The sequence below is a fragment of the Klebsiella sp. TF21-TM genome, assembly GCF_019753495.1.
GTDB lineage: Bacteria > Pseudomonadota > Gammaproteobacteria > Enterobacterales > Enterobacteriaceae > Klebsiella > Klebsiella quasipneumoniae.
Window position 1 is genome coordinate 56,153 of the sequence record NZ_JAIJYL010000007.1, and the last position, 57,671, is coordinate 113,823.

The window sequence follows — 57,671 nt, forward strand, 5'->3', positions numbered from 1 at the left end:
CAACGAAGGAGACTTCCGGCTGCTGGTCAGTGATCTGCGAGATCCGCAGCGCGGAGGCGATCACCTGACCTAAATGCTGGAAAGCGCCGGTGACGGGCGCCAGGGCTTCGAAAGCCGCCAGGGCGCAGAAGACGAACAGGGCGATCAGCGCCCCGGGCTGACTGTTGCCGCCGACGCCGTCTGAGGCCAGCCAGAGCATGGCCACCACGGCGATTCCGCTAATTAACAGCATTAGCGCCTGTGAAAGCGCGGTCAGCTCGGCCTGGCGACGCTGCGCGTCCTGCCAGCTGAGCTCGGTTTTTTCCATTTGCGCGCGATAGCGGTTGCTGGCGTTAAACACCATCAGCTCCGCCTGGCCCTGCAGCCAGGCGGTAAGCTGTTGCCGATACTGACCGCGCAGCTGGGTCATACTCTCTCCGGCCGGTTTACCGGCGCGATAGAACAGCGGCGGCATAACCAGCAGGGTCACCAGCATGATGCCGCCGAGCGTCAGCGCGAGGGCAACGTCGAGCAGGCTTAATCCGCAGGTCACCACCACAATCACCACCAGCGCGCCGACCAGCGGCGAAATGACCCGCAGGTAGAGATGATCCAGGGTGTCGACGTCGGCGACTACGCGGTTGAGCAGTTCACCCTGGCGAAAGCGCGCCAGCCCCGCCGGAGAGAGGGGGAGCAGTTTGCTGAAGGTGAAGACGCGCAGGTGCTGCAGCACGCGGAAGGTGGCATCGTGGCTGACCAGACGCTCGAAATAGCGTCCGGCGGTACGGATAATCGCTGCGCCGCGTACGCCCGCTGCGGGCAGCATATAGTTAAAACTGTAGATCCCGGCGACGCCCACCACCGCAGAGGCGGAGAGAAACCAGCCGGAGAGCGTCAGCAGGCCGATACTGGCCAGCAGGGTCACAATAGCCAGTACGATGCCGAGCAGCAGCATCCATTTGTGGCGTTTATACAGTGCCAGATAGGGTAAGAGCGCGCGCATTTAAATCTCCTCCTGACGATGGGCCAACAGCGCCGAGAAGACCCCGCCGGCGCGGGCCAGCGTGGCGTAGTCGCCTTGTTCGATAATCTGTCCGTCCTGCATCACCCAGACGGCATCCCAGTCCGCCAGTCCCTCAAGCTGATGGGTAACCAGCAGCGTGGTTTGCTGGGTGGAGGCGTGGGTCAACGCCTGCATGACCCGTTGTTCGCTATGGGCGTCGAGGCTGGCGGCGGGTTCATCCAGCAGCAGCAGGCGGCACGGCACCAACAGCGCGCGGGCGACCGCGATACGCTGCGCCTGGCCGACCGACAGACGGCCCGCCTGATCGCCCACGGCGGTATGGATCCCATCCGGCAGCAGAGCGATAAACTCGCTCACCCAGGCCTTGTCCAGCGCCAGCCGAAGCTGGGCATCGCTGGCTTCCGGCCACGCCAGCAGCACATTTTCCCGCAGCGTGGCGGCAGGAAGCTGGGGATTCTGCCCCACCCAGCTTAACAGGCGACGCCAGCGATCGGCGTCCAGCTCGCGCAGCTCGACGCCGTTGACCTTCAGCGAACCTTCATAGGGCAAAAAGCCGAGCAGGGTGTTCAGCAGGGAACTTTTCCCTGAGCCGCTCTGTCCCACCAGCACCACCCGCGCGCCTGCAGGCAGTGAAAAATTCAGCGGCCCGGCGAGGACTTTTCCGTCGGGAGATTTAATCAGCAGATCGCGCGCTTCCACGCCAATCAGATCGTTATCATTTAAGGTTTTTTCGCCACGCTCCACCTGGGTCAGCGGGGTTTCCATAAACGTTTTCAGACTGTCCGCAGCGCCGACGGCCTGGGCTTTGGCATGGTAGAAGGTGCCCAGGTCGCGTAATGGCTGGAAAAACTCCGGGGCGAGGATCAGCGTCAGGAAGCCCGCCATCAGCGTGACGCCCGCGCCATAGTGGCCGAAGTTAAGCTCGCCCAGGTATGAGAAGCCGAAATAAACCGCTACCAGCGCAATGGAGAGCGAGGTGAAAAACTCCAGTACTCCGGAGGAGAGGAACGCCAGGCGCAGGACTTCCATGGTGCGTTGGCGAAAGTCCTGCGAGGCGTCGCGAATATTATCCGTTTCGGCCTGACCACGATGAAAAATACGCAAGGTTTCCATGCCGCGCAGACGGTCGAGGAAGTGGCCGCTGAGGCGGGCCAGCGCCTGGAAGTTACGCCGGTTGGCATCGGCGGCGCCCATCCCAACCAGGGCCATGAACAGGGGGATCAGCGGCGCGGTGCCGAGGAGGATCAGCGCGGCGGCCCAGTTGATCGGGAAAATAGTGATAACGATCAGCAGCGGCACGCAGGCCGCCAGCGTCATCTGCGGCAGGTAGCGGGCATAATAGTCATGCATATCGTCGATCTGCTCGAGGATAAGCGTCGCCCAGCTGCCGGCCGGTTTACCCTGGATCCACGCCGGGCCCGCCTGCTGGAGACGGTCGAGCACCTGGCGGCGAATTTCATAGCGAATATGCTGTCCGGCCTGAAAGCCGACCCGTTCACGCAGCCAGACCACCCAGGCGCGCAGCACAAAGGTCAGCACCAGCAGGGTCAGCGGCAGCAGCAGGGCGGTCGCAGGAATATTCTCCATCACCATCCGGTGCAGGATCCGCGCCAGGAACCAGGCCTGCGCCACGATCAGCAGACCGCTCGCCACGCCGAGGAGGCGGGAAATCATCAACCAGCGACGGGAGATAATGCTTTGCTGTTTTAACCAGCGGGTTAACTCTTGTTGACGGGTTTTATTCATTGCGCGCTTAGCAGGTGTCGTTATGGGAATATTGGGCACGGCAATGTTACATCGCGGCAAAAATAAAGGCGACTTTTCGTCGCCTTCTTTACCTTTGTTACTGACTTGTAAAGATTATTTGCACGCGTCAGCCAGACCGTCGAGGTAACGTTCAGCGTCCAGCGCCGCCATGCAGCCGGTGCCGGCGGAGGTGATAGCCTGACGATAAATATGGTCCATGACATCGCCGGCGGCAAACACGCCCGGGATGCTGGTCTGGGTCGCATTGCCGTGGATACCGGACTGCACTTTGATGTAGCCGTTCTCCAGCTCCAGCTGACCTTCAAAGATGGCGGTGTTCGGGCTGTGGCCGATGGCGACAAACAGACCGGCTACTTCCAGGGACTCGACGTTGTCGCTGTTTTTGGTATCGCGCAGACGCAGGCCGCTGACGCCCATCTGGTCGCCGGTCACCTCTTCGAGGGTGCGATCGGTATGCAGCACGATGTTGCCGTTTGCCACTTTGTCCATCAGGCGTTTGATGAGGATTTTTTCCGCACGGAAGGAATCGCGACGGTGGATCAGATGTACCTCAGAGGCGATGTTCGACAGATACAGGGCCTCTTCAACCGCGGTGTTGCCGCCGCCGATCACCGCCACTTTCTGGTTGCGATAGAAGAATCCGTCACAGGTGGCGCACGCGGAAACGCCGCGGCCCTTGAAGGCTTCTTCGGAAGGCAGACCCAGGTAACGGGCTGAAGCGCCGGTGGCGATAATCAGCGCGTCACAGGTGTATTCGCCGCTGTCGCCGGTCAGACGGAACGGCCGGTTTTGCAGGTCGACGCGGCTGATATGGTCGAAAATAATCTCGGTTTCAAATTTCGCGGCATGCTCGTGCATGCGCTCCATCAGCAGCGGACCGGTCAAATCGTTCGGATCGCCTGGCCAGTTTTCCACTTCCGTCGTGGTGGTCAGCTGACCGCCTTTTTCCATCCCGGTGATCAGCACCGGCTGCAGGTTGGCGCGCGCGGCATAGACCGCCGCGGTGTATCCCGCAGGTCCAGAACCAAGAATAAGCAGTTTACTGTGTTTGGCTGTGCCCATGAGATCCCCATAATAATTGGCATACATTGGGCTGGGATTGTAGGGAATTTGTTGTCGTAAAAAAAGAGCGCAGCGATTTTGTTAACGATGTGTGCAATAGAAGCGGCCGATGAATTGGCGATTTTCCCGGCAAGGAATATAACTATTTCTACTGTCGGCGGGACAATTATAAGACGAAAAAATGAGAATCAACCAGGGTGGATGATGAATATCTGGCATCTTGTACTAAAAATCGATGTTTTGCTTTGACAATCCCCTGTGCTTTTGCGAAAACATTCAAGGAAGAAGAAAAGCAGTATTTGGCGTGCGGCGAATTTTCATGCACGCAAATGCCATTTTTATCCGGGTTAACGAAATCTACGCATGGTGTGGACAGACGCCATGCGTGATATCGGTGACTGCCGTCAGGCAACGGGCTTCTCACGTACCCCTGGGTTACCTAATGTCGTACGGGTAATAACAGGATGGGCTCTGGCAGTGAAGGCACAGAGCCGGAACAGGAGTAGGGAAGGAATACAGAGAGACAATAATAATGGTAGATAGCAAGAAGCGCCCTGGCAAAGATCTCGACCGCATTGATCGTAACATCCTGAATGAATTGCAAAAAGATGGGCGAATTTCTAACGTCGAGCTTTCTAAACGGGTGGGACTTTCTCCGACGCCTTGCCTTGAGCGTGTGCGTCGTCTTGAAAGACAGGGTTTTATTCAGGGCTATACGGCGCTGCTCAACCCGCATTATCTGGATGCATCACTTCTGGTATTTGTTGAGATTACTCTGAATCGTGGCGCACCGGATGTGTTTGAGCAATTTAACGCCGCAGTGCAAAAACTTGAAGAAATTCAAGAATGTCATCTGGTTTCCGGTGATTTCGACTATCTGTTGAAAACCCGCGTACCGGATATGTCAGCGTATCGTAAATTACTGGGCGAGACCTTGCTGCGCCTGCCGGGCGTTAACGACACCCGTACCTATGTGGTAATGGAAGAAGTCAAGCAAAGTAATCGTCTGGTTATTAAGACGCGCTAACACGGAACAGGTGCAAACTCGACGTAGTTTGATTACACTCCTGTTAATCCATACAGCAACAGTGCCGGGGAGACCCGGCGCTGTTGTCCGTTTTAGCAGCAGGCAGGAAACAGCCTGATACCTGGAGAGCCTTTCTTGAGCCAGGAATACACCGAAGACAAAGAAGTCAAACTTACCAAACTCAGCAGCGGGCGCCGACTCCTTGAGGCGATGCTCATCCTTTGCTCCCTCTTCGCCATCTGGCTGATGGCGGCATTACTGAGCTTTAACCCCTCGGACCCAAGCTGGTCGCAAACGGCATGGCATGAGCCTATTCATAATTTAGGCGGCGCCCCCGGCGCGTGGCTTGCCGATACCCTGTTTTTCATTTTTGGCGTCATGGCCTATACCATCCCGGTGATCATCATCGGCGGATGCTGGTTTGCCTGGCGGCATCAGGAAAACGACGAATACATTGATTATTTCGCCGTTTCTCTGCGTCTCATCGGTGCGTTAGCCCTGATCCTGACCTCCTGCGGTCTGGCGGCGATTAACGCCGATGATATCTGGTACTTCGCCTCTGGCGGGGTGATTGGCAGCCTGCTGAGCACCACCCTGCAACCGCTGCTGCACAGCAGCGGCGGCACCATCGCTCTGTTGTGCATCTGGGCGGCCGGCCTGACGCTGTTTACCGGCTGGTCGTGGGTCAGCATTGCGGAAAAACTGGGCGGCGGCATCCTGTCCGTACTCACCTTTGCCAGCAACCGCACCCGTCGGGATGATACCTGGGTCGATGAAGGCGAATACGAAGACGACGATGAAGAGTACGACGACGAAGAGGCGGCAACCCCCCAGGAGTCGCGTCGGGCCCGTATCTTGCGCAGCGCGCTGGCGCGGCGTAAACGTCTGGCCGAGAAGTTTACCAACCCTATGGGGCGTAAAACCGACGCGGCGCTTTTCTCCGGCAAACGGATGGACGACGGGGAAGAGGCCGTGCAGTACAGCGCCAGCGGTGCGCCTGTCGCCGCCGACGATGTACTGTTTTCCGGCGCCAGCGCCGCGCGTCCCGCAGAGAATGATGTGCTATTTTCCGGCGCCAGCGCCGCGCGCCCGGGCGATTTCGACCCTTACGATCCGTTGCTGAACGGCCACAGTATCGCTGAGCCGGTGGGCGCAGCGGCGGCGGCCACTGCCGCGCCGCAGGCGTGGGGCGAGTCGACGGCGGGCCATCAGGGCGCTGCGCCGGCTTATCAGCCAGAAGCCAGCTATCCGCCGCAGCAGGCCTATCAGCCTGAACCCGCCCCGTTCCAGCAGGCTGCTTATCAGCCGCCAGCGGGGCAACCCGCGCCGCAGGCGTATCAGCCAGAGCCGGCGCAGTATCAACAGCCGGTTTACGATCCGCATGCCGGACAACAGCCTGCGCCGCAGGGGTATCAACCCGAGCATGCGCCGCACCAGCAGCCGGTTTACGATCCATATGCCGGACAACAGCCTGCGCCGCAGGGGTATCAACCAGAGCCTGCACAGTATCAGCAGCCGGTTTACGATCCATATGCCGGGCAACAGCCTGCGCCGCAGGGATATCAACCCGAGCCTGCACAGTATCAGCAGCCGGTTTACGATCCATATGCCGGACAACAGCCTGCGCCGCAGGGGCATCAATCCGAGCCTGCACAGTATCAGCAGCCGGTTTACGATCCGCATGCCGGTCAGCCCGCGCCGCAGGGGTATCAACCCGAGCCTGCACAGTATCAGCAGCCGGTTTACGATCCGTATGCCGGCCAGACCGCGCCGCAGGGGTATCAACCCGAGACTGCGCCTTATCAGCAGCCCAGTTACGATCCGCATGCCGGCCAGCCCGCGCCGCAGGCGTATCAGCCTGAGCCCGCGCCGGTACCTGCCGCGCAGCCAGAGCCTGAGGCTGTGCAGGAAGAAGTGAAACGTCCGCCGCTCTATTACTTCGAGGAAGTGGAAGAGAAACGGGCGCGCGAACGCGAGCTGCTGGCTTCCTGGTATCAGCCTATTCCGGAGCCGGAAAGCCCGATCGCCACCAAACCGCTGACGCCGCCAGCCGCCCCGTCCAAACCGCCCGTGGAGTCAACCGTGGTTTCTGCGGTGGCGGCCGGGGTGCATCAGGCAACAGCTGCCAGCGGCGGCTCAGCGGCCGCGACGACGGCGACCGCCGCGTCCGCAGCGACGGCGCCATTGTTCAGCCCGGCCTCCAGCGGACCGCGGGTACAGGTGAAAGAGGGCATTGGTCCAAAACTACCGCGGCCTAATCGCGTTCGCGTCCCGACGCGTCGGGAACTGGCCTCCTACGGCATCAAGCTACCGTCGCAGCGTGAAGCAGAACAGCGCGCGCGGCAGGCGGAGCGCGACCCCCATTATGATGATGGGCTACTCTCGGATGAGGAAGCAGATGCTATGGAGCAGGATGAACTGGCTCGCCAGTTCGCCGCCACTCAACAGCAGCGCTATGGCCATCGCTGGGAAGACGATAACGCGACTGATGACGATGATGCCGACGCTGCGGCGGAAGCGGAGCTGGCGCGCCAGTTTGCCGCCACCCAGCAGCAGCGCTACGCCTCCGAGCAGCCGCCGGGCGCCAATCCGTTCTCGCCGGCGGATTACGAATTCTCGCCGATGAAAACTCTGGTCAATGAGGGGCCGAGCGAGCCGCTGTTTACGCCGACACCGGAAGTACAGCCGCAGCAGCCAGCCCAGCACTATCAACAACCGGCCGCCGCTCCGCAGCAGGGTTATCAACCTGCGCAGCACCAGCCGGTACACCATCAGCCAGTACCGCCGCAGCCTTACCAGACTGCGCCGCAGTCCGTGCCGCAGCACCAGCCGGTTACCCCGCAGGGGCATCAGCCTGCCGCGCCTGCGCCGCAGGAGAGCCTGATCCACCCGCTGCTGATGCGCAATGGCGATAGTCGACCGCTGCAAAAGCCGACGACGCCGCTGCCGTCGCTGGATCTGCTTACGCCGCCGCCCAGTGAAGTCGAGCCGGTGGATACCTTTGCTCTCGAGCAGATGGCACGACTGGTGGAAGCGCGACTCGCCGATTTCCGCATTAAAGCAGATGTGGTGAACTACTCGCCTGGGCCGGTGATCACCCGCTTCGAACTGAATCTGGCGCCTGGCGTCAAAGCGGCGCGAATCTCTAACCTGTCACGGGATCTGGCGCGTTCACTGTCCACGGTCGCCGTGCGCGTGGTGGAGGTGATCCCGGGTAAACCGTATGTCGGGCTTGAGCTGCCGAATAAAAAGCGCCAGACCGTCTACCTGCGTGAGGTGCTCGACAACAGCAAGTTCCGTGATAACCCGTCGCCGCTGACCGTGGTGCTGGGTAAAGACATCGCCGGCGATCCGGTGGTGGCCGATCTGGCGAAAATGCCGCACCTGCTGGTGGCCGGTACCACCGGTTCCGGTAAGTCGGTCGGCGTCAACGCCATGATCCTCAGCATGCTCTACAAGGCGCAGCCGGAAGATGTGCGTTTCATCATGATCGATCCGAAAATGCTGGAGTTGTCGGTCTACGAAGGTATTCCGCACCTGCTGACGGAAGTGGTTACGGACATGAAAGACGCCGCCAATGCGCTGCGCTGGAGCGTCAACGAGATGGAGCGTCGCTACAAGCTGATGTCGGCGCTGGGCGTGCGTAACCTGGCGGGCTATAACGAGAAGATTGCAGAAGCGGCGCGCATGGGGCGTCCGATCCCGGATCCGTACTGGAAGCCAGGCGACAGTATGGACGCCGTGCACCCGGTACTGGAAAAGCTGCCGTACATTGTGGTGCTGGTGGACGAATTCGCCGACCTGATGATGACCGTCGGTAAGAAGGTGGAAGAGCTGATCGCTCGCCTGGCGCAGAAAGCGCGTGCGGCGGGGATCCACCTGGTGCTGGCGACGCAGCGTCCGTCGGTGGATGTCATTACCGGTTTGATTAAGGCCAACATTCCGACGCGCATCGCTTTTACCGTGTCGAGCAAAATTGACTCGCGTACCATTCTGGATCAGGGCGGTGCGGAATCGCTGCTCGGGATGGGCGACATGCTCTACTCCGGGCCGAACTCCACCACGCCGGTGCGCGTCCATGGGGCGTTTGTTCGCGACCAGGAAGTCCACGCCGTGGTTCAGGACTGGAAAGCCCGCGGTCGTCCGCAGTATGTAGACGGCATTACCTCCGACAGCGAAAGCGAAGGCGGCGGCGGTGGCTTCGACGGTGGTGAAGAGCTGGATCCGCTGTTCGATCAGGCGGTCAGCTTTGTGACCGAGAAGCGTAAAGCGTCGATTTCCGGGGTGCAGCGCCAGTTCCGCATCGGCTATAACCGTGCCGCGCGTATTATCGAACAGATGGAAGCGCAGGGCATTGTCAGCGAACAGGGCCATAACGGTAACCGCGAAGTACTGGCGCCGCCGCCCTTTGAATGAGTGCAAAGTTGGGTAAATAAGCGCAAAATCAGCCAATTCTTCTGTCCCGCCGCCGTCGGCGGTCCTACATTAGGGGCAGAAGAGGCTCCCGCGTCGGGAGTGACGCACATTAAGGAAGAACAATGAAAAAACTCGCAATCACCTGTGCATTACTGTCTGGAATGGTCGTCAGCCAGGTCTGGGCAGATGCGGCCAGTGACTTAAAAAGCCGTCTTGATAAAGTGAGCAGCTTCCATGCCAGCTTCACGCAAAAAGTCACCGACGGCAGCGGCAACGCCGTGCAGGACGGACAGGGCGACCTGTGGGTAAAACGCCCGAATCTGTTTAACTGGCATATGACCCAGCCGGATGAGAGCGTCCTCGTTTCGGATGGTAAAACCCTGTGGTTCTATAACCCGTTCGTCGAGCAGGCCACGGCGACCTGGCTGAAAGACGCGACCAGCAACACGCCGTTTATGCTGATTGCCCGCAACCAGTCCAGCGACTGGCAGCAGTACAATATCAAACAAAACGGCGATGATTTTGTGCTGACGCCGAAAAGCGGCAGCGGCAACCTGAAGCAGTTCACGATCAACGTCGGTCGGGACGGCACCATCCATCAGTTCAGCGCCGTCGAGCAGGATGATCAGCGCAGCAGCTATCAGCTGAAATCGCAGCAGAACGGCGCCGTCGACGCATCTAAGTTCACCTTTACGCCGCCGAAAGGGGTGACGGTGGACGATCAACGTAAGTAGAGGCGAAAGTGAGCAATCTGTCGCTCGATTTTTCCGACAACGCGTTTCAACCTCTGGCCGCTCGCATGCGGCCAGAAAATTTAGCGCAGTATATTGGCCAGCAGCACCTGCTGGCGCCGGGCAAACCCCTGCCGCGGGCGATCGAAGCCGGGCACCTGCATTCGATGATCCTCTGGGGGCCGCCGGGCACCGGCAAGACTACCCTGGCGGAAGTGATCGCCCGCTATGCCAGCGCCGATGTCGAACGGATCTCGGCGGTGACCTCCGGGGTGAAAGAGATCCGCGAGGCCATTGAGCGCGCGCGGCAGAATCGCAACGCCGGCCGACGAACGATTCTGTTTGTTGACGAAGTGCATCGCTTCAATAAAAGCCAGCAGGATGCCTTTCTGCCGCATATTGAAGATGGCACCATCACCTTTATTGGCGCGACCACCGAAAATCCCTCCTTTGAGCTTAACTCGGCGCTGCTCTCCCGCGCCCGCGTCTACTTACTGAAATCGCTCACCACCGACGATATCGAGCAGGTGCTTGACCAGGCGATGCACGATAAAACCCGCGGCTACGGCGGCCAGGATATCGTTTTGCCGGATGAGACCCGCAGGGCCATCGCCGAACTGGTGAACGGCGATGCGCGGCGGGCGCTGAATACCCTGGAAATGATGGCCGATATGGCCGAGAGCGATGATGCGGGCAAGCGGGTGCTGAAGGCGGAACTGCTGACCGAGATCGCCGGCGAGCGCAGCGCGCGCTTTGATAATAAAGGCGACCGTTTCTACGATTTGATTTCCGCCCTGCATAAGTCAGTGCGCGGGAGCGCGCCGGACGCGGCGCTCTACTGGTACGCGCGGATCATCACCGCCGGGGGCGATCCGCTGTACGTTGCCCGCCGTTGTCTGGCGATTGCCTCGGAAGACGTCGGCAACGCCGACCCGCGGGCGATGCAGGTGGCCATTTCGGCGTGGGACTGCTTTACCCGCGTCGGGCCGGCGGAAGGCGAGCGGGCGATTGCCCAGGCCATTGTCTATCTGGCCTGCGCGCCGAAGAGCAATGCGGTCTACACCGCCTTTAAAGCGGCGCTGGCCGACGCGCGAGACCGTCCGGACTATGACGTTCCGGTGCATCTGCGCAATGCGCCGACGAAGCTGATGAAAGAGATGGGCTACGGGCAGGAGTATCGTTACGCTCATGACGAACCTAACGCCTACGCCGCCGGTGAGCAGTACTTCCCGCAGGAAATGGCGCAAACGCGCTATTATCGCCCGACAAACCGGGGGCTTGAGGGCAAAATTGGCGAAAAGCTCGCCTGGCTCGCTGAACAGGATCAAAATAGCCCGATAAAACGCTACCGCTAATTGAGGCGTTGCGGTAAGGTTATTACACTATTTCCGTGGTCGTAGTCTGCGGCCACTATTCTTTTTTTAATTCGATAAGCACAGGATAAGCATGCTCGATCCCAATCTGCTGCGTACCGAGCCAGACGCAGTCGCAGAAAAACTGGCACGCCGGGGCTTTAAGCTGGATGTAGATAAACTTCGCGCGCTTGAAGAGCGTCGTAAAGTTCTGCAGGTGCAAACGGAAAACCTGCAGGCGGAGCGCAACTCCCGATCGAAATCCATTGGCCAGGCGAAAGCGCGCGGGGAAGACATCGAGCCATTACGCCTGGAAGTGAACAAACTCGGCGAACAGCTGGATGCCGCAAAATCCGAGCTGGAAGCGCTGCTGGCGGAAATCCGCGATATCGCGATGGCGATCCCGAATATTCCTCACGATGACGTGCCGGTTGGCCGTGACGAAAACGACAACGTTGAAGTCAGCCGCTGGGGCACGCCGCGCCAGTTCGATTTCGACGTGCGCGATCACGTGACGCTGGGTGAAATGCACGGGGGGCTGGATTTTGCCGCCGCCGTTAAGCTCACCGGTTCGCGCTTCGTGGTGATGAAAGGCCAGCTGGCCCGTCTGCACCGCGCCCTGGCGCAGTTCATGCTGGATCTGCACACTGAACAGCATGGCTATAGCGAAAACTATGTCCCGTACCTGGTTAACCAGGACACCCTGTATGGCACCGGTCAGCTGCCGAAATTCGCCGGCGACCTGTTCCATACCCGTCCGCTGGAAGAAGAGGCTGACAGCAGCAACTACGCGCTGATCCCGACGGCGGAAGTGCCGCTGACCAACCTGGTGCGTGATGAAATTATCGATGAAGAGGATCTGCCGATAAAAATGACCGCCCATACGCCGTGCTTCCGTTCCGAAGCAGGTTCTTATGGTCGCGACACCCGCGGTCTGATCCGTATGCACCAGTTCGATAAAGTTGAAATGGTGCAGATTGTCCGTCCGGAAGACTCGATGGCGGCGCTGGAAGAGATGACCGGCCACGCCGAGAAAGTGCTGCAGCTGCTGGGCCTGCCTTACCGTAAGGTCGCGCTGTGCACCGGCGATATGGGCTTCAGCGCCTGCAAAACCTATGACCTCGAAGTGTGGGTCCCGGCGCAGAACACCTACCGTGAGATCTCTTCCTGCTCCAACGTCTGGGATTTCCAGGCGCGTCGTATGCAGGCTCGCTGCCGCAGCAAGTCCGACAAGAAGACCCGTCTCGTTCATACCCTGAATGGTTCTGGCCTGGCGGTCGGTCGTACCCTGGTGGCGCTGATGGAAAACTATCAGCAGGCTGATGGCCGTATCGAGATCCCGGAAATCCTGCGCCCGTATATGCGCGGCCTCGAATATATCGGTTAATTTTTACCTTCTCCCTTAAAAGCGCCTGCGGGCGCTTTTTTTACATCCTTATTGATACCGGGCAATAATCCCATCCGCGAATGCAGTGATACTCCCTTTGGATTAAACCAGCATAAAAAACCAATAATATTTCAAAGCCTTATATATATCACTATATAGCGCTTGTCAGTTTATTGTGAGCAACCAAAGCGAGTATCCATGAAAATTAAAGCCCCCGATGCTTTACTGGCTGCTGAGGTAAGCCGCCGTGGTCTGATGAAAACCACGGCAATAGGCGGCCTGGCGCTGGCCAGCAACGCACTAACGTTACCCTTTTCCCGTATGGCCCACGCCGCCGACACGCCAGCCCCGGCCAGTGAGAAAGTGGTCTGGAGCGCCTGCACCGTCAACTGCGGTAGCCGCTGCCCGCTGCGCATGCACGTGGTGGATGGCGCGATTAAATACGTCGAAACCGATAATACCGGTGATGATAACTATGACGGCCTGCATCAGGTGCGCGCCTGCCTACGCGGGCGGTCTATGCGCCGCCGGGTTTATAACCCCGATCGGCTGAAATATCCGATGAAGCGCGTAGGCAAACGCGGTGAGGGTAAATTCGAGCAAATCAGCTGGGAAGAGGCGTTCGATATCATCGCCAGCACGACGCAGCGCCTGATTAAAGACTACGGCAACGAGTCCATCTATCTGAACTACGGCACCGGCACGCTGGGAGGCACGTTGACCCGCTCCTGGCCGCCGGGGAAAACCCTGATTGCCCGTCTGATGAACTGCTGCGGTGGGTATCTCAATCATTACGGCGACTATTCATCCGCGCAGATTGCCGCAGGGTTGAATTACACCTACGGCGGCTGGGCGGATGGCAACAGCCCGTCGGATATTGAAAACAGCCAGTTAGTGGTGCTGTTCGGCAACAACCCCGGCGAAACGCGGATGAGCGGCGGCGGGGTGACCTACTATCTTGAGCAGGCGCGCCAGAAATCCAATGCCCGGATGATCATTATCGATCCGCGCTATACCGACACCGGCGCCGGACGCGAAGATGAATGGATCCCGATTCGCCCGGGTACCGATGCGGCGCTGGTATCGGGTCTGGCGTGGGTGATGATCACCGAGAATCTGGTCGATCAGCCGTTCCTCGATAAATACTGTGTGGGATACGACGAGAAAACTCTGCCTGCCGATGCCCCGGCCAATGGCCACTATAAAGCCTGGATCCTTGGCCAGGGCGCCGACGGTATCGCCAAAACGCCGGAGTGGGCCTCGACCATAACCGGTATTCCGCGCGAACGCATTGTTAAACTGGCGCGCGAAATTGCCAGCGCCAAACCGGCCTATATCAGCCAGGGCTGGGGGCCGCAGCGTCACGCCAACGGCGAAATCGCCACCCGGGCTATCGCGATGCTCGCCATTCTGACCGGTAACGTCGGGATCAACGGCGGCAACAGCGGCGCGCGCGAGGGCTCCTACAGCCTGCCGTTTGAGCGCATGCCGACGCTGGAGAATCCGGTTCAGACCAGCATCTCGATGTTTATGTGGACCGATGCGATTGAGCGCGGCCCGGAAATGACCGCCCTGCGCGATGGGGTGCGTGGCAAAGATAAGCTCGATGTGCCGATCAAAATGATCTGGAACTATGCGGGCAACTGCCTGATCAACCAGCACTCAGAGATTAACCGCACCCACGAGATCCTGCAGGACGACAAGAAGTGCGAGATGATTGTGGTCATCGACTGCCATATGACCTCGTCAGCGAAATACGCCGATATTCTGCTGCCGGACTGCACCGCCTCTGAGCAGATGGATTTCGCGCTGGATGCTTCCTGCGGCAACATGTCCTACGTCATCTTTGCCGACCAGGCCATCAAGCCGCGTTTCGAATGCAAAACTATCTATGAGATGACCAGCGAGCTGGCGAAGCGCCTCGGCGTCGAGGAAAAATTTACCGAAGGCCGTACCCAGGAAGGCTGGATGCGCTATCTGTATGAGCAGTCGCGTACAGCGATTCCCGACCTGCCGGATTTCGACACCTTCCGTCAGCAGGGCATCTATAAGCAGCGCGATCCGCAAGGGCACCATGTGGCTTATAAAGCCTTCCGTGAGGATCCGCAGGCTAATCCGCTGACCACGCCTTCGGGCAAGATTGAAATCTATTCGCAGGCGCTGGCGAAAATCGCCGCCACCTGGGAGCTGCCGGAAGGCGATGTCATCGATCCGCTGCCGATCTACACCCCGGGCTTCGAAAACTACAACGATCCGCTGACGGCGAAATACCCGCTACAGCTGACCGGCTTCCACTATAAATCGCGCGTCCATTCAACCTACGGCAACGTCGATGTACTGAAGGCTGCCTGTCGGCAGGAGATGTGGATTAACCCGATCGATGCCCGCCAGCGCGGCATTGCCAACGGCGATCGCATTCGCATCTTCAACGACCGTGGGGAAGTGCATATCGAAGCGAAGGTGACCCCGCGCATGATGCCGGGCGTGGTCGCGCTGGGGGAAGGGGCCTGGTATAACCCGGACGCCTCGCGCGTGGATCAGGCGGGCAGCATTAACGTGCTGACCACCCAGCGCCCCTCGCCGCTGGCGAAGGGGAACCCGTCGCATACCAACCTCGTCCAGGTTGAGAAGCTGTAAGGAGTAACCGATGACAACTCAGTATGGATTTTTTATTGATTCCGCCCGTTGCACCGGTTGCAAGACCTGCGAACTGGCCTGTAAGGACTACAAAAATCTGACCCCGGATGTCAGCTTCCGCCGCATTTATGAATATGCCGGCGGCGACTGGCAGGAGGATAACGGCGTCTGGAATCAGAACGTGTTCGCCTATTACCTCTCCATCGCCTGTAACCACTGCGAAGATCCGGCCTGCACCAAGGTCTGTCCGAGCGGAGCGATGCACAAGCGCGAAGACGGTTTTGTGGTGGTCAACGAAGAGGTGTGCATTGGCTGCCGTTACTGCCATATGGCTTGTCCTTACGGCGCGCCGCAATATAACGCCGACAAAGGCCATATGACCAAGTGTGACGGCTGCCACGAGCGCGTCGCCGACGGGAAAAAGCCGATCTGCGTCGAGTCCTGTCCGCTGCGGGCGCTGGATTTCGGGCCGATTGCCGAACTGCGCGCTAAGCACGGCCAGCTGGCGGCGGTGGCGCCGTTGCCTTCGGCGCACTTTACCCGGCCGAGCATCGTGATCAAACCTAACGCCAATGCCCGGCCGTGTGGCGATACCACCGGTTACCTGGCAAACCCGAAGGAGGTGTAAGATGGGAAACGGATGGCATGAATGGCCGCTGATGATCTTTACGGTCTTCGGCCAGTGCGTCGCGGGCGGCTTCATCGTCCTGGCGCTGGCGCTCATGACGGGCAAGCTTTCCCGTGAGCAGGAGCAGCGCGTGGTGGGTAGCATGTTCGGCCTGTGGGTATTGATGGGGATCGGGTTTATCGCCTCGACAATGCACCTCGGTTCGCCGCTGCGGGCCTTTAACTCGCTCAATCGCGTAGGGGCCTCATCGCTGAGTAATGAGATAGCCAGCGGGGCGATCTTCTTCGCCGTCGGCGGGATTGGCTGGCTGCTGGCCGTGTGTAAAAAGCTGCCTGCCGGACTGCGTAGCCTGTGGCTGGTAGCGACCATGGCGCTTGGGGTGATCTTCGTCTGGATGATGGTGCGGGTCTATAACACCATCGACACGGTGCCGACCTGGTATACCGTCTGGACGCCGCTGAGCTTCTTCCTGACGCTGTTTATCGGCGGCCCGCTGCTGGGCTACCTGCTGCTGCGCGTCGCAGGCGTCGACGGTTGGGCGCTGCGCCTGCTGCCGGTGGTCACTTTACTGGCGCTGCTGGTGAGTATCGTGGTGGTCCTGATGCAGGGGAGTGAACTCGCCACTATCCGCAGCTCAATTCAGCAGGCCTCCGCCCTGGTGCCGGATTATGGGCTGCTTATGGCCTGGCGCGTGGTGCTGCTGGCGCTGGCCCTGGCCTGCTGGTGCGTGCCGCAGATCCGCGGTCGCAAGCCGGCGGTCTCGCTGCTCGGCCTGGCGTTTGTTCTGGTGCTGGCGGGAGAGATGATCGGCCGCGGCGTATTCTATGGTCTGCATATGACCGTCGGGATGGCTATCGCCAGTTAATCAGCGTCATCATGCCGGCGCAGGCGTGCCGGCATGATGAAAACGTGCTGTCGATAGATGAAATTTTTCGACTGAAATTAACAGCAAGATTTATTAATAAATTAAGAAAAACAACAGCGTATTATCTGTTGCCTCATCTTTATCCGTTCTGTGGATAAAAAACTTCTATCGTGCCCGGCAAAACCGCGTCAGGCCTGATTTCAGGTGGATTGACAATGTTTTTAGCGGTGGCATGATGCGCTCGCGATCTGAACATTCCTCACGGTTTTTACCCATGACCATCTACACCCGGCCAGTGCAAATGCTGCTCTGTGGCCTGCTTTTACTGACCCTGGCGATAGCGGTGCTGAATACGCTCGTCCCGCTCTGGCTCGCCCATGAAAATATGCCAACCTGGCAGGTCGGCATGGTAGGGTCATCCTATTTTACCGGCAATCTGGCCGGTACGTTGCTTGCCGGCTGGGTGATCAAGCGCCTGGGGTTTAACCGCAGCTATTATCTCGCGTCGTTAATATTCGCCGTCGGCTGCGTAGGGCTGGGGATCACCGTGGGCTTCTGGACGTGGCTGAGCTGGCGTTTTATCGCCGGCGTAGGCTGCGCGATGATTTGGGTGGTGGTGGAAAGCGCGCTGGTCTGCAGCGGCACTTCACGCAGCCGCGGTCGTCTGCTGGCGGCGTACATGATGGTCTATTACGTCGGTACCGTACTGGGCCAGCTGATGGTCAGTAAACTCCCCACCGATTTAATGAGCGTCCTGCCGTGGGTGACGGGTCTGGCGCTGGCGGCGATCCTGCCGCTGCTGTTTACCCGCATCATGGGGCAGGCCGAAGAGCCGCATGAAACGGTACGTATCTGGCCGATGCTGAAGCTGCGCCAGGCGCGCCATGGGGTCAATGGCTGCATTATCTCAGGGATTGTCCTCGGCTCGCTGTATGGTCTGATGCCGCTGTGGCTGAACCATCAGGGCGTCAGCGACGCCGGCATTGGCTTCTGGATGGCGGTGATGGTTAGCGCCGGGATCCTCGGCCAGTGGCCGGTAGGGCGCCTGGCAGACCGCTACGGTCGCCTGCTGGTGCTGCGGGTGCAGGTTTTTGTGGTGATTCTGGGGTGTATGGCGATGCTCAGCCAGGCGGCGATGGCGCCGGCGCTGTTTGTGTTGGGCGCTTCGGGCTTTACCCTCTATCCGGTGGCGATGGCCTGGGCCTGTGAAAAAGTGGAGCACCATCAGCTGGTGGCAATGAACCAGGCGCTGTTGATGAGCTATACCATCGGCAGCCTGCTGGGCCCGACGCTGACGGCGATGCTGATGCAGAACTTCTCGGATAACCTGCTGTTTATCATGATCGCCAGCGTGTCGTTTATCTATCTGCTGACCCTGCTGCGCAAAGCCGGGCATCATCCAACGCCGGTGGCGCACGCCTGACCCTGTAGCGCGCAGCGCATGCTGCGCGTCATCCGTTTTAATAGCCTGTGCTTACTGCAGTAGAGCCGTTTTGCATAAGAATGCAACGGCTGGACGGTAACAGCTTCCCACGCCGTTGCAGGCCGGCATAAGCGCATCACCGGCCCGGTGGGATTAGTACATCACTTTGTGCCCATATTGCTCAAGGATGCCTTTGACTCGCTCCATGGTCTCTTTCTTCGGCGGATGGACGCCGTCCAGCTTGTACTCTTCGCCCATCGCTACCCATTTGTGTTTGCCCAGCTCATGGTAGGGCAGCAGTTCGATTTTTTCGACATTACCCATATCGCGGGTAAATTCGCCCAGGCGGTGCGCGGAATCATCATCGTCTGACCAGCCCGGAACTACCACGTAGCGGATCCAGACATTGATATTCTTCTTCGCCAGATACTGGGCGAATTCCAGCGTACGATGGTTAGAGACACCGACCAGGTTCTGGTGAATCTCATCGTTCATCTGCTTGAGATCCAGCATCACCAGGTCTGTTACCTCCAGCAGTTCGTCGATAACGGGATCGTAGCGACGAACAAAGCCATTGGTATCGAGACAGGTATGAATACCTTCCTTCTTACAGGCGCGGAACCAGTCGCGAACAAACTCCGCCTGCAGGATCGCTTCGCCGCCCGATGCGGTGACGCCGCCGCCGGAAGCATTCATAAAGTGACGATAGGTCACTACCTCTTTCATTAACTCTTCAACGGTGATTTCTTTGCCGCCGTGGGTATCCCAGGTGTCACGGTTATGGCAGTACAGGCAGCGCATCAGGCAGCCCTGGAAAAAGGTAATAAAGCGGATGCCCGGGCCATCAACGGTGCCACAGGATTCAAAGGAGTGAATGCGACCAATAACTGACATTGCGGTGTTTTCTCCAGATGTGGCCCATCCGGGGCCGTGTTGGTGCACAGCTCAGCGGCTGTGTCGAGTCTGTTTTGACAGATACCCAAAGTATAGATAACTGGCAAAGCAGGCTAGGGCGGGGATTGCTTGTTAAAAAGGCCCCACTGATGTGGGGCCTTTATTGTACGCTTTTTCAGTCAGACAGGGAATTACATGGTCTGAGTGAAGGTACGGGTAATAACGTCCTGCTGCTGTTCTTTGGTCAGGGAGTTAAAACGTACAGCGTAGCCAGATACGCGGATGGTCAGCTGCGGATATTTTTCCGGGTTTTCCATCGCGTCGAGCAGCATTTCGCGGTTCATTACGTTCACGTTCAGGTGCTGACCACCTTCGATGGACGCTTCGTGGTGGAAGTAACCATCCATCAGACCCGCCAGGTTGGTCTTACGAACTTCGTCATCTTTACCCAGCGCGTTCGGTACGATAGAGAAGGTGTAAGAGATACCATCTTTCGCGTAAGCAAACGGCAGTTTCGCTACGGAGGTCAGAGAGGCAACAGCACCTTTCTGGTCACGGCCGTGCATCGGGTTAGCACCTGGTCCGAACGGCGCGCCAGCGCGACGACCGTCTGGGGTGTTACCGGTTTTCTTACCATATACCACGTTAGAGGTGATGGTCAGAACAGACTGAGTCGGGATCGCGTTGCGGTAGGTGTGCAGTTTCTGAATTTTCTTCATGAAACGTTCAACCAGGTCAACGGCCATGTCATCGACGCGAGCATCGTTGTTACCAAACTGCGGGTATTCGCCTTCGATTTCGAAGTCGACAGCCAGACCGTCTTCGTCACGAATCGGTTTAACTTTCGCATATTTGATTGCAGACAGGGAGTCAGCAGCAACGGACAGACCCGCGATACCACACGCCATGGTGCGGATAACGTCACGGTCGTGCAGCGCCATCAGAGAGGCTTCGTAGCTGTACTTGTCGTGCATGTAGTGGATGATGTTCAGCGCAGTGACGTACTGTTTAGCCAGCCAGTCCATGAAGTGATCCATGCGTTCCATCACTTCGTCGAAGTTCAGAACGTCGCCTTTGATCGGTTCAGATTTCGGACCCACCTGCATTTTCAGTTTTTCATCCACGCCGCCGTTGATAGCGTACAGCATGGTTTTTGCGAGGTTGGCGCGAGCACCGAAGAACTGCATTTGCTTACCAACAACCATCGGGCTTACGCAGCATGCGATAGCGTAGTCGTCGTTGTTGAAGTCCGGACGCATCAGGTCATCGTTCTCATACTGCAGAGAAGAGGTATCGATGGACACTTTAGCAGCGAATTTCTTGAAGCTCAGCGGCAGTTTTTCAGACCACAGGATAGTGATGTTCGGCTCCGGAGACGGCCCCATGGTGTACAGGGTGTTCAGGAAGCGGAAGCTGTTTTTGGTCACCAGAGTACGGCCGTCAACGCCCATACCGCCGATGGATTCTGTTGCCCAAATCGGGTCACCGGAGAACAGTTCATCGTATTCCGGGGTACGCAGGAAGCGAACCATACGCAGTTTCATGACCAGGTGGTCAACCATTTCCTGCGCGTCTTGCTCGGTGATTTTACCCGCCTGCAGGTCACGTTCGATGTAGATATCCAGGAAGCTGGAGGTACGACCGAAGGACATTGCCGCGCCGTTCTGAGATTTAACGGCAGCCAGGTAACCGAAGTAGGTCCACTGGATAGCTTCCTGAGCGGTGGTCGCCGGACCGGAGATGTCGTAGCCATATTTAGCCGCCATCTCTTTGATCTGGCCCAGCGCGCGGTGCTGTTCAGCGATTTCTTCACGCAGACGGATGGTCGCTTCCAGATCTTCGCCGCTTTCCAGTTTCGCTTGCAGAGAGTTGAACTGGGCGAATTTGTCTTTCATCAGGAAGTCGATACCGTACAGCGCAACGCGACGGTAGTCACCGATGATACGACCACGGCCGTAAGCATCCGGCAGACCGGTCAGCACGCCGGATTTACGGCAGCGCAGGATGTCCGGAGTATAGACGTCGAAAACGCCTTGGTTGTGAGTTTTACGGTACTCAGTGAAGATTTTTTTCAGCATCGGGTCCAGCTCGCGATTGTACGCTTTGCAGGAACCTTCAACCATTTTAATACCACCGAACGGGATGATCGCACGTTTCAGCGGCGCTTCGGTCTGCAGACCAACGATTTTTTCCAGACCTTTCTCGATATAGCCTGCGTCGTGAGAGGTGATGGTGGAAGCCAGGGCAGTGTCAAAATCAACAGGCGCGTGAGTGCGGTTTTCCTGTTTTACACCTTCCATTACGCTGTCCCACAGCTTGGTGGTCGCTTCAGTCGCGCCAGCCAGGAAGGATTCGTCGCCTTCATATGGGGTGTAGTTTTTCTGAATAAAGTCACGGACGTTGACTTCATTCTGCCAGTCACCTTTCGCAAAACCTTCCCAGGCTGTGGCTAACTTTTCATTAAGCTCGGACATGTAACACCTACCTTCTTAAGTGGATTTTTTATTTACTGCCTGAAACAACCCTTAGTGATGGTCGTTGCCACGCAGGTAAATGACCCAGTATGTCAACCCGACCAGCAGACCCCCGCCGATAATGTTCCCGATAGTTACCGGAATCAGGTTATCAGTGATGAAGTTCATAACGGTCAAGTGAGAGAAACTTTCCGGAGTCGAACCGATTGCGGTCCAGAATTCCGGGCTTGCAAAGTTGCGGATTACGATACCCATCGGGATCATAAACATGTTGGCGATGCTGTGCTCAAAGCCGCTGGCAACGAACATCGCTACCGGCAGGACCATGATCATCGCTTTATCCATCAGGCTACGACCGGAATAGCTCATCCATACGGCGAGACAAACCATCAGGTTAGCGAGGATACCCAGGCTCACGGCCTCCACAAAAGTATGGTGCATTTTGTGGTCAGCGGTCTGCAGGACATTGAGCCCCCAACCGCCGTTGGCAGTCATATATTCGCCTGATAACCACATCAGCAGCACAAACAGCAGTGCGCCCACCAGGTTACCAAAATAGACGTTGAGCCAGTTTTTTGCCAGTTGCCCCCAGGTAATTCGACCGCTGGCTTTCGCCACCACGATCAATACCGTAGAGGTAAAGAGGTCAGCGCCGCAGATAATGCACAGAATCAGACCCAGGGAAAAACAGACCCCACCGATAAGCTTGGCAATCCCATAAGGCATCGCGGCAGTGCCGGTGGTCGCGGTGATATAGAATACGAAAGCGATGGAGATGAAAACGCCAGCGGTGATCGCCAGATAAAAGGTCTTCATCGGATGCTTCGTTGCTTTATAGACACCTGCTTCTTCGGCGACTTTCGCCATCGCGGCAGGGAGCAAAAGATCAAAAGGGTTGTCAGCTTTCACACTAACTCTCTCTTTATATAAGTTGGCGGTGAGATACTAACAAAGCATTATAGAAGGGAAATTGATATAGATCATATCTCACCGGAACTATATGCCTTTTTAGTGTGTGGTTTTTGTGTTTTTAGTGGTTAAATGATTGAATATTATGAAGAAAATAAATTTTAAAATTTATAAGTTATGTTGAATTTTTTCGTTTTCACGCCATTTTTTGAGTTAATTAATATGGAGTATTTTATTTAAAATTAACGAATGGTAAATCTTATAAGCGCATTATTTACTATTAATTAACTTTGCAACTACAAACTATAGTGGCCGCCTCGTCAGGTGAAATCAACGGAGCCGCATTGGGCTCCGTTGCTGGTCACCACGATGGCGCGCTTAGGGCTTATTTTGCCCAGAACGCCGCCTTCGCTCGCTGCAGTTTTTCATAAGCCTTCAGCAGCGACTGATGGGCCGGGAAGGCCTGCAGATCGCTGTCGACAGCCTGAAGGCCATAGAACGGCGCTTCCCCGCTCAGCGCCGCGCTGGCGGCTTCGACCGCTTCGGCGCCGTACATACGGATAAAGGCGTTCAGGTATTGCAGCGGCTGACGCTCCTCTTCCTGGCTCAGCAGCAGCAGGGTCTGCAGGCAGCGATAGTAGTTAGCGCGTTCCGCGCTGAAGACCGAAGCGTTGAACTCCATGGTCCACTCGGTCCAGATCAGCGCCTGCTCCAGATCGCCGCCGGCCAGGGCCAGCATGGCTTTCAGCTCGCCGACGCGCAGGGTATACCAGCCGTTGTCTTTGCCGGTGGCGAGGCCCAGCAGTTCGCGAACGCGGGTGAAATCATCCAGGCCTTCATCGTCCATCTGCTCGATCAGCGCCAGGTAATCTTCTTTTTCCCACTCGCTGCCCGGCAGGGACAGAATGGTGTCGCGCAGATGAGCGCCCATGCTGTTGTTCGCCAGCCACAGATCTTCCGCCGGGTAAATATCCGACATCCCCGGGACGATGATACGGCAGGCGTAAACGCCCAGGTGCTCGTAGTCGGCGATATACACTTCTTTATCTTCGGCCTTGAAGATGGCCATCAGGGTGGCGAACTCTTCTTCTGTGGTGCCGGAGAAGCTCCAGTCAACGAACGGATAGTCGGCATCCTGCTTGAACATATCCCAGGAAATCAGGCCGCTGGAGTCGATAAAGTGGGTTTCGAGGTTAGCATGCTCGGCGACTTCTTCGTCGTCGAAGGTCGGCGGCGTGAAGACGTCGAGATCTTTCAGGCTGCGGCCCTGCAGCAGTTCGGTGACCGTACGCTCCAGCGCCACGCCGAAGTCCGGATGGGCGCCGAAAGAGGCGAAGCAGGTGCCGTTTGCCGGGTTAAACAGCACGACGCAGATAACCGGATACTTGCCGCCCAGCGAGCCATCATAGGCAAAGATCGGAAAACCTTCGGCTTCCAGTTTGGCGATCGACTCCACAACGCCCGGATAGCGCGCCATGACCTCTGCCGGGATCTCCGGCAGGCTGATGCTTTCGGCGATGATGCGGTTTTTGATATGGCGCTCAAAGACTTCGGACAGGCCCTGCACGCGAGCTTCATTGCGGGTGTTGCCGGCGGACATGCCGTTGGAGACATACAGGTTGCCGACGATATTCATAGGAATATAGACCGTTTCGCCGTCGGACTGGCGGGTAAAGGGCAGGCCGCACACGCCGCGCTCATCGTTACCGGATTGCAGATCCACCAGCATGCTGGCCGTGAGCTGATCGTCCGGATCGTAGAACGCGAGCAGGCGGGCATCCAGCAGACCTTCCGGGACGTCGTCGTTTTCGGTCAGCGGGAACCACTTTTCGTTCGGGTAGTGAACGAACGGGCCGTTAGCGATAGTGTCGCCTAACCAGAAGTCAGCGAAAAAATAGTTGGTGGACAGGCGCTCGAAATATTCGCCCAGCGCGGAGGCGAGGGCTGCCTTTTTGGTGGCGCCTTTACCATTGGTAAAGCACAGCGCGCATTCCTTATCGCGAATGTGAACGGACCACACGTGCGGCACCGGGTTCAGCCACGAGGCCTCTTCGATATCAAATCCGAGGTCGAGCAATTTTTGCTGGAAGCGAGCGATGGAATCTTCCAGGGCGGCATCTTTGCCGGGAATAAACGTTTGGGTCATGGCGATCACTTTTGTCGTACGGAAAGCGCGCAATGATACGGCTTTTATCTGACAGGTGCTATCTCCATCATCTGGCTATGCTTAGAGACATCTTTTAATGCTCAGGGAGATGATAATGAAAGCCTTTGACTGGCAGAGGATGGCGCTCGATAAAGTGCCGGTGGAATTTCTCGGCGAGGTGGCGTTGCGCAGCCTCTACACCTTCGTTCTGGTCTTTATTTTCCTCAAAATTACCGGACGGCGCGGCGTGCGGCAGATGTCGCTGTTTGAAGTGCTGATTATTCTGACCCTCGGCTCGGCGGCGGGGGACGTGGCGTTTTATGACGATGTTCCGCTGTTGCCGGTGCTGGTGGTCTTCGTCACGCTGGCGCTGCTTTATCGCGGCATCATGTGGCTGATGGGGCATAGTGAAAAGCTGGAGGATCTGCTGGAGGGCAAGCCTATCGTGGTGGTGGAGGAGGGGCAACTGGCATGGGAGAAACTGCATGCGGAAAATATGACCGAATTCGAATTTTTTATGGAGCTACGGGTCAACAGCGTCGAGCAGCTCGGCCAGGTGCGGCTGGCGATCCTTGAAACCAATGGCCAGATCAGCGTGTTTTATTATCCCGATGACGAGGTGAGGGCCGGGTTGTCGATTCTCCCGACGCACTGCACCACGCGCTATACCACTATTCCTCAGGAGGGGATCTACGCCTGCGTACGCTGCAGCATCGTGATGGCGATGCAGGCGGGAGAAAAGCGAATATGTTCCCGCTGCGCAAATGCAGAATGGTCGAAGGCCAGCCGGGCGAAACGGCTCACCTGACAGCAAATATGTCGGTTTTATTACGTCAAGCCGATAGATTCTGTTGTGTGACGGCTGCCGCGTTTTGCCGTCGGCGAGTTTTAGCCATTGCGGACCGTGTCACTGAATGATAAAACCGATAGCCACAGGAATAACTTATGCCCGCGGCGGTTCGCGGGCAAAACAACATAGCAACGTGGTGAGGGGAAATGGCTCAGGTCTATAACTTCAGTTCGGGCCCGGCAATGCTGCCGGCGGAAGTACTCAAACTGGCTCAGCAGGAACTGTGCGACTGGCACGGTCTGGGTACGTCGGTCATGGAAATCAGTCACCGTGGTAAGGAGTTCATCCAGGTGGCAGAAGAGGCAGAACAGGACTTCCGTTCTCTGCTGAATATCCCTTCCAACTATAAAGTGTTGTTCTGTCATGGCGGCGGCCGCGGCCAGTTCGCCGGGATCCCGCTGAACATCCTCGGCGATAAAAACGTCGCTGACTATGTGGACGCTGGCTACTGGGCCGCCAGCGCGGTCAAAGAGGCGAAGAAATACTGCACGCCTAACGTCATCGACGCGAAAATCACCGTCGACGGCAAGCGCGCGGTCAAGTCAATGAGCGAGTGGCAGCTGACGCCGGGCGCGGCGTATCTGCACTACTGCCCGAACGAAACCATTGACGGTATCGCGATTGACGATACGCCGAACTTCGGCGACGACGTCATCGTGACCGCCGATTTCTCCTCTACCATTTTGTCCCGCGAAATTGACGTCAACCGCTTCGGCGTGATCTATGCCGGCGCGCAGAAAAATATCGGCCCGGCAGGGTTGACGCTGGTCATCGTGCGTGAAGATCTGCTGGGTAAAGCCAGCGTGGCCTGCCCGTCAATCCTCGACTACACCGTGTTAAGCGAGAATGACTCGATGTTTAACACGCCGCCGACGTTTGCCTGGTATCTGGCCGGTCTGGTGTTTAAGTGGCTGAAACAGCAGGGCGGCGTTGCCGCGATGGACAAGATCAACCAGCAGAAAGCCGAACTGCTGTATGGCGTGATCGATAACAGCGGCTTCTATCGTAACGATGTGGCGCAAGCCAACCGCTCCCGTATGAACGTGCCGTTCCAGCTGGCGGACAGCGCGCTGGATAAACTGTTCCTTGAAGAGTCGTTTGCCGCCGGGCTGCACGCGCTTAAGGGCCACCGGGTGGTGGGCGGTATGCGTGCCTCCATCTACAACGCGATGCCGTTGGACGGCGTGAAGGCGTTAACCGACTTTATGCTGGACTTCGAACGCCGCCACGGTTAATCGCCCGTTCCTTTCTTCCTCCCCGCGGCCTGTCTGCGGGGTTTTTATTCTGTTTGTTTGAGAGTGAAGTTTGATGGATTCCCTGACGTTACAACCCATCGCACGCGTAGAGGGCACCGTGAACCTGCCAGGTTCGAAAAGCGTCTCCAACCGCGCGCTGCTGCTGGCCGCCCTGGCCCGCGGCACGACGGTGCTGACCAACCTGCTGGACAGCGACGATGTGCGCCATATGCTGAATGCCCTGAGTGCGCTGGGGGTTCAATACACCCTGTCTGCTGACCGTACCCGCTGTGAAGTGACCGGCAACGGCGGCCCGCTGCATGCCGCAGCGGCGCTGGAGCTGTTCCTCGGCAACGCCGGTACCGCGATGCGCCCGCTGGCGGCAGCCCTGTGCCTTGGCAGCAACGATATCGTGCTGACCGGCGAGCCGCGAATGAAAGAGCGCCCGATCGGCCATCTGGTGGATGCCCTGCGTCAGGGCGGCGCTCAGATCGACTATCTGGAGCAGGAAAATTATCCGCCGCTGCGCCTGCGCGGGGGATTCCAGGGGGGCAACGTTGAAGTTGACGGCAGCGTCTCCAGCCAGTTCCTGACCGCGCTGCTGATGACCGCGCCGCTGGCGCCGCAGGATACCGTGATCGCCATTAAGGGCGATCTGGTGTCAAAACCCTATATCGACATTACGCTGCACCTGATGAAAACCTTCGGGGTTGAGGTGGACAACCAGTCTTATCAGCGCTTTGTGGTGCGCGGCAAGCAACAGTATCAGTCGCCGGGGGATTACCTGGTGGAAGGGGATGCTTCATCGGCCTCGTATTTCCTTGCTGCTGGCGCCATTAAGGGCGGCACGGTGAAAGTCACCGGTATCGGCCGCGGCAGCGTACAGGGCGATATTCGTTTCGCCGACGTACTGGAAAAAATGGGCGCCACCGTCACCTGGGGCGACGATTTCATCGCCTGTACCCGGGGCGAGCTCAAGGCTATCGATATGGATATGAACCATATCCCGGACGCCGCGATGACCATCGCCACCGCCGCCCTGTTCGCGCAAGGGACCACCACGCTGCGCAATATCTACAACTGGCGGGTCAAGGAGACGGACCGTCTGTTCGCCATGGCGACCGAGTTGCGTAAAGTGGGCGCCGAGGTGGAAGAGGGTGAAGATTATATTCGCATCACCCCGCCGGCGACGCTGAAGTATGCTGAAATCGGCACCTATAACGACCACCGGATGGCGATGTGCTTCTCGCTGGTGGCGCTGTCTGATACGCCGGTGACCATCCTTGATCCGAAGTGTACGGCGAAAACCTTCCCCGACTATTTTGAGCAACTGGCGCGGATCAGTACGCCGGCCTGAATGACGCGAATTTAAGGTAACAACGCCGACCCTCAGGTCGGCGTTTTTTTATCTCTGCTTGTCGGACAGGAAACTAAATGCTAGCCTTGCTTGCTTGTAAATATAGGATTTATAAGCGTTTATTATGCTAATCAATGGATGATTGATATGAGAAATACAAAAGTAATGCTGGCTTTGGCCGTTTCCGCCACGTTGTTGGCAGGTTGTAAAAATATGCAGGGGATGGACACCAACGCCCTCGTCAATTCAGGAATGACGGCTTACAAAGCGGCGACGCTTTCTGACTCTGAAGTCAAAACGCTTTCCGACGATGCCTGTAAGCAAATGGATAGTGAAAATAAACTGGCTAGTGCATCAAGTAAGTACACCAAACGTCTGAACAAAATTGCCAAAGCGTTAGGAAATAATATCAACGGCACGCCGGTAACCTATAAGGTTTATATGACATCCGACGTCAACGCCTGGGCAATGGCCAACGGCTGCGTCCGCGTCTATAGCGGCCTGATGGACATGATGACCGATAATGAAGTTGAAGCGGTTCTGGGCCATGAGCTGGGTCACGTAGCGCTCGGACACTCGCGCAAAGCGATGCAAACCGCGTATGCGACTATTGCCGCACGCGATGCAATTTCAGCGACCAGCGAAGCGGCTGCAAGCTTGTCTAAATCTCAGTTGGGCGATATCGCTGAGGGAATGATCAACTCTGCGTTCTCCCGCTCGCAGGAGTCGGATGCTGATGATTTCTCTTACGATCTGCTGAAAAAACGCAACATCAGCACTCAGGGGCTGGTGGGCAGCTTCGAAAAACTGGCCAGCCTTGACGCCGGCCACAGTAAATCTCTGTTCGATTCACACCCGCCTTCAGCTGAACGCGCGCAGCATATCCGCGACCGTATCGCTGCAGATAAAAAGTAAAACTGCCTCATCTTCCGGGCTGATGCTCAATCAGCCCGCTATAATTGCTCAATTCTTCCGCATGAGATTTCCAGTTATCTGTAATTTAAAAGCAAGACTCACTTTCCGCCGAAGAGATGCGTATAATGCGCGGCGTTTAGATATTTATGCGCCTTGCTGAAGGAGAAAAAGATGACGGCAACAGTTCCGGTAATCACCATTGATGGGCCTGGCGGTGCGGGTAAAGGTACGTTGTGCAAGGCAATGGCGGAAGCGCTGGGCTGGCATCTGTTAGATTCAGGCGCGATCTACCGCGTTCTGGCGCTGGCGGCGCTGCATCATCATGTTGACGTGGAGTCCGAAGAGGCGCTGGTGCCCCTGGCTGCCCATCTTGACGTGCGCTTTATTTCTACTGACGGCAACCTGGAAGTGGTGCTGGAAGGGGAAGATGTCAGCGGCGAAATTCGCACCCAGGAGGTCGCGAACGCCGCCTCGAAAGTGGCGGCTTTCCCTCGCGTTCGCGAAGCGCTGCTGCGCCGCCAGCGCGCCTTTCGTGAACTGCCGGGGCTGATTGCCGACGGGCGCGATATGGGCACGGTGGTTTTCCCGGACGCGCCGGTGAAAATTTTCCTCGATGCCTCGGCCGATGAGCGGGCGCATCGCCGCATGCGGCAGTTGCAGGAAAAGGGCTTTGATGTTAACTTTGAACGTCTTTTGTCCGAGATAAAAGAGCGTGACGATCGCGATAGAAATCGCGCCGTGGCGCCGCTTGTCCCGGCTGCCGATGCATTAGTTCTCGATTCAACCGAACTAAACATTGAGCAAGTGATTGAAAAAGCGCTACAATATGCGCGCGAAAAATTGGCCGTTGCGTAAGCCTTAACCGGTCACGCGCCGAAGCCTCCGAATTATAGCAGTACCCCGCGGCAATGGATGGTCAGCGGGTATGTGAAACAACCCCATCCGGCACGGAGCCAGGTGGACGTTAATATTAACCTGAAGATTAAACATGACTGAATCTTTTGCTCAACTGTTTGAAGAATCCTTAAAAGAAATCGAAACCCGCCCGGGTTCCATCGTTCGTGGTGTTGTTGTTGCTATCGACAAAGACGTAGTACTGGTTGACGCCGGTCTGAAATCTGAGTCCGCCATCCCGGCTGAGCAGTTCAAAAACGCCCAGGGCGAGCTGGAAATCCAGGTTGGTGACGAAGTTGACGTTGCTCTGGATGCAGTAGAAGACGGCTTCGGTGAAACTCTGCTGTCCCGTGAGAAAGCTAAACGTCACGAAGCTTGGATCACGCTGGAAAAAGCTTACGAAGACGCTGAAACTGTTACCGGTGTTATCAACGGCAAAGTTAAAGGTGGCTTCACTGTTGAGCTGAACGGTATTCGTGCGTTCCTGCCGGGTTCCCTGGTAGACGTTCGTCCGGTGCGCGACACGCTGCACCTGGAAGGCAAAGAGCTTGAGTTCAAAGTCATCAAGCTGGACCAGAAGCGTAACAACGTTGTTGTTTCTCGTCGTGCCGTTATCGAATCCGAAAACAGCGCAGAGCGCGATCAGCTGCTGGAAAACCTGCAGGAAGGCATGGAAGTCAAAGGTATCGTTAAGAACCTCACTGACTACGGTGCATTCGTTGATCTGGGCGGCGTTGACGGCCTGCTGCACATCACCGATATGGCCTGGAAACGCGTTAAGCATCCGAGCGAAATCGTAAACGTTGGCGACGAAATCACTGTTAAAGTGCTGAAGTTCGACCGCGAGCGTACCCGTGTATCCCTGGGCCTGAAACAGCTGGGCGAAGATCCGTGGGTAGCTATCGCTAAACGTTATCCGGAAGGTACCAAACTGACCGGTCGCGTGACCAACCTGACCGACTACGGCTGCTTCGTTGAAATCGAAGAAGGCGTTGAAGGCCTGGTTCACGTTTCCGAAATGGATTGGACCAACAAAAACATCCACCCGTCCAAAGTTGTTAACGTTGGCGACGTAGTGGAAGTAATGGTTCTGGATATCGACGAAGAACGTCGTCGTATCTCCCTGGGTCTGAAGCAGTGCAAATCTAACCCATGGCAGCAGTTCGCGGAAACCCACAACAAGGGCGACCGTGTTGAAGGTAAAATCAAGTCTATCACTGACTTCGGTATCTTCATCGGCCTGGACGGCGGCATCGACGGCCTGGTTCACCTGTCTGACATCTCCTGGAACGTTGCAGGCGAAGAAGCAGTTCGTGAATACAAAAAAGGCGACGAAATCGCAGCAGTTGTTCTGCAGGTTGACGCAGAGCGTGAGCGTATCTCCCTGGGCGTTAAACAGCTGGCGGAAGATCCGTTCAACAACTACGTTGCTCTGAACAAGAAAGGCGCTATCGTTGTTGGTAAAGTGACTGCAGTTGACGCTAAAGGCGCAACCGTAGAACTGGCTGACGGCGTAGAAGGTTACCTGCGTGCTTCTGAAGCATCCCGTGACCGCGTTGAAGACGCAACTCTGGTTCTGAGCGTTGGCGACGAAGTTGAAGCGAAATTCACTGGCGTGGATCGTAAGAACCGCGTAGTGAGCCTGTCTGTACGTGCGAAAGACGAAGCGGAAGAAAAAGACGCTATCGCTACCGTGAACAAGCAGGAAGACGCGAACTTCTCCAACAACGCCATGGCTGAAGCGTTCAAAGCAGCGAAAGGCGAGTAATCTTTGTCATTCAGGTAATAACAACCTGAATAGTGACGAGTTTACTTGACAGATTGCAGGATTCGTCCTGTAATCAAGCACAAAGGGCGGCTACGGCCGCCCTTGTTTAAGCTGTTAGCTAATTTTTGCCTTGAAGGAAACCGGAGGAATAATGACCAAGTCAGAATTGATTGAAAGACTTGCCAGCCAGCAATCTCACATTCCGGCGAAAGCGGTGGAAGATGCTGTTAAAGAAATGCTGGAACATATGGCCTCAACGCTTGCTCAAGGTGAGCGCATTGAAATCCGCGGTTTCGGCAGCTTCTCTCTGCACTATCGAGCACCTCGCACCGGACGTAACCCGAAAACTGGTGATAAAGTCGAACTGGAAGGTAAGTACGTTCCGCACTTTAAGCCCGGGAAAGAATTACGTGACCGCGCCAATATTTATGAAGGGTGAGTTGCACGACGTGCAACCTGCCTGACGATAAAAGCACCTTTGGGTGCTTTTTTTGTACCCGCCATTTGCGTTCCGCCTCGCAAAACAAAAGTGCCTGACTGCAAGCGTGACGATTGTCTGGAACGCTGCGCGCGCGCCTGAATACTGCCCCAGGACGCCAGCCTCGCTTTGCGTAACACTGCCCGCTCACAGGGAGGTGTTTATGCGACTACCATGGCTTGCCGGATGCGCCATCATCGCAATACTGCCGCTACTCTGGCTACCCGCGTTGCCGGGGCCGGGCATTCTGGCGGTCGCCGGCGTACTGGCGATGTTGCTGACCCGTCTGCGCGGGACGGTCGTCGCCGTTGTGGCGGTGACGCTTCTGCTGATGGTCTGGGGAGTTTTAAGCGCGTATCAGGCGCTGTGGCCAACGCAGCACCTCACCGGCGCCGTCCGTCAGGCGGAAGTGATCCTCCACGAGACGGATGGTCAGACCCTGCACCGCGGGCAGATTGTGCGCCTGGCGGGTCGCTTCCTGTTCCCTCCGGTTGGCGTGACTTTATACGGGGAACTTGCACCTGCGCCCGTCTGCGAGGGGCAGCGCTGGATGATGACGCTGCGCCTGCGGCCGGTGCATGGGCAGCTCAATGACGGGGGCTTCGACAGCCAGCGCTATGCGCTGGCTCAGCATCGGCCGCTGAGCGGGGGGATCGTCGCCGCTTCCGCGCTGGATACCCGCTGCAGTCTGCGCGCCCGCTACCTGGCGTCGCTGACCCGGCGATTGCAGACTTATCCCTGGCATCCGGTGATGCTGGGGCTGGGAATGGGGGAGCGGCTGGCGCTGCCGGCGGAGATAAAAGTCCTGATGCAGAACACAGGCACCTCCCATCTGATGGCTATCTCCGGTTTGCATATTGCCCTCGCGGCTTCCCTGATCGTGCTCCTGCTGCGCGGATTACAGTCACTTTTACCGGGGCGCTGGATCGGCTGGCGGCTACCGCTGCTGGCAGGGCTGGCGGGCGCCGTCGGCTATGCCTGGCTGACCGGTATGCAGCCGCCGGCCCTGCGCACTTGCGTAGGGCTTGCGGTCTGCTGTGCTTTACGTTTGTCGGGTCAACGCTGGACGGCATGGCAGGTGTGGCTCTGCTGTTTGGGGGCGATACTGGTTGCCGATCCGTTGGCGGTGTTGTCGCAAAGCCTGTGGCTATCCGCCTTCGCCGTGGCGGGGCTGATCTTCTGGTACCAGTGGTTACCGCTGCCTGACAGCCGCTGGCGCTGGCCGTGGAAAGCCCTGTTCGCCCTAGCGCATTTGCAGGCTGGCGTGACGCTGCTGCTGATGCCGCTGCAACTGCTGCTCTTCCACGGTATAAGCCTGACGTCGATGGCCGCCAATTTGCTGGCGGTACCGTTAGTGACCCTGCTGGCGGTGCCGCTCATTCTCGCCGGAATGCTGCTGCATCTCACTGGACCGGAGATGGTGGCGTCGCTGATCTGGCTGGCAGCCGATCGCGTGCTGGCGGTATTGTTCTGGGGGTTACGACGTTTACCGGACGGCTGGCTGACGTTGGATGCCCGCTGGCTCTGGATCAGTAGCCTGCCGTGGCTGCTGGTGATGGGCTGGCGTTTTCAGAGCTGGCGACATTCGCCGGCGCTGTGTCTGAGCGTGCTGTTTTTGCTGACGCGGCCATTCAGCCGGCAACCGCCCGCGGACCAATGGCAGGTGACGATGCTGGATGTCGGGCAGGGGCTGGCGATGGTGATCGAGCGTTACGGCAAGGCGTTATTGTACGATACCGGGCCGGCATGGCCGCAGGGCGACAGCGGTCGACAGGTGATTATCCCGTGGCTGCGCTGGCACCATCTGCAGCTGCAGGGGATTATGCTGAGCCACGAGCATCTTGACCATCGCGGCGGCCTCGAATCGGTGCTGCAGGCATGGCCGCAGGCGTGGGTGCGCAGCCCGCCAGGCTGGTCGGGTCATCTGCCGTGCCATCGCGGCGAGCGCTGGCAGTGGCAGGGACTCACTTTCCAGGCGCTGTGGCCGCTGCCGGGCAGCACGGCAAAGGGAAACAATCACTCCTGCGTGGTGCGGATCGATGACGGTCGCTCCAGCATCCTGCTGACCGGCGATATAGAACGTCAGGCGGAGCAGGCGATGATCAGCCGCTACTGGCAGCATCTGGCGTCTACACTTATTCAGGTTCCCCATCACGGCAGCAACACCTCCTCCAGCGAACTGCTGATCCGGCGGGTGGATGGCGCGGCCGCGCTGGTTTCCGCTTCGCGCTACAATGCGTGGCGGATGCCCTCGCACAAGGTCGTTCAGCGTTATCGCCAGCGGGGGTATCGCTGGTTCGCCACGCCGCAGCAGGGGCAGATAACGGTGGTTTTTTCTGCAGAAGGGTGGCAAATCCATAGCTTACGGGATCAAGTTTTACCACGTTGGTATCATCAGTGGTTTGGCGCGCCCGCCGATAACGGGTAGAATATGCGGCTATTTCAACACAAGCTGGTTTATTGAATGCAGAACGATAAAGATCTCTCCACGTGGCAGACCTTCCGCCGACTTTGGCCGATTATTGCACCGTTTAAAGCCGGGCTAATCGTAGCGGCGGTGGCGTTAGTGCTTAACGCGGGCAGTGACACCTTCATGTTATCGCTTCTTAAACCGTTATTGGATGATGGTTTTGGTAAAACGGATCGCTCAGTGCTGCTATGGATGCCGCTGGTGGTTATCGGGCTGATGGTGCTGCGTGGGATCACCAGCTACATCTCGAGCTATTGTATCTCCTGGGTTTCCGGCAAAGTGGTGATGACCATGCGTCGTCGCCTGTTCGGCCACATGATGGGTATGCCGGTGGCATTCTTTGACAAGCAGTCTACCGGGACGCTGCTGTCACGTATCACCTATGATTCCGAGCAGGTCGCTTCCTCTTCTTCCAGCGCGCTGATCACCGTGGTCCGCGAAGGGGCATCGATTATCGGCCTGTTCGTGATGATGTTCTATTACAGCTGGCAGCTGTCGCTGATCCTGATCGTACTGGCGCCTATCGTGTCGGTAGCAATCCGCGTGGTCTCCAAGCGTTTTCGCAATATCAGTAAGAATATGCAGAACACGATGGGGCAGGTCACCACCAGCGCCGAGCAGATGCTGAAAGGGCACAAAGAGGTGCTGATGTTTGGCGGCCAGGAAGTGGAAACCAAACGTTTTGATAAGGTCAGCAATAAAATGCGCCTGCAGGGGATGAAGATGGTTTCCGCCTCGTCTATCTCCGACCCGATCATTCAGCTTATCGCCTCTCTGGCGCTGGCCTTTGTCCTGTACGCCGCCAGCTTCCCGAGCGTGATGGATACCCTGACCGCCGGGACCATTACCGTGGTCTTCTCCTCCATGATTGCGCTGATGCGTCCGCTGAAGTCGCTGACCAACGTCAATGCCCAGTTCCAGCGCGGGATGGCGGCATGCCAGACGCTGTTTGCGATCCTCGATTCCGAGCAGGAAAAAGACGAAGGTACGCGCGTCATTGAGCGGGCGAAAGGCAATCTCAAGTTCGAGAACGTCACCTTTACCTATCCGGGTCGCGAAGTGGCCGCGCTGCGCAATATCAATCTCGATATCCCGGAAGGGAAAACCGTGGCGTTGGTGGGACGCTCCGGGTCGGGTAAATCGACCATCGCCAGCCTGATCACACGCTTCTACGATGTCGACGACGGGCAGATCCTGCTGGATGGCCACGACCTGCGCGAGTACAAGCTGAGCTCGCTGCGCGACCAGGTCGCGCTGGTTTCACAGAACGTGCACCTGTTCAATGATACCGTCGCTAATAACATCGCCTATGCCCGTACCGAAGAGTACAGCCGCGAGCAAATTGAAGAGGCTGCGCGGATGGCCTACGCCATGGACTTCATCAACAAGATGGACAATGGCCTGGATACCATCATCGGCGAAAATGGCGTGATGCTGTCCGGCGGCCAGCGTCAGCGTATTGCTATCGCCCGTGCGCTACTGCGTAACAGCCCGATCCTGATCCTCGATGAAGCCACCTCGGCGCTGGATACCGAGTCCGAGCGTGCGATTCAGGCGGCGCTGGATGAGCTGCAGAAAAACCGCACCTCGCTGGTTATCGCCCACCGTCTGTCAACCATTGAGCAGGCTGATGAGATCGTGGTGGTTGAAGACGGGCGGATCGTGGAGCGCGGAACGCACCACGACCTGCTGGAGCATAAAGGCGTATACGCCCAGCTGCATAAGATGCAATTCGGCGAATGATCGCGCGCATCTGGTCCGGTGAATCGCCGCTGTGGCGCCTGCTGCTGCCGCTCTCCTGGCTGTATGGCCTGGTGAGCGCGGTGATTCGCCTCAGTTATCAGCTGGGGTGGAAAAAAGCCTGGCGCGCGCCGGTGCCGGTGGTGGTGGTTGGTAACCTGACCGCCGGCGGCAATGGTAAAACGCCGGTGGTGATCTGGCTGGTGGAGCAGCTGCAACAGCGCGGCATTCGCGTTGGGGTGGTCTCCCGCGGCTACGGCGGTAAAGCCGAACGCTACCCGCTGGTGTTAACTGACCGGACCAGTACGGCGCAGGCAGGTGATGAACCGGTGCTTATCCATCAGCGTACCGGCGCGCCGGTGGCTGTCTCTCCACTGCGCAGCGATGCGGTGAAATCGCTGCTCAGCGCGCACGATCTGCAGATTATCGTGACCGACGATGGTTTGCAGCACTATAAGCTGGCGCGGGACCGGGAAATTGTCGTCATCGACGGCGTGCGCCGCTTTGGCAACGGCTGGTGGCTGCCTGCCGGACCAATGCGCGAGCGGGCGTCGCGCTTGCAAAGCGTTGATGCGGTTATCGTCAACGGCGGCGTGGCGCGTCCGGGAGAGATCCCGATGCAGCTGCGTCCCGGGATGGCGGTCAACCTGCTCACCGGTGAACGTCGCGATGTCTCTACCTTCACTAACGTGGTGGCAATGGCCGGCATCGGCCATCCGCCGCGCTTTTTCGCCACCCTCGAAAGCAGTGGCGTCCAACCGGTCAAAACCGTGGCTCTGGCGGACCATCAGGCGCTGAGCCAGGCCGATGTCGCCGCCCTGGTAACCGCCGGGCAGACGCTGCTGATGACCGAAAAAGACGCCGTGAAATGTCGCGATTTCGCCGCTGCGAACTGGTGGTATTTACCGGTCGACGCCATAATGGCCGATGAACGCGCACAGCGGTTGCTTGCGGACTTAGCGATGTTGGCGCAACGTTAACCGACGCGCCGGTTTTGCTCGCCGCTGTGCTGGAAATCCTGACGGAGAACCTGCATGTCGGTATTGCAACTATCGCTTAATGAGGCGCGCCACCTCCATCTCGCGGCGCAGGGGGTATTAAAAAAGCCCCGGCGTCGCGCTCGCCCAAATGACATCCTTTCCACCATCCAGCAGATGTCGCTGCTGCAAATCGATACCATCAACGTGGTGGCCCGCAGCCCCTACCTGGTGCTGTTCAGCCGCCTCGGCAGCTATCCGCAGCACTGGCTGGATGAGTCGCTGCGCAACGGCGAGCTGATGGAATACTGGGCGCATGAAGCCTGTTTTCTGCCGCGCAGCGATTTCGCCCTTGTGCGCCACCGGATGTTGAACCCCGATAAGATGGGCTGGAAATATCATCGCGCGTGGATGGAGGAGCATGCCGGCAGTATTGCAGAGATGGTGGCGCATATCGGCCAAAACGGGCCGGTTCGCTCGGCGGATTTTGCCCACCCTCGCAAAGGCGCCAGCGGCTGGTGGGAGTGGAAACCGCATAAGCGCCACCTGGAAGGGCTGTTTACCGCCGGGGAAGTGATGGTGGTAGAGCGGCGCAACTTTCACCGCGTGTATGATTTAACCCGGCGGGTGATGCCGCACTGGGATGACGAGCGCGATGCGCTGTCCCGCGACGCCGCAGAGGCCATCATGCTGCGCAACAGCGCCCGCAGCCTCGGCATCTTTCGTCCCCAGTGGCTGGCGGATTACTATCGTTTACGTCAGCCGGCGCTACCGGGTCTGCTGGCGGCCTGGCAGGAAGAGGGTCTGGTGACCCCGGCCAACGTGGAAGCGCTTGGCGAGATGTGGCTGCATCGCGATGCGCTGGCGCAGCTGGAGTCCGCGCCCGGCGGTAAACTTACCGCCAGCCATAGCGCCGTGCTCTCGCCCTTCGACCCGGTGGTCTGGGATCGGAAACGCGCTGAGCAGCTGTTCAACTTCAGCTATCGCCTGGAGTGCTATACCCCTGCGCCGAAGCGTCAGTATGGCTACTTCGTACTGCCTCTGCTGCACCGGGGAAAACTGGTCGGGCGGATGGACAGTAAAATACATCGCAAAAGCCGGGAACTGGAGATCTTCGCCCTGTGGCTGGAGGATGGGGTGAAGATCACCCGTGGTCTGGAGCAGGGGCTGCGCCGGGCGATCAACGATTTCGCACGCTGGCAATCGGCAGAGCGGATCCTGTGCCGACGCCTGCCGGAAGGGCTGTTTGTCGGCCAGACGCAGGGGTGGGAAATCGATGCCGATTGATCCCGGCGCCGACCTTCCTGTGTTATGCTGCTGAGAAATCTATCCGGTCCATCAGGAGGAAACATGGATCACCGTTTACTTGAAATCATCGCCTGCCCGGTCTGTAACGGTAAGCTGTATTACAGTCAGGATAAGCAAGAACTTATTTGCAAACTTGATAGTCTGGCGTTTCCGCTCCGCGACGGCATCCCTGTGCTGCTGGAGACAGAAGCGCGTCCGCTGGCGGTAGAAGAGAGTCACTCATGAGTTTCGTGGTCATTATTCCTGCGCGTTTCGCCTCCACGCGCCTGCCGGGAAAACCACTGCAGGACATTAACGGCAAGCCGATGATTGTCCATGTGCTGGAGCGCGCCCGCGAATCCGGCGCGGAACGCATTATTGTCGCCACCGATCACGAAGATGTCGCCCGGGCGGTTGAAGCCGCCGGCGGCGAGGTCTGCATGACCCGCGCCGACCATCAGTCCGGCACCGAACGGCTGGCGGAGGTGGTGGAGAAGTGCGCGTTCAGCGATGACACCATCATCGTCAATATCCAGGGCGATGAGCCGATGATCCCCCCGGCTATCGTCCGCCAGGTGGCGGAGAATCTGGCTGCCAGCACCAGCGGAATGGCGACGCTGGCGGTACCGATCCACGATGCGGAAGAGGCGTTTAATCCAAATGCGGTCAAAGTAGTGATGGATGCGCAGGGCTATGCGCTCTATTTCTCCCGCGCCACCATTCCCTGGGATCGCGATCGCTTTGCCCACTCCCGCGACGCCATTGGTGATTTTCTGCTGCGCCACATCGGCATCTATGGCTATCGCGCCGGCTTTATTCGCCGCTACGTCAGCTGGGCGCCAAGCCCGCTGGAGCAGATTGAAATGCTCGAGCAGCTGCGGGTGCTGTGGTATGGCGAGAAGATCCACGTCGCCGTGGCGGCCGAAGTGCCCGGCACCGGCGTCGATACCCCTGAAGATTTGGCGCGCGTCCGCGCTGAACTGCGCTAGTCCTCTGTCCCCTCCTTGCAGGAGGGGATATCCCCACCAGTTTTATGCTTTTTTTGCCCATTTTTGATCTTATCCGATGACAACCCAGGTGCGGGCGCTCATTATGAAATCAGTAGTGATCATAGGGGTAATCGACAATGGAACAGTTGCGAACCGAACTCAGTCACCTGCTTGGCGAAAAGCTGAGCCGGGTGGAGTGTGTCAGTGAAAAAGCCGCTACGGCGCTGTGGTCCCTGTATGACGCGCAGGGAAATCCGATGCCGCTGCTGGCGCGAAGTTTCACCACCCCCGGGGTGGCGCGGCAGCTGGCCTGGAAGATCTCCACTCTGGCGCGCAGCGGTACGGTGCGCATGCCGGTGGTCTACGGCGTGATGACGCACGAAGAGCATCCCGGGCCGGACGTGCTGCTGCTTGAGCGCCTGCGCGGCGTCCCGGTGGAGGCGCCCACCCGCACCCCGGCGCGCTGGGAGCAGCTGCAGGAGCAGATCGTCGAGGCGCTGCTGGCCTGGCATCGTCAGGACAGCGGCGGCTGCGTGGGGATGGTCGATAATACCCAGGACAATCTGTGGCCGAACTGGTACCGGCAGCGGGTGGCGATGTTGTGGAGCACCCTGAACCTGTATCAGGACACCGGCCTGACCATGCAGGATAAGCGGGTTTTGTTCCGCTCTCGCGAGTGTCTGCCGGAGTTGTTCCGCGACTTCAATGATAATGCCGTGCTGGTGCACGGCAATTTCACCCTGCGCAGCATGCTGAAAGATCCGCGCAGCGACCAGCTGCTGGCGATGGTCGGCCCGGGGATGATGCTGTGGGCGCCGCGGGAGTACGAACTGTTCCGTCTCGCGGAGGGGGGCCAGGCCGAGCAGCTGCTATGGCGCTACCTGCAGCAGGCGCCGGTTTCCGAGGCCTTTGTCTGGCGGCGCTGGCTTTATCTGCTGTGGGATGAGGTGGATAGTCTGGTCAATACCGGGCGCTTTGACCGCGCCCGTTTCGACCTCGCCGCAAAATCACTCCTGCCCTGGCTCGCCTGAGCTGCCTTTCAGCCATTGCCAAACGCGACCGAGCGTTTCATAGCCGACCCGGTCGCTGTGCATCAGCCACACCGGAGAAGGAATGACCCGCTCCCACGGATTGAGCGGTGACGTGATCGCCATCTGATTAGCCGGTGCGGGCAGCGGGTCCAGACCGGCATGGCGAAAGAAGATCATCGCCCGCGGAAGGTGTGACGCCGAGGTGACCAGCAGGAAGGGGGCGTCGCCGATGGCGCCCTTCACCGCCAGCGCTTCCTCTTCCGTATCTTTCGGCTTATCGAGCACGATGATATCGCTGCGCGGTACGCCGAGGCTCTCCGCCACTCTCGCCCCGGCCTCCGCCGTGCTGACGGGGTTGGTTTTTGCCGCCGCGCCGGTAAAGATCATTTTCGATCCCGGATTCTCCTGCCACAGGCGAATGCCCTCCGTCAGGCGCGGCAGGCTGTTGCTGATAAGGTTAGAGCTTGGCGCCCACTCCGGGTTCCAGGTATAGCCGCCGCCCAGCACCACCACGTAGCTCACCGGCTGCTCGCCGCGCCAGGTGGGATAGCGATCTTCTATCGGTTTAAGCAGGCTGTCTGCCACGGGCTGCAGGCTCAGCAGCGCCAGCAGCAGCCAGCCGAGGCTCACGCATAGCTTCCCGGTACGTTGAAAGCGGCTGAACCATAACAGGGCGATCCCGATACCGATCAGCAACAGCAGGGCAGGAAGCGGCAGCAGCAGACCGCCGACGATCTTTTTTAGCGTGAAAAGCATGCCAGATGGTTCCTTTTTTAACCATATAACCAAAGTTATGTTCGGATCTTATAACAGATCGCTTCATTCTCGGCGCGGGTATGACAAAATAGCGGTTTTGTGTTGGCTTGTGGAGTCGCCCGTGCAGGATCGCAATTTCGATGACATTGCTGAAAAGTTTTCGCGCAATATTTACGGCACCACAAAAGGCCAGCTGCGCCAGGCGATCCTCTGGCAGGATCTGGAGCCGCTGCTGGCGCAGCTGGGGCCGGGACCGCTGAGGGTACTGGATGCCGGCGGCGGCGAAGGGCAAACGGCCATTAAAGTGGCGCAACTGGGCCATCACGTGACGCTGTGCGATCTCTCTGCTGAAATGGTGGCCCGCGCCCGCCAGGCTGCTGTCGATAAAGGTGTGATCGACAACATGCATTTTGTACAATGCGCGGCTCAGGATATTGCGCAGCACTTGGAAAGCCCGGTCGATCTGGTACTGTTTCATGCGGTGCTGGAGTGGGTGGCGGAGCCCCAGGCGGTGCTGCGTACCCTGTGGTCGACGCTGCGTCCTGGCGGCGGCTTGTCGTTGATGTTCTACAATGCTAACGGCCTGCTGATGCACAATATGGTTGCCGGTAATTTCGATTACGTACAACTGGGCATGCCAAAAAAGAAAAAACGCACGCTGTCGCCGGATTATCCGCGTGAGCCGCAGCAGGTTTATCACTGGCTGGAAGAGATTGGCTGGCAAATTGTCAGCAAAACCGGCGTGCGGGTGTTTCATGATTATCTGCGTGAAAAACGCCAACAGCATGACAGCTATGCGGCGCTGCTGGAGCTGGAGACGCGCTACTGTCGTCAGGAGCCGTACCTCAGCCTGGGCCGTTATATTCATGTCACCGCGCTTAAGAGCCAGGCTCATAGCCGCAGATGCAAGGATAAAGTATGAGTGAATTTTCCCAGACAGTCCCCGAACTGGTTGCCTGGGCCAGGAAAAATGATTTTTCTATCTCGCTGCCGGTCGACAGGCTCTCTTTCCTGCTGGCGATCGCCACCCTGAATGGCGAACGGCTGGAAGGAGAAATGAGCGAGGGAGAACTGGTGGATGCGTTCCGCCACGTGAGTGATGCGTTTGAGCAGACCAGCGAAACCATCAGCCAGCGCGCCAATAACGCCATCAACGATTTGGTGCGCCAGCGTCTGCTGAACCGCTTTACCAGCGAAATTACCGAAGGCAATGCAATCTATCGTCTGACGCCGTTGGGGATCGGGATCACCGATTATTATATCCGGCAGCGCGAATTTTCGACGCTGCGTCTCTCGATGCAGTTGTCGATCGTCGCCGGCGAGCTGAAGCGCGCGGCGGACGCGGCAGAAGAGGGCGGCGATGAGTTTCACTGGCATCGCAACGTTTTTGCCCCGCTGAAGTATTCGGTGGCGGAAATTTTCGACAGCATCGACCTGACGCAGCGCATCATGGATGAGCAGCAGCAGCTGGTGAAAGACGATATCGCGCAGCTGTTGAACAAAGACTGGCGCGCGGCGATTTCCAGCTGTGAACTGTTGCTGTCGGAAACTTCCGGCACCCTGCGTGAACTGCAGGATACGCTGGATGCGGCGGGGGATAAGCTGCAGGCGAATCTGCTGCGCATTCAGGATTCGACCATGGCGCGCGACGATCTCCATTTTGTCGACCGGCTGGTGTTCGATCTGCAAAGCAAGCTCGACCGCATCGTCAGCTGGGGCCAGCAGGCGATTGACCTGTGGATCGGCTATGACCGCCACGTGCACAAGTTTATCCGTACCGCTATCGATATGGATAAGAACCGCGTCTTCGCTCAGCGTCTGCGCCAGTCGGTACAGACCTATTTTGATGAGCCGTGGGCGCTGACTTACGCCAACGCCGACCGTCTGCTGGATATGCGCGACGAGGAGATGGCCCTGCGCGATGAAGAGGTCACCGGCGAGCTGCCTGCGGACCTTGAATTTGAAGAGTTTAACGAAATTCGCGAGCAGCTGGCGGCGCTGATCGAAGCGCAGCTGGCGGTCTATAAAGAGAAAGGAATACCGCTGGATCTCGGCCTGGTGGCGCGGGAGTTCCTGGCGCAATATCCGCGCGGGCGTCACTTTGACGTGGCGCGGATCGTCGTGGATCAGGCGGTACAGCTGGGCGTCGCCCAGGCAGATTTCACCGGACTGCCAGCCAAATGGCAGCCGATTAATGATTACGGAGCCAAGGTACAGGCGCATGTCATTGACAAATATTGAACAAGTGATGCCGGTTAAGCTGGCGCAGGCGTTGGCCAATCCGTTATTTCCGGCGCTGGACAGCGCCCTGCGCGCGGGCCGACATATCGGCCTCGACGAGCTGGATAATCACGCATTTTTGATGGATTTCCAGGATTATCTGGAAGAGTTTTATGCTCGCTATAACGTCGAGCTGATCCGCGCGCCGGAGGGCTTCTTCTACCTGCGCCCGCGTTCCACAACCCTGATTTCACGCTCGGTGCTGTCCGAACTGGATATGATGGTGGGCAAAATTCTTTGCTATCTCTATCTCAGCCCGGAGCGCCTGGCAAATGAAGGGATTTTCACCCAGCAGGAGCTGTATGACGAGCTGCTGACCCTGGCGGATGAATCCAGGCTGCTGAAGCTGGTCAACAATCGTTCCACCGGTTCGGATCTGGATCGCCAGAAGCTGCAGGAAAAAATGCGCGCGTCGCTTAACCGCCTGCGCCGCCTGGGGATGGTGTGGTTTATGGGCCATGACAGCAGCAAGTTCCGTATTACCGAATCGGTATTCCGCTTTGGCGCCGATGTGCGCGCCGGCGACGACCCGCGAGAGGCGCAGCGCCGCCTGATCCGCGACGGGGAAGCGATGGCCCTGGAAAATCACCTGCAGCTCAATGATGAGAATGAAGAGAACCAGCCGGATAGCGGGGAGGAAGAGTAATGATTGAACGCGGTAAGTTTCGCTCGCTGACGCTGGTTAACTGGAACGGTTTCTTTGCCCGGACCTTTGATCTTGATGAACTGGTCACCACCCTCTCCGGGGGGAACGGCGCCGGTAAGTCGACGACCATGGCGGCCTTCGTCACGGCGCTGATCCCTGATTTAACCCTGCTGCATTTCCGTAACACCACCGAAGCGGGGGCCACCAGCGGCTCACGCGATAAAGGCCTGCACGGGAAGCTGCGCGCCGGGGTCTGTTACTCCGTGCTCGACGTCATCAACTCGCGCCATCAGCGCGTGGTGGTCGGCGTGCGTCTGCAGCAGGTTGCCGGGCGCGATCGCAAAGTCGATATCAAGCCTTTCGCCATTCAGGGGCTGCCCACCGCTATCCTGCCGACCCAGCTGTTAACCGAAACGCTGAACGATCGCCAGGCGCGCGTGGTTAGTCTCAATGAGCTGAAAGACAAGCTCGAGGCGATGGAAGGGGTCCAGTTTAAGCAGTTCAACTCGATCACCGAGTATCACTCGCTGATGTTCGACCTGGGCGTGGTGGCGCGTCGTCTGCGTTCCGCCTCCGATCGAAGTAAATACTATCGCCTGATCGAGGCCTCGCTGTACGGCGGGATCTCCAGCACCATTACCCGCTCGCTGCGCGACTACCTGTTGCCGGAAAACAGCGGCGTGCGTAAGGCATTCCAGGATATGGAAGCGGCGCTGCGGGAAAACCGCATGACCCTCGAGGCGATCCGCGTCACCCAGTCCGATCGCGATCTGTTCAAACACCTGATCAGCGAAGCCACCAACTACGTGGCGGCGGACTATATGCGTCACGCCAACGAGCGGCGCATTCATCTTGATAAGGCGCTGGAGTATCGTCGCGATCTCTTTACCTCGCGTTCGCAGCTGGCGGCAGAGCAGTATAAGCACGTCGACATGGCGCGCGAGCTGCAGGAGCATAACGGCGCAGAAGGCGATCTGGAAGCGGATTACCAGGCCGCCAGCGACCACCTGAACCTGGTGCAGACCGCACTGCGTCAGCAGGAAAAAATCGAGCGCTACGAAGCGGATCTCGACGAGCTGCAGATCCGTCTGGAAGAGCAGAACGAAGTGGTGGCGGAAGCCATCGATCGCCAGGAAGAGAACGAAGCCCGCGCCGAGGCCGCCGAGCTGGAAGTGGATGAGCTGAAAAACCAGCTCGCCGACTATCAGCAGGCGCTCGACGTGCAGCAGACCCGCGCCATTCAGTATAACCAGGCGCTGCAGGCGCTGGAGCGCGCGAAGGCGCTGTGTCATCTGCCGGATCTGACGCCGGAGAGCGCCGACGAGTGGCTGGAAACCTTCCAGGCGAAAGAGCAGGAAGCGACGGAGAAAATGCTGTCGCTGGAACAGAAAATGAGCGTGGCGCAAACCGCGCACAGCCAGTTTGAACAGGCCTACCAGCTGGTGGCGGCGATTAACGGCCCGCTGGCGCGCAATGAAGCCTGGGACGTGGCGCGCGAATTGCTGCGCGACGGCGTGAACCAGCGTCACCAGGCCGAGCAGGCGCAGGGGCTGCGTAGCCGCCTCAACGAGCTGGAGCAGCGCCTGCGCGAGCAGCAGGACGCCGAGCGCCAGCTGGCTGAGTTCTGCAAACGCCAGGGCAAACGCTACGATATCGACGATCTGGAAACGCTGCATCAGGAGCTGGAAGCGCGCATCGCTTCGCTGGCCGACAGCGTTTCTAACGCGCAGGAACAGCGCATGACCCTGCGCCAGGAACTGGAGCAGCTGCAGTCACGCACTCAGACGCTGATGCGCCGGGCGCCGGTCTGGCTGGCGGCGCAGAACAGCCTTAACCAGCTGTGCGAGCAGAGCGGCGAGCAGTTTGAGTCCGGCCAGGAGGTTACCGAATACCTGCAGCAGCTGCTGGAGCGCGAGCGCGAAGCTATCGTTGAACGTGACGAGGTCGGCGCCCGCAAGCGCGCCATCGACGAAGAAATTGAGCGTCTCAGCCAGCCGGGCGGTTCGGAAGATCCGCGCCTCAACGCGCTGGCGGAACGGTTCGGCGGCGTTCTGCTGTCCGAGATCTACGATGATGTCAGCCTTGACGATGCGCCGTACTTCTCCGCGCTGTACGGTCCGTCGCGCCATGCCATCGTGGTGCCGGATCTGTCGCAGGTTGCCGAGCAGCTTGAAGGACTGGAAGATTGTCCGGAAGATCTCTATCTGATCGAAGGCGATCCGCAGTCCTTTGACGATAGCGTATTCAGCGTGGATGAGCTGGAAAAAGCGGTGGTGGTGAAGATCGCCGACCGCCAGTGGCGTTATTCACGCTTCCCGTCGCTGCCGCTGTTTGGCCGCGCCGCGCGTGAAAACCGCATTGAAACCCTGCATGCCGAGCGTGAATCGCTGTCCGAGCGTTTTGCGACCCTGTCGTTTGACGTGCAGAAAACTCAGCGTCTGCATCAGGCCTTTAGCCGCTTCATTGGCAGCCATCTGGCAGTGGCCTTTGAGGACGATCCGGAAGAAGAGATCCGCAAACTCAACAGCCGCCGCGGCGAGCTGGAGCGCGCGCTGAGCGCCCATGAAAGCGATAACCAACAGAACCGCGTGCAGTATGAGCAGGCGAAAGAGGGCGTGTCGGCGCTCAACCGCCTGCTGCCGCGCCTGAATCTGCTGGCGGATGATACGCTGGCCGACCGCGTGGACGAGATCCAGGAACGTCTGGACGAAGCGCAGGAGGCCGCGCGCTTTATTCAGCAGCACGGCAACCAGCTGGCGAAGCTGGAGCCGATTGTTTCGGTGCTGCAGAGCGATCCGGAGCAGTTTGAGCAGCTGAAAGAAGATTACGCCTATGCGCAGCAGACCCAGCGCGATGCGCGCCAGCAGGCTTTTGCCCTGGCGGAAGTCGTCCAGCGCCGGGCCCACTTCAGCTACTCCGATTCGGCGGAAATGCTCAGCGGCAACAGCGATCTCAACGAGAAACTGCGCCAGCGCCTGGAGCAGGCGGAAACCGAACGCAGCCGCGCGCGCGACGCGATGCGTGCCCATGCGGCGCAGCTTAGCCAGTACAATCAGGTGCTGGCCTCGCTGAAGAGCTCGTATGACACCAAGAAAGAGCTGCTCAACGATCTGTATAAAGAGCTGCAGGACATTGGCGTGCGCGCCGATGCCGGCGCGGAAGAGCGTGCCCGTGCGCGTCGCGATGAGCTGCACATGCAGCTGAGCAATAACCGCTCCCGTCGCAATCAGCTGGAGAAAGCGTTGACCTTCTGCGAAGCGGAAATGGACAACCTGACCCGCAAACTGCGCAAGCTGGAGCGCGATTACTGCGAAATGCGCGAACAGGTGGTGACCGCCAAGGCGGGCTGGTGCGCGGTGATGCGCCTGGTGAAAGACAACGGTGTCGAGCGTCGTCTGCACCGCCGCGAGCTGGCCTATCTCTCCGCCGACGAGCTGCGCTCCATGTCGGATAAGGCGCTCGGTGCGCTGCGTCTGGCGGTCGCCGATAACGAACATCTGCGCGACGTGCTGCGTATCTCGGAAGATCCGAAGCGCCCGGAGCGCAAAATTCAGTTCTTCGTTGCCGTCTACCAGCATCTGCGCGAGCGTATCCGCCAGGATATTATCCGCACCGATGATCCGGTGGAAGCGATCGAGCAGATGGAGATTGAGCTCAGCCGCCTGACCGAAGAGCTGACAAACCGCGAACAGAAGCTGGCCATCAGCTCCCGCAGCGTGGCCAACATTATTCGCAAAACCATTCAGCGCGAGCAGAACCGTATCCGAATGCTCAACCAGGGATTGCAGAGCGTCTCCTTCGGCCAGGTCAACAGCGTGCGTCTGAACGTCAACGTGCGCGAGACCCACTCGACGCTGCTTGATGTGCTCTCCGAGCAGCATGAACAGCATCAGGATCTGTTCAACAGCAACCGCCTGACCTTCTCGGAAGCGCTGGCCAAGCTCTATCAGCGCCTGAATCCGCAGATCGACATGGGGCAGCGCACGCCGCAAACCATCGGCGAAGAGCTGCTCGACTACCGTAACTATCTGGAGATGGAAGTGGAAGTTAACCGCGGCTCCGACGGCTGGCTGCGCGCGGAGTCCGGCGCGCTGTCCACCGGGGAAGCGATCGGTACCGGGATGTCGATTCTGGTGATGGTCGTCCAGAGCTGGGAAGATGAATCCCGCCGCCTGCGCGGCAAGGATATCTCGCCTTGCCGTCTGCTGTTCCTCGATGAAGCGGCGCGTCTCGACGCCCGCTCCATCGCCACGCTGTTCGAGCTGTGCGAACGTCTGGAGATGCAGCTGATTATCGCGGCGCCGGAGAACATCAGTCCGGAGAAAGGCACCACCTATAAACTGGTGCGTAAGGTGTTCAATAATCATGAACACGTCCACGTGGTGGGGCTGCGCGGGTTTGCCGCGCCGCTGCCGGAAGCGCTGCCGGGAACAGCCGACGCCTCCTGAGGCTGCGGCTACATTCTGGCGGCTAAGTGGTGAAGAGGGCAACGTTACGTTGCCCTTTTTTTCTATCCAGCCCGGTATGCGAGGGTGGTATAATCTTTAAACTTCTTTACATTAGGTAAGGCAAAAGCCTTTTCGTCTTTATATACTGAAAAAAGAGCCCCATTTTTGTGGGCAGCAATGTGTGACAACAGGGGGCAAGGGATGTTGCTAAAGAAACGGTATGGTCGTCCATTGTCAGCGCTCAGCCTGAGCCTGGCACTGGCATTTGCTCCGCTGTTCAATGTCCAGGCCGAAGAGCCTGAAGTCGTACCCGGCGACAGTTCTGCGGCGCCCGCCGAGGTTTCCGCCGCGCTGGCGCAAAGCGATGGGCAATCGCCGGCGGTCGCGAAGCTGGCCGGTGAGCAGCCGCTGTCGATGGAGGCGGCGGCAAACAGCCGCGCCCAGATCGAGGCGCTGTTGCCGGCAGGGTACAAACCCGTCTTTATGAATCCGCTGGTGTCGCTGTACGCCGCCAGGGATATGAAACCGATGTGGGAAAACCGCGAGGCAGTGCAGGCGTTCCAGCAGCAGCTGGCGGAGATCGCCATCGCCGGTTTTCAGCCGCAGTTTACCACCTGGGTCAGTCTGCTGACCGATCCCGCCGTCAGCGGCATGGCGCGCGATGTGGTGCTGTCGGACGCCATGATGGGCTATCTGCACTTTATCAGCGGCATCCCCACCCAGGGGACCCGCTGGTTGTACAGTTCAACGCCGTACAAGATGGCGACCCCGCCGCTGTCGGTGATTAACCAGTGGCAGCTGGCGCTGGACAATGGCTCCCTGCCGGCGTTTATCGCCGGCCTGGCGCCGCATCATCCGCAGTATGAAGCCATGCATCAGTCGCTGCTGGCGCTGGTGGCTGATTCTCGCCCATGGCCGCAGATGACCGGCAGCGGCTCGCTGCGCCCCGGCGAATGGAGCAATGATATCGGCGCCCTGCGCGAGATCCTCCAGCGTACCGGAATGCTGGACGATACCGCCAATATCGTTCTGCCCGGCGATGTGGTGAGCCCGTCGGCGAAGAAAAAGAGCAAACCTGCGGCGCGCGGCGTGTACGATCGCCAGCTGGTGGAGGGGGTTAAGCGCTTCCAGGCGATGCAGGGGCTGGGGGCGGATGGCGTCATCGGCCAGTCGACTCGCGACTGGCTCAACGTCTCTTCCGCGCAGCGCGCAGGGGTGCTGGCCCTGAACATTCAGCGTTTACGCTTACTGCCGGGCAAACTGTCCACCGGCATTATGGTCAATATTCCGGCGTTCTCGCTGGTTTATTATCAGGACGGCAGCCAGGTGCTGGCCTCGAGGGTAATTGTGGGGCGTCCGGATCGCAAAACGCCAATGATGAGCAGCGCGCTGAATAACGTGGTGGTCAATCCGCCATGGAACGTGCCGCCAACCCTGGCGCGCAAAGATATCCTGCCGAAGGTGCGTAACAATCCAGGCTATCTTGAGCAGCATGGCTACACCGTCATGCGCGGCTGGAACAGTAAAGAGACCATCGATCCTTATCGGGTCGACTGGTCGACCATCACCGAGAACAACTTACCGTTCCGTTTTCAGCAGGCGCCCGGAGCGCGTAACTCGCTCGGACGCTACAAGTTCAATATGCCGAGCTCCGATGCCATCTACCTGCACGATACGCCGAACCATAACCTGTTCCAGAAGGATGTTCGTGCTCTCAGTTCCGGCTGTGTGAGGGTGAATAAGGCTTCGGAACTGGCCAATATGCTGCTGCAGGATGCGGGCTGGAATGACACGCGTATTTCCGATGCCCTGAAGCAAGGGGACACGCGCTATGTCAATATTCGGCAAAATATACCGGTGAATTTATATTACTTAACGGCGTTTGTGGACGCTGATGGACGTACACAATATCGAACAGATATTTACAATTACGATATCACCGCGCGATCCAGCGCACAAATTCTGACGAAAGCTGAGCAATTAATCAGGTAAATGAAGTAGTTCAATGGATTTTGTTGTCCTAGCACTGGGTAAAAAAGGGCGCTGCTCCTCTGCAGCGCCCGATTTTCCTGGGGTGAGGCTGCCTTGACGTTGGCAATAATGCCCGGTAAGGTGCCTTTCGTGCGCCAGAAGTGCATATACATATCATTCCGCTCAATGCGTGACGCAGTCAGCGCGAACGCTCTCTTTTGCCGGGCAGCATCACGGCTGTGGCGAGCGATGGCGTGCTGAGGTTCAGCATCGCGCAAGGCGGAAAAAGTATATAACGATTCATTGACTGTAGACCTGATTATCATGGACAAATTTGACGCTAATCGCCGCAGATTGCTGGCGTTGGGTGGTGCTGCGCTGGGTGCTGCCGCCATTCTCCCTGCGCCGGCATTTGCCACCCTCTCGACCCCCCGTCCGCGTATTTTGACGCTGAATAACCTGCATACTGGTGAATCACTCAAGGCGGAGTTTTTCGATGGCAGAGGCTATATTCAGGATGAATTAGCAAGACTTAACCATTTTTTCCGTGATTACCGCGCGAATAAAATTAAGTCCATCGATCCAAATCTGTTCGATCATCTTTATCGGTTGCAGGGACTACTTGGCACCAACAAACCTGTCCAGCTTATCTCTGGCTATCGTTCCCTCGATACCAATGATGAGCTTCGCGCACGAAGCCGTGGTGTAGCAAAACACAGCTATCACACCAAGGGGCAGGCAATGGATTTCCATATTGAAGGTATTTCGTTAAGCAATATACGCAAAGCGGCGTTATCTATGCGCGCAGGTGGTGTAGGATATTACCCACGTAGTAACTTTGTGCATATTGATACCGGTCCCGTAAGGCACTGGTAACGAAAGGAGCGTCATGAACTATCGTATTATTCCGGTTACCGCGTTCGCGCAGAACTGTTCTCTTATCTGGTGCGAACAAACCCGGCTGGCGGCGCTGGTCGATCCTGGCGGCGATGCTGAACGTATCAAAGCGGTGGTGGCGGAGGCTGGCGTCACGCTGATGCAGATCCTGCTGACGCATGGCCATCTCGATCACGTCGGCGCCGCTGCGGAACTGGCGCAGCATTATGGCGTACCGGTTATTGGTCCGGAAAAAGAAGATGAGTTCTGGCTGGAAGGATTACCGGCGCAAAGCCGGATGTTCGGCCTGGAGGATTGCCAGCCGCTGCGTCCGGATCGCTGGCTCAATGAAGGCGATGTGGTTAATGTGGGGAATGTGGCGCTGCGGGTACTGCACTGCCCGGGCCATACGCCGGGTCACGTGGTCTTCTTTGATGACGCTTCCCGACTGCTCATTTCCGGAGATGTGATTTTCAAAGGCGGGGTGGGGCGCAGTGATTTTCCACGCGGCGACCATGGACAGCTGATCGCGGCCATTAAGGATAAGCTGTTGCCGCTGGGCGATGACGTGACCTTTATTCCCGGCCATGGTCCGCTGTCGACGCTGGGTGAGGAACGCCGCAACAACCCGTTCCTGCAGGATGAGATGCCGGTCTGGTAACCGACCTGACGCGAACGTAAAAAAGGCCGCATTCGCGGCCTTTTTCTTTATAGCGAATAATTTCGCTTACAGCACGGCGACGATGGCTTCACACAGCGGCGCCATGTTGTCAGGCGTCATGCCGGCCACGTTGATACGGCCGGACGCGACCGCATAGATGGCGAACTCTTCACGCAGACGCAGCACTTGCTCTTTAGTCAGGCCGCTGAACGAGAACATACCGTTCTGCTTGCTGATAAAGCTGAAGTCGCGGCTCGCGCCTTTCTCCTGCAGGGTGTTGACGAACAGCAGGCGCATACGCTGGATGCGCTGGCGCATATCGGTCAGCTCCTGCTCCCAGATTGCCCGCAGCGCATCGTTGCTCAGGATGGTCGCGACCACGGACGCGCCGTGCGCTGGCGGGTTGGAGTAGTTAGCGCGGATCACCGACTTCATCTGGCTGAACGCGCGGTCTACGGTCTCCTGATCGGCGGCGACCAGGGTGCAGGCGCCGACGCGCTCGTTGTACAGGCCAAAGTTTTTCGAGTAGGAGCTGGCGACCAGCAGCTCTTTATGCAGAGCAGCAAAGGCGCGCAACCCTTCAGCATCTTCTTCCAGACCGCGGGCGAAGCCCTGGTAGGCGAAATCGAACAGCGGCAGCCAGCCTTTCTCGACCGACAGCTGCGCCAGCGTCTGCCACTGTTCGAGCGTCGGATCGATACCGGTCGGGTTGTGGCAGCAGCCGTGGAACAGTACCACGTCGCCCGCCTGGGCTTCGTTCAGGCTGGCCAGCAGACCATCAAAGTCCAGCGCGTGGTTAGCCGCATCGTAGTAGGCATATTCACGTACTTCCAGCCCGGCGGAGGTAAACACACTCTTATGGTTTGGCCAGCTTGGATTGCTTACCCACACGCGTTTCACGTCGGTGTTTTTGGCGAGGAAGTCTGCGGCGACGCGCAGCGCACCGGTACCGCCCGGGGTCTGCGCGGTGCGGGCGCGTTTATCGGCGATAATCGCATTGCCTTTACCGAACAGCAGCTCCTGGGTGCAGCGACCAAATTCAGGAATACCATCGATGCCCAGATAGTTTTTAGTCGTTTCATTTTCCAGCAGGTACTGCTCTGCTTTTTTGACGCTGGTCAGAACGGGTGTTTTACCGGTTTCATCCTTGTAAACACCAATTCCGAGGTTAATCTTTTCAGGGCGGTCATCGGCACGAAACAGATCGGCCAGACCTAAAATCGGGTCGGCTGGGGCGGCGGTAATGTTCTCAAACATGACGAGGTTCCATTGTGATTACTGAAGGGAAATCCGCTATCAGGTTAACGGGAGAACAACGAATTGCCAACCGTTTGCGATAAAAAGCGCGAAGGTTTTCGAAAGATACGATCTTTGCCTCAGGAATAGAGAAAAGCAGGACCGAAGTCCTGCTCTGAAGGCATATCACGAAGGGGTGTACTGCAGATTAGAACTGGTAAACGATACCCACGGCCGCCTGGTCGTCGGTCGCTACGCCAGCTGCTTTGGTGTAATCGTTGTCGCTCAGCTGGTTGAATTTATACGCAGCATAAACGTTCATGTTCTTGTTGAAGTAGTACCAGGTACCCACTTCGACGTATTTAACCAGATCCGCATCGCCGCCTTCGAAATCAGTACCTGGACGTGCCTGCAGATTTTTACCTTTGGTCTGCACGTAGCCGATGGACGGACGCAGGCCGAAGTCGAACTGATACTGTACAACCGCTTCAAAGTTTTGAGTTTTACCTGCAAAATACTTTTTAGCGGTGGCAGGTGCATCAGACGGGTTGCTCTCAGGAGTCATATTGTAGGTCTGGGAGTACATGACGGCTGCATAGACGTTGTTGGCGTCATACTTAGCAGAGGTCGCCCAAGCCTCGGCTTTGTCACCATTGCCATCATCTTTCTGCGCGCTGCTGCGGTTGGAATTAGCGTAACCTGCGGAGAGCGCGATACCGTTGTCGAACGCGTAGGTCGCCGCGGTGCTGAAGCCGTCGCCATTCTGCTTACTGATAGAACGGTCGTGGTCGTTTTTACCCTGGTACTGCAGCGCGAAGCTCAGGCCGTCAACCAGACCGAAGAAGTCAGAGTTACGGTAGGTTGCCACGCCGTTGGTACGGCCGGTCATGTAGTTGTCGGTGTAGTTCCAACCGTCGCCACCCCATTCAACCAGCATATCGGTTGCTGCTTCGACGTCGTAGATCGCGCCGTAGTTACGGCCGTAGTCGAATGAACCATACTCGCCCGCTTTCAGACCTGCGAACGCCAGACGGGTTTTCGTCGGCTGGGAACCTTCAACGTTGGAGGCGTCCATGTTGTATTCCCACTGACCGTATCCGGTCAGCTGATCGTTGATCTGGGTTTCGCCTTTCAGGCCGATACGGGCGTAGGTGGTATCGTCGCTGCTGGTCTTGCCATTGGTGGTCCAGACGTGCTCGCCGACCATTTTTCCGTAGAAGTCCAGTTTGTTGCCGTTTTTGTTATAGATTTCTGCAGCGTTAGCTGCACCGGCTACCAGCAGGGCAGGGATCACCACTGCCAGAATATTGCGCTTCATCATTATTTATTACCCTCATTAATATTTTTTATATGAACACGTGCCACTGCCGTCAATAAGTTCTGTCAATAAAAACTTACAGAACCATTGATGAGAGTTTGGTGTCTGAAGGCATCTTTCCATCCGCGACAACGTTTCGCTAGCCGGAAAATGCTACTAATATCTTATATGAGTAACAAAACGAAAAAACATGTAACTAAATATGTATTTATGGGAACTTTGTGAACTTAATCAAAATTCCGTTCCACATGGTGAGGTAAATCGCCTTCCCATATCTATCTATATGAATTATTTATGATTAATTTGGATAAGCGTAAATTTGCTCATTTTGTGTGTTGAATTCGTCTTCTTTTTATTCAGCCTTTGTCTTGGCAAGACGTGCGGCGTGTGGTTAAAAAATGAGCAAATTTATCAGAGGGTTTGCTCCGTTATGAACATAAAGTGCGATCTGCATCACCCGGATGCACCGAAACAGTGCGTAACATAAATGTGAATCCGAGGCCTTGATGTTTAAGTTTGTTGAATTTTGATAACAGTAATTGACATAAAAAAAGGCCAGCTTGCGCTGGCCTTTCAGGTTTATGTCAGAAAAATTTAGAATGTCGCGTTGCGCGGGGTCCGCGGGAACGGGATGACATCGCGGACGTTCTGCACGCCGGTCACGTAGGCGATCAGACGCTCGAAGCCCAGGCCAAAGCCGGAGTGTGGAACGGTGCCGTAGCGGCGCAGGTCGCGATACCACCAGTAGTCTTCTTTATTCAGACCCATCTCGGCCATACGCGCGTCGAGCACGTCGAGGCGCTCTTCACGTTGGGAACCGCCGATGATCTCGCCAATACCCGGCGCCAGGACGTCCATTGCCGCGACGGTTTTACCGTCTTCGTTAAGGCGCATGTAAAAGGCTTTAATATCTTTCGGATAGTTTTTCACTACCACCGGCGCTTTGAAGTGTTCTTCAGCCAGGTAACGTTCGTGCTCGGAGGAGAGATCCACGCCCCAGTACACCGGGTTCTCGAACTGCTTGCCGCAGTTTTCCAGAATAGTGACGGCGTCGGTATAATCCACCTGCGCAAAATCAGCGGTGATAAAGCGCTGCAGACGGTCGATAGCGTCTTTATCAACGCGCTCGGCGAAGAACTGCATGTCGTCCGCGCGCTCTTCCAGTACCGCTTTAAAGACGTACTTGAGCATCGCTTCCGCCAGGCCGGCAACATCGTTCAGGTTAGCGAAGGCCACTTCCGGCTCCAGCATCCAGAACTCCGCCAGGTGGCGGCTGGTGTTGGAGTTTTCCGCACGGAAGGTCGGGCCGAAGGTGTAAATCTTCGACAGCGCGCAGGCATAGGTCTCGCCGTTCAGCTGGCCGGAAACGGTCAGGAACGACTCTTTACCGAAGAAGTCTTTGTCGAAATCGACTTTGCCCTGATCGTTACGCGGCAGGTTTTCCAGATCCAGCGTCGACACGCGGAACATTTCGCCGGCGCCTTCGGTATCGGAGGCAGTAATCAGCGGGGTGGAGACCCAGAAGAAGCCCTGCTCATCAAAGAAGCGATGCAGCGCCTGCGCCAGGGTGTGACGCACGCGGGCAACCGCGCCGATCAGGTTGGTGCGCGGACGCAGGTGGGCCACCTCACGCAGATACTCGATGCTGTGGCGCTTGGCCGCCATCGGGTAGGTGTCCGGATCTTCCACCCAGCCGGTCACTTCCACGTTGGTCGCCTGGATCTCAAAGCTTTGACCCTGGCCCTGGGAAGCCACGACTTTACCGGTGACAATCACCGAGCAACCGGTGGTCAGACGCAGCACTTCCTGATTGTAATTGGGCAGAGAATTATTAATAACGGCCTGTACAGGATCAAAGCAGGAACCGTCATAGACGGCGAGGAATGAAAAGCCAGCTTTTGAATCTCGGCGGGTACGCACCCATCCGCGGACCGTGACTTCGCTGTCAACGGCAACGCGGCCCTGGAGTACGTCGGCTACAGGCACAACGCTCATAATAATCTCTCTATATAGTCCAATAAAAAAGTCTCTTCCCCCTACAGCGGGGGGATATCTATGTTACCTGTCATCTTCCATCAGACAAGTAGATTTCGCACAGGGAAGGGTGGATTTCGGAAATAAATACACCTCCGGGGCGTTCTTTGGCTCCCCATTTCGACTTTTACACGACTTACTCGATAATGACCGTCATTTCCTGCTTCGCATTTTGCATCGACACGATGGTCCGGAAAGACTTGATATTTCCCGAGGCAAAAAAGAGTTCACGGGTTAGCGCTTCGTATTCCGCCATATCACGGACGTTGATCACGAGCAGAAAATCGAAGTCGCCAGTGACATAGTAGACCTGCTGCACTTGCGGACAGGTTACGAAACGCTGTTTATCCTCCTCAAGCAGATCGAGACGTTCATTCTCAATGGTCACCTGCACCATAATGGTGATGGGTCTTCCCACTTTACTGGCGTCCACTAAGCTAACACTACCTTTAATCACCCCTGCATCCTCAAGTGCAGCGATACGCCGATTGACTGCCGAAGGAGACAGGCTGATCCGATCGGCGATCTCCCGTTGCGACAAGCGATTATTACGCTGCAAGAGCGTAAGAATTTTTTTATCCCATGCGTCAAGTTTCATCATATATCTCGTCCTGCAAGCCTGTGATCAATCTCACTAATGCAACGTTGTTGCGTGAGAATGATAAAACAGAGTGAAAATTGCGGCGCGATGGGCAACTTTGCGCCAATTAACCGCCGGGCGCAGTGTACCATC

General features: G+C 57.8%; 42 protein-coding genes (1 of these 42 cut by a window edge). 30 read left to right on the forward strand and 12 right to left on the reverse strand.

Annotated elements, in window-relative coordinates; all coding sequences use genetic code 11:
• The 3 genes from cydC to trxB all read right to left on the reverse strand — a co-directional run.
• Positions 1–982 carry the 5' portion of a cysteine/glutathione ABC transporter ATP-binding protein/permease CydC gene (gene cydC / locus K5R89_RS08935; protein ID WP_087827868.1) on the reverse strand. 740 nt of this gene lie to the left of the window's left edge, so only the first 982 of its 1,722 coding nucleotides appear in the window; the start codon lies at positions 980–982; its stop codon lies off the left edge, out of view.
• Entirely contained in the window at positions 983–2,749 is a 1,767-nt protein-coding gene (gene cydD, locus K5R89_RS08940; RefSeq protein WP_044521908.1) for a cysteine/glutathione ABC transporter permease/ATP-binding protein CydD, read from the reverse strand.
• A 114-nt stretch (positions 2,750–2,863) separates the two neighbouring features.
• On the reverse strand, positions 2,864–3,832 hold the full coding sequence (gene trxB, locus K5R89_RS08945) for a thioredoxin-disulfide reductase (RefSeq protein ID WP_048334585.1): 969 nt from the start codon (positions 3,830–3,832) through the stop codon (positions 2,864–2,866).
• A gap of 532 nt (positions 3,833–4,364) precedes the next feature.
• On the opposite strand from trxB, the gene lrp reads away from it, so the two are divergent.
• From lrp to K5R89_RS08990, 9 genes are all read left to right on the forward strand, one after another.
• Positions 4,365–4,859 carry a leucine-responsive transcriptional regulator Lrp gene (lrp, locus tag K5R89_RS08950; protein ID WP_000228469.1) on the forward strand — a complete coding sequence of 165 codons (495 nt, stop codon included), beginning with the start codon at positions 4,365–4,367 and terminating at the stop codon, positions 4,857–4,859.
• 135 nt (positions 4,860–4,994) lie between these two features.
• A complete protein-coding gene (gene ftsK / locus K5R89_RS08955) occupies positions 4,995–9,275 on the forward strand; it encodes a DNA translocase FtsK (RefSeq protein WP_101989825.1) in 4,281 nt (1,426 codons plus the stop codon).
• 122 nt (positions 9,276–9,397) lie between these two features.
• Positions 9,398–10,009: an outer membrane lipoprotein chaperone LolA gene (gene lolA, locus K5R89_RS08960; protein ID WP_004201368.1), complete on the forward strand. Its 612-nt coding sequence runs from the start codon at positions 9,398–9,400 to the stop codon at positions 10,007–10,009.
• 8 nt (positions 10,010–10,017) lie between these two features.
• Complete coding sequence (rarA, locus tag K5R89_RS08965) at positions 10,018–11,361, forward strand: replication-associated recombination protein RarA (RefSeq protein WP_032455263.1); 1,344 nt, start codon at positions 10,018–10,020, stop codon at positions 11,359–11,361.
• 91 nt (positions 11,362–11,452) lie between these two features.
• Entirely contained in the window at positions 11,453–12,745 is a 1,293-nt protein-coding gene (gene serS, locus K5R89_RS08970; RefSeq protein WP_087827865.1) for a serine--tRNA ligase, read from the forward strand.
• Between the two features lie 198 nt (positions 12,746–12,943).
• The gene (dmsA, locus tag K5R89_RS08975) at positions 12,944–15,382 is read left to right on the forward strand and encodes a dimethylsulfoxide reductase subunit A (RefSeq protein WP_048297151.1); all 2,439 of its coding nucleotides are present in this window, start codon (positions 12,944–12,946) and stop codon (positions 15,380–15,382) included.
• Positions 15,383–15,392: 10 nt separating this feature from the next.
• The gene (locus tag K5R89_RS08980) at positions 15,393–16,010 is read left to right on the forward strand and encodes a DMSO/selenate family reductase complex B subunit (RefSeq protein WP_023289012.1); all 618 of its coding nucleotides are present in this window, start codon (positions 15,393–15,395) and stop codon (positions 16,008–16,010) included.
• 1 nt (position 16,011) lies between these two features.
• A complete protein-coding gene (locus K5R89_RS08985) occupies positions 16,012–16,875 on the forward strand; it encodes a dimethyl sulfoxide reductase anchor subunit family protein (protein ID WP_023289013.1) in 864 nt (287 codons plus the stop codon).
• Between the two features lie 274 nt (positions 16,876–17,149).
• On the forward strand, positions 17,150–18,298 hold the full coding sequence (locus tag K5R89_RS08990; protein WP_008805851.1) for an MFS transporter: 1,149 nt from the start codon (positions 17,150–17,152) through the stop codon (positions 18,296–18,298).
• Positions 18,299–18,451: 153 nt separating this feature from the next.
• Here the strand turns inward: K5R89_RS08990 and pflA are convergent, their stop codons facing one another.
• The 4 genes from pflA to ycaO form a co-directional block, all read right to left on the reverse strand.
• Positions 18,452–19,192 carry a pyruvate formate lyase 1-activating protein gene (pflA, locus tag K5R89_RS08995; RefSeq protein ID WP_002898145.1) on the reverse strand — a complete coding sequence of 247 codons (741 nt, stop codon included), beginning with the start codon at positions 19,190–19,192 and terminating at the stop codon, positions 18,452–18,454.
• 191 nt (positions 19,193–19,383) lie between these two features.
• The gene (gene pflB / locus K5R89_RS09000) at positions 19,384–21,666 is read right to left on the reverse strand and encodes a formate C-acetyltransferase (RefSeq protein ID WP_023289014.1); all 2,283 of its coding nucleotides are present in this window, start codon (positions 21,664–21,666) and stop codon (positions 19,384–19,386) included.
• A 51-nt stretch (positions 21,667–21,717) separates the two neighbouring features.
• Positions 21,718–22,575: a formate transporter FocA gene (gene focA / locus K5R89_RS09005; RefSeq protein ID WP_023289015.1), complete on the reverse strand. Its 858-nt coding sequence runs from the start codon at positions 22,573–22,575 to the stop codon at positions 21,718–21,720.
• Positions 22,576–22,960: 385 nt separating this feature from the next.
• Positions 22,961–24,721, reverse strand: a complete 1,761-nt coding sequence (gene ycaO, locus K5R89_RS09010; RefSeq protein ID WP_044521954.1) for a 30S ribosomal protein S12 methylthiotransferase accessory factor YcaO — start codon at positions 24,719–24,721, stop codon at positions 22,961–22,963.
• Positions 24,722–24,836: 115 nt separating this feature from the next.
• Between ycaO and K5R89_RS09015 the strand changes: the two genes are divergently transcribed.
• The 14 genes from K5R89_RS09015 to K5R89_RS09080 all read left to right on the forward strand — a co-directional run bounded on the left by K5R89_RS09015 (position 24,837) and on the right by K5R89_RS09080 (position 40,712).
• Positions 24,837–25,529 carry a DUF421 domain-containing protein gene (locus K5R89_RS09015; RefSeq protein ID WP_023289017.1) on the forward strand — a complete coding sequence of 231 codons (693 nt, stop codon included), beginning with the start codon at positions 24,837–24,839 and terminating at the stop codon, positions 25,527–25,529.
• A gap of 188 nt (positions 25,530–25,717) precedes the next feature.
• Entirely contained in the window at positions 25,718–26,806 is a 1,089-nt protein-coding gene (serC, locus tag K5R89_RS09020; protein ID WP_048297157.1) for a 3-phosphoserine/phosphohydroxythreonine transaminase, read from the forward strand.
• A 73-nt stretch (positions 26,807–26,879) separates the two neighbouring features.
• Positions 26,880–28,163 carry a 3-phosphoshikimate 1-carboxyvinyltransferase gene (aroA, locus tag K5R89_RS09025; protein ID WP_044521915.1) on the forward strand — a complete coding sequence of 428 codons (1,284 nt, stop codon included), beginning with the start codon at positions 26,880–26,882 and terminating at the stop codon, positions 28,161–28,163.
• Between the two features lie 147 nt (positions 28,164–28,310).
• A complete protein-coding gene (locus K5R89_RS09030; protein ID WP_085550648.1) occupies positions 28,311–29,078 on the forward strand; it encodes a M48 family metallopeptidase in 768 nt (255 codons plus the stop codon).
• A 171-nt stretch (positions 29,079–29,249) separates the two neighbouring features.
• Positions 29,250–29,933: a (d)CMP kinase gene (cmk, locus tag K5R89_RS09035; RefSeq protein ID WP_023289021.1), complete on the forward strand. Its 684-nt coding sequence runs from the start codon at positions 29,250–29,252 to the stop codon at positions 29,931–29,933.
• A gap of 133 nt (positions 29,934–30,066) precedes the next feature.
• Positions 30,067–31,740: a 30S ribosomal protein S1 gene (gene rpsA / locus K5R89_RS09040; protein ID WP_002898162.1), complete on the forward strand. Its 1,674-nt coding sequence runs from the start codon at positions 30,067–30,069 to the stop codon at positions 31,738–31,740.
• A 151-nt stretch (positions 31,741–31,891) separates the two neighbouring features.
• On the forward strand, positions 31,892–32,179 hold the full coding sequence (gene ihfB / locus K5R89_RS09045) for an integration host factor subunit beta (protein WP_002898165.1): 288 nt from the start codon (positions 31,892–31,894) through the stop codon (positions 32,177–32,179).
• Positions 32,180–32,381: 202 nt separating this feature from the next.
• Positions 32,382–34,646: a ComEC family protein gene (locus tag K5R89_RS09050; protein ID WP_087827862.1), complete on the forward strand. Its 2,265-nt coding sequence runs from the start codon at positions 32,382–32,384 to the stop codon at positions 34,644–34,646.
• A gap of 36 nt (positions 34,647–34,682) precedes the next feature.
• Positions 34,683–36,431, forward strand: a complete 1,749-nt coding sequence (msbA, locus tag K5R89_RS09055) for a lipid A ABC transporter ATP-binding protein/permease MsbA (RefSeq protein WP_004201387.1) — start codon at positions 34,683–34,685, stop codon at positions 36,429–36,431.
• On the forward strand, positions 36,428–37,408 hold the full coding sequence (gene lpxK / locus K5R89_RS09060; protein ID WP_217259077.1) for a tetraacyldisaccharide 4'-kinase: 981 nt from the start codon (positions 36,428–36,430) through the stop codon (positions 37,406–37,408). The genes msbA and lpxK overlap by 4 nt, the downstream gene beginning before the upstream one ends.
• A 54-nt stretch (positions 37,409–37,462) precedes the next feature.
• The gene (locus K5R89_RS09065; protein WP_217259078.1) at positions 37,463–38,692 is read left to right on the forward strand and encodes a winged helix-turn-helix domain-containing protein; all 1,230 of its coding nucleotides are present in this window, start codon (positions 37,463–37,465) and stop codon (positions 38,690–38,692) included.
• A 63-nt stretch (positions 38,693–38,755) separates the two neighbouring features.
• A complete protein-coding gene (gene ycaR / locus K5R89_RS09070) occupies positions 38,756–38,938 on the forward strand; it encodes a protein YcaR (protein ID WP_004201390.1) in 183 nt (60 codons plus the stop codon).
• The gene (kdsB, locus tag K5R89_RS09075) at positions 38,935–39,681 is read left to right on the forward strand and encodes a 3-deoxy-manno-octulosonate cytidylyltransferase (RefSeq protein WP_217259079.1); all 747 of its coding nucleotides are present in this window, start codon (positions 38,935–38,937) and stop codon (positions 39,679–39,681) included. Before ycaR ends, kdsB begins: the two co-directional genes overlap by 4 nt.
• A gap of 137 nt (positions 39,682–39,818) precedes the next feature.
• On the forward strand, positions 39,819–40,712 hold the full coding sequence (locus K5R89_RS09080) for a YcbJ family phosphotransferase (RefSeq protein WP_004201393.1): 894 nt from the start codon (positions 39,819–39,821) through the stop codon (positions 40,710–40,712).
• On the opposite strand, the gene elyC is transcribed toward K5R89_RS09080, so the two are convergent.
• Complete coding sequence (gene elyC, locus K5R89_RS09085; RefSeq protein WP_032455272.1) at positions 40,689–41,468, reverse strand: envelope biogenesis factor ElyC; 780 nt, start codon at positions 41,466–41,468, stop codon at positions 40,689–40,691. The two genes, K5R89_RS09080 and elyC, sit on opposite strands and share 24 nt — an antisense overlap.
• 121 nt (positions 41,469–41,589) lie before the next feature.
• Here elyC and cmoM point away from each other — a divergent pair, with 121 nt between their 5' ends.
• The 7 genes from cmoM to K5R89_RS09120 all read left to right on the forward strand — a co-directional run bounded on the left by cmoM (position 41,590) and on the right by K5R89_RS09120 (position 52,350).
• Entirely contained in the window at positions 41,590–42,390 is an 801-nt protein-coding gene (cmoM, locus tag K5R89_RS09090; RefSeq protein WP_017899447.1) for a tRNA uridine 5-oxyacetic acid(34) methyltransferase CmoM, read from the forward strand.
• Positions 42,387–43,709: a chromosome partition protein MukF gene (mukF, locus tag K5R89_RS09095; protein WP_002898189.1), complete on the forward strand. Its 1,323-nt coding sequence runs from the start codon at positions 42,387–42,389 to the stop codon at positions 43,707–43,709. The genes cmoM and mukF overlap by 4 nt, the downstream gene beginning before the upstream one ends.
• Positions 43,690–44,394 carry a chromosome partition protein MukE gene (gene mukE, locus K5R89_RS09100; RefSeq protein ID WP_004150840.1) on the forward strand — a complete coding sequence of 235 codons (705 nt, stop codon included), beginning with the start codon at positions 43,690–43,692 and terminating at the stop codon, positions 44,392–44,394. The genes mukF and mukE overlap by 20 nt, the downstream gene beginning before the upstream one ends.
• On the forward strand, positions 44,394–48,842 hold the full coding sequence (gene mukB / locus K5R89_RS09105) for a chromosome partition protein MukB (protein ID WP_023289028.1): 4,449 nt from the start codon (positions 44,394–44,396) through the stop codon (positions 48,840–48,842). The genes mukE and mukB overlap by 1 nt, the downstream gene beginning before the upstream one ends.
• Before the next feature lie 201 nt (positions 48,843–49,043).
• Entirely contained in the window at positions 49,044–50,834 is a 1,791-nt protein-coding gene (gene ldtD / locus K5R89_RS09110) for a L,D-transpeptidase (RefSeq protein ID WP_044521923.1), read from the forward strand.
• A gap of 303 nt (positions 50,835–51,137) precedes the next feature.
• Positions 51,138–51,689 carry a YcbK family protein gene (locus K5R89_RS09115; RefSeq protein ID WP_004201403.1) on the forward strand — a complete coding sequence of 184 codons (552 nt, stop codon included), beginning with the start codon at positions 51,138–51,140 and terminating at the stop codon, positions 51,687–51,689.
• A gap of 13 nt (positions 51,690–51,702) precedes the next feature.
• Positions 51,703–52,350 carry an MBL fold metallo-hydrolase gene (locus K5R89_RS09120; RefSeq protein WP_023289031.1) on the forward strand — a complete coding sequence of 216 codons (648 nt, stop codon included), beginning with the start codon at positions 51,703–51,705 and terminating at the stop codon, positions 52,348–52,350.
• 66 nt (positions 52,351–52,416) lie between these two features.
• On the opposite strand, the gene aspC is transcribed toward K5R89_RS09120, so the two are convergent.
• The 4 genes from aspC to K5R89_RS09140 form a co-directional block, all read right to left on the reverse strand.
• Positions 52,417–53,607, reverse strand: coding sequence for an aspartate transaminase (gene aspC / locus K5R89_RS09125; protein WP_023289032.1), 1,191 nt, complete (start codon positions 53,605–53,607; stop codon positions 52,417–52,419).
• A gap of 187 nt (positions 53,608–53,794) precedes the next feature.
• Positions 53,795–54,907 (reverse strand): porin, encoded by a 1,113-nt coding sequence (locus K5R89_RS09130; RefSeq protein WP_049014853.1) that lies wholly within the window; start codon positions 54,905–54,907, stop codon positions 53,795–53,797.
• Positions 54,908–55,498: 591 nt separating this feature from the next.
• Positions 55,499–56,899: an asparagine--tRNA ligase gene (gene asnS / locus K5R89_RS09135; protein ID WP_017899452.1), complete on the reverse strand. Its 1,401-nt coding sequence runs from the start codon at positions 56,897–56,899 to the stop codon at positions 55,499–55,501.
• Between the two features lie 175 nt (positions 56,900–57,074).
• Positions 57,075–57,536 (reverse strand): Lrp/AsnC family transcriptional regulator, encoded by a 462-nt coding sequence (locus K5R89_RS09140; protein WP_002898209.1) that lies wholly within the window; start codon positions 57,534–57,536, stop codon positions 57,075–57,077.
• Positions 57,537–57,671: the final 135 nt, after the last annotated feature.

Bases quoted from the DNA above. Each gene is read 5' to 3' on its own strand.
- cydD (WP_044521908.1), bottom strand. From the start codon at position 2,749: ATGAATAAAACCCGTCAACAAGAGTTAACCCGCTGGTTAAAACAGCAA.
- trxB (WP_048334585.1), bottom strand. From the start codon at position 3,832: ATGGGCACAGCCAAACACAGTAAACTGCTTATTCTTGGTTCTGGACCT.
- lrp (WP_000228469.1), top strand. From the start codon at position 4,365: ATGGTAGATAGCAAGAAGCGCCCTGGCAAAGATCTCGACCGCATTGAT.
- lolA (WP_004201368.1), top strand. From the start codon at position 9,398: ATGAAAAAACTCGCAATCACCTGTGCATTACTGTCTGGAATGGTCGTC.
- serS (WP_087827865.1), top strand. From the start codon at position 11,453: ATGCTCGATCCCAATCTGCTGCGTACCGAGCCAGACGCAGTCGCAGAA.
- dmsA (WP_048297151.1), top strand. From the start codon at position 12,944: ATGAAAATTAAAGCCCCCGATGCTTTACTGGCTGCTGAGGTAAGCCGC.
- K5R89_RS08980 (WP_023289012.1), top strand. From the start codon at position 15,393: ATGACAACTCAGTATGGATTTTTTATTGATTCCGCCCGTTGCACCGGT.
- K5R89_RS08985 (WP_023289013.1), top strand. From the start codon at position 16,012: ATGGGAAACGGATGGCATGAATGGCCGCTGATGATCTTTACGGTCTTC.
- K5R89_RS08990 (WP_008805851.1), top strand. From the start codon at position 17,150: ATGACCATCTACACCCGGCCAGTGCAAATGCTGCTCTGTGGCCTGCTT.
- pflA (WP_002898145.1), bottom strand. From the start codon at position 19,192: ATGTCAGTTATTGGTCGCATTCACTCCTTTGAATCCTGTGGCACCGTT.
- pflB (WP_023289014.1), bottom strand. From the start codon at position 21,666: ATGTCCGAGCTTAATGAAAAGTTAGCCACAGCCTGGGAAGGTTTTGCG.
- ycaO (WP_044521954.1), bottom strand. From the start codon at position 24,721: ATGACCCAAACGTTTATTCCCGGCAAAGATGCCGCCCTGGAAGATTCC.
- K5R89_RS09015 (WP_023289017.1), top strand. From the start codon at position 24,837: ATGAAAGCCTTTGACTGGCAGAGGATGGCGCTCGATAAAGTGCCGGTG.
- serC (WP_048297157.1), top strand. From the start codon at position 25,718: ATGGCTCAGGTCTATAACTTCAGTTCGGGCCCGGCAATGCTGCCGGCG.
- aroA (WP_044521915.1), top strand. From the start codon at position 26,880: ATGGATTCCCTGACGTTACAACCCATCGCACGCGTAGAGGGCACCGTG.
- K5R89_RS09030 (WP_085550648.1), top strand. From the start codon at position 28,311: ATGAGAAATACAAAAGTAATGCTGGCTTTGGCCGTTTCCGCCACGTTG.
- cmk (WP_023289021.1), top strand. From the start codon at position 29,250: ATGACGGCAACAGTTCCGGTAATCACCATTGATGGGCCTGGCGGTGCG.
- rpsA (WP_002898162.1), top strand. From the start codon at position 30,067: ATGACTGAATCTTTTGCTCAACTGTTTGAAGAATCCTTAAAAGAAATC.
- ihfB (WP_002898165.1), top strand. From the start codon at position 31,892: ATGACCAAGTCAGAATTGATTGAAAGACTTGCCAGCCAGCAATCTCAC.
- K5R89_RS09050 (WP_087827862.1), top strand. From the start codon at position 32,382: ATGCGACTACCATGGCTTGCCGGATGCGCCATCATCGCAATACTGCCG.
- msbA (WP_004201387.1), top strand. From the start codon at position 34,683: ATGCAGAACGATAAAGATCTCTCCACGTGGCAGACCTTCCGCCGACTT.
- lpxK (WP_217259077.1), top strand. From the start codon at position 36,428: ATGATCGCGCGCATCTGGTCCGGTGAATCGCCGCTGTGGCGCCTGCTG.
- K5R89_RS09065 (WP_217259078.1), top strand. From the start codon at position 37,463: ATGTCGGTATTGCAACTATCGCTTAATGAGGCGCGCCACCTCCATCTC.
- ycaR (WP_004201390.1), top strand. From the start codon at position 38,756: ATGGATCACCGTTTACTTGAAATCATCGCCTGCCCGGTCTGTAACGGT.
- kdsB (WP_217259079.1), top strand. From the start codon at position 38,935: ATGAGTTTCGTGGTCATTATTCCTGCGCGTTTCGCCTCCACGCGCCTG.
- K5R89_RS09080 (WP_004201393.1), top strand. From the start codon at position 39,819: ATGGAACAGTTGCGAACCGAACTCAGTCACCTGCTTGGCGAAAAGCTG.
- elyC (WP_032455272.1), bottom strand. From the start codon at position 41,468: ATGCTTTTCACGCTAAAAAAGATCGTCGGCGGTCTGCTGCTGCCGCTT.
- mukF (WP_002898189.1), top strand. From the start codon at position 42,387: ATGAGTGAATTTTCCCAGACAGTCCCCGAACTGGTTGCCTGGGCCAGG.
- mukE (WP_004150840.1), top strand. From the start codon at position 43,690: ATGTCATTGACAAATATTGAACAAGTGATGCCGGTTAAGCTGGCGCAG.
- mukB (WP_023289028.1), top strand. From the start codon at position 44,394: ATGATTGAACGCGGTAAGTTTCGCTCGCTGACGCTGGTTAACTGGAAC.
- ldtD (WP_044521923.1), top strand. From the start codon at position 49,044: ATGTTGCTAAAGAAACGGTATGGTCGTCCATTGTCAGCGCTCAGCCTG.
- K5R89_RS09115 (WP_004201403.1), top strand. From the start codon at position 51,138: ATGGACAAATTTGACGCTAATCGCCGCAGATTGCTGGCGTTGGGTGGT.
- K5R89_RS09120 (WP_023289031.1), top strand. From the start codon at position 51,703: ATGAACTATCGTATTATTCCGGTTACCGCGTTCGCGCAGAACTGTTCT.
- aspC (WP_023289032.1), bottom strand. From the start codon at position 53,607: ATGTTTGAGAACATTACCGCCGCCCCAGCCGACCCGATTTTAGGTCTG.
- K5R89_RS09130 (WP_049014853.1), bottom strand. From the start codon at position 54,907: ATGATGAAGCGCAATATTCTGGCAGTGGTGATCCCTGCCCTGCTGGTA.
- asnS (WP_017899452.1), bottom strand. From the start codon at position 56,899: ATGAGCGTTGTGCCTGTAGCCGACGTACTCCAGGGCCGCGTTGCCGTT.
- K5R89_RS09140 (WP_002898209.1), bottom strand. From the start codon at position 57,536: ATGAAACTTGACGCATGGGATAAAAAAATTCTTACGCTCTTGCAGCGT.